This window comes from Noviherbaspirillum sp. (assembly GCF_035627455.1).
In the GTDB taxonomy this organism is placed as follows: Bacteria; Pseudomonadota; Gammaproteobacteria; order Burkholderiales; family Burkholderiaceae_D; genus Noviherbaspirillum.
The window spans coordinates 1-53746 of record NZ_DASPLS010000034.1; the positions used below are offsets into that span (position 1 = coordinate 1).

At 66.0% G+C, this 53746-nt stretch carries 59 protein-coding genes (1 of these 59 cut by a window edge); 25 read left to right on the plus strand and 34 right to left on the minus strand.

What is annotated here, in order from left to right; genetic code table 11:
- Positions 1-194 precede the first annotated feature (194 nt).
- Positions 195-539, plus strand: a complete 345-nt coding sequence (locus tag VEC01_RS06450; protein WP_324899910.1) for a YggL family protein — start codon at positions 195-197, stop codon at positions 537-539.
- A gap of 157 nt (positions 540-696) precedes the next feature.
- Here the strand turns inward: VEC01_RS06450 and VEC01_RS06455 are convergent, their stop codons facing one another.
- From VEC01_RS06455 to VEC01_RS06475, 5 genes are all read right to left on the minus strand, one after another.
- Positions 697-1815 (minus strand): DUF6765 family protein, encoded by a 1119-nt coding sequence (locus VEC01_RS06455; protein WP_324899912.1) that lies wholly within the window; start codon positions 1813-1815, stop codon positions 697-699.
- Positions 1816-1960: 145 nt separating this feature from the next.
- On the minus strand, positions 1961-2722 hold the full coding sequence (locus VEC01_RS06460) for an ABC transporter substrate-binding protein (RefSeq protein ID WP_324899914.1): 762 nt from the start codon (positions 2720-2722) through the stop codon (positions 1961-1963).
- Between the two features lie 13 nt (positions 2723-2735).
- Positions 2736-4235 carry a tripartite tricarboxylate transporter permease gene (locus VEC01_RS06465; RefSeq protein WP_324899916.1) on the minus strand — a complete coding sequence of 500 codons (1500 nt, stop codon included), beginning with the start codon at positions 4233-4235 and terminating at the stop codon, positions 2736-2738.
- A gap of 3 nt (positions 4236-4238) precedes the next feature.
- Positions 4239-4739 (minus strand): tripartite tricarboxylate transporter TctB family protein, encoded by a 501-nt coding sequence (locus VEC01_RS06470; RefSeq protein ID WP_324899918.1) that lies wholly within the window; start codon positions 4737-4739, stop codon positions 4239-4241.
- Positions 4736-5716: a tripartite tricarboxylate transporter substrate binding protein gene (locus tag VEC01_RS06475; protein ID WP_324899920.1), complete on the minus strand. Its 981-nt coding sequence runs from the start codon at positions 5714-5716 to the stop codon at positions 4736-4738. The genes VEC01_RS06470 and VEC01_RS06475 overlap by 4 nt, the downstream gene beginning before the upstream one ends.
- Positions 5717-5888: 172 nt before the next feature.
- On the opposite strand from VEC01_RS06475, the gene acnA reads away from it, so the two are divergent.
- From acnA to VEC01_RS06490, 3 genes are all read left to right on the plus strand, one after another.
- The gene (acnA, locus tag VEC01_RS06480; protein WP_324899921.1) at positions 5889-8531 is read left to right on the plus strand and encodes an aconitate hydratase AcnA; all 2643 of its coding nucleotides are present in this window, start codon (positions 5889-5891) and stop codon (positions 8529-8531) included.
- A complete protein-coding gene (locus tag VEC01_RS06485) occupies positions 8528-9400 on the plus strand; it encodes a GntR family transcriptional regulator (protein WP_324899924.1) in 873 nt (290 codons plus the stop codon). Before acnA ends, VEC01_RS06485 begins: the two co-directional genes overlap by 4 nt.
- Positions 9401-9539: 139 nt before the next feature.
- Complete coding sequence (locus VEC01_RS06490) at positions 9540-9806, plus strand: hypothetical protein (RefSeq protein ID WP_324899926.1); 267 nt, start codon at positions 9540-9542, stop codon at positions 9804-9806.
- Positions 9807-10052: 246 nt separating this feature from the next.
- Here VEC01_RS06490 and VEC01_RS06495 read toward each other — a convergent pair whose 3' ends face one another.
- Positions 10053-11495: a hypothetical protein gene (locus VEC01_RS06495; protein WP_324899928.1), complete on the minus strand. Its 1443-nt coding sequence runs from the start codon at positions 11493-11495 to the stop codon at positions 10053-10055.
- 341 nt (positions 11496-11836) lie between these two features.
- Here VEC01_RS06495 and VEC01_RS06500 point away from each other — a divergent pair, with 341 nt between their 5' ends.
- Positions 11837-13405 carry a wax ester/triacylglycerol synthase family O-acyltransferase gene (locus VEC01_RS06500; protein WP_324899930.1) on the plus strand — a complete coding sequence of 523 codons (1569 nt, stop codon included), beginning with the start codon at positions 11837-11839 and terminating at the stop codon, positions 13403-13405.
- 103 nt (positions 13406-13508) lie between these two features.
- Here VEC01_RS06500 and VEC01_RS06505 read toward each other — a convergent pair whose 3' ends face one another.
- The 3 genes from VEC01_RS06505 to VEC01_RS06515 all read right to left on the minus strand — a co-directional run bounded on the left by VEC01_RS06505 (position 13509) and on the right by VEC01_RS06515 (position 16916).
- Complete coding sequence (locus VEC01_RS06505; protein ID WP_324899932.1) at positions 13509-14039, minus strand: hypothetical protein; 531 nt, start codon at positions 14037-14039, stop codon at positions 13509-13511.
- 86 nt (positions 14040-14125) lie between these two features.
- The gene (locus tag VEC01_RS06510; protein ID WP_324899934.1) at positions 14126-15064 is read right to left on the minus strand and encodes a hypothetical protein; all 939 of its coding nucleotides are present in this window, start codon (positions 15062-15064) and stop codon (positions 14126-14128) included.
- 241 nt (positions 15065-15305) lie between these two features.
- Positions 15306-16916, minus strand: coding sequence for an NAD(P)/FAD-dependent oxidoreductase (locus tag VEC01_RS06515; protein WP_324899936.1), 1611 nt, complete (start codon positions 16914-16916; stop codon positions 15306-15308).
- A 125-nt stretch (positions 16917-17041) separates the two neighbouring features.
- Between VEC01_RS06515 and VEC01_RS06520 the strand changes: the two genes are divergently transcribed.
- The 5 genes from VEC01_RS06520 to VEC01_RS06540 all read left to right on the plus strand — a co-directional run bounded on the left by VEC01_RS06520 (position 17042) and on the right by VEC01_RS06540 (position 21000).
- A complete protein-coding gene (locus VEC01_RS06520) occupies positions 17042-17686 on the plus strand; it encodes a TetR/AcrR family transcriptional regulator (RefSeq protein ID WP_324899938.1) in 645 nt (214 codons plus the stop codon).
- A gap of 91 nt (positions 17687-17777) precedes the next feature.
- Positions 17778-18290, plus strand: coding sequence for a TlpA disulfide reductase family protein (locus VEC01_RS06525; RefSeq protein ID WP_324899940.1), 513 nt, complete (start codon positions 17778-17780; stop codon positions 18288-18290).
- A 213-nt stretch (positions 18291-18503) separates the two neighbouring features.
- Positions 18504-19301, plus strand: coding sequence for a 2-keto-4-pentenoate hydratase (locus VEC01_RS06530; protein ID WP_324899942.1), 798 nt, complete (start codon positions 18504-18506; stop codon positions 19299-19301).
- Between the two features lie 9 nt (positions 19302-19310).
- A complete protein-coding gene (locus VEC01_RS06535; RefSeq protein ID WP_324899944.1) occupies positions 19311-20519 on the plus strand; it encodes a DUF2863 family protein in 1209 nt (402 codons plus the stop codon).
- Between the two features lie 7 nt (positions 20520-20526).
- Positions 20527-21000: a cytochrome c gene (locus VEC01_RS06540; protein ID WP_324899946.1), complete on the plus strand. Its 474-nt coding sequence runs from the start codon at positions 20527-20529 to the stop codon at positions 20998-21000.
- A gap of 10 nt (positions 21001-21010) precedes the next feature.
- Here VEC01_RS06540 and VEC01_RS06545 read toward each other — a convergent pair whose 3' ends face one another.
- Positions 21011-21568, minus strand: a complete 558-nt coding sequence (locus VEC01_RS06545; protein ID WP_324899948.1) for a histidine phosphatase family protein — start codon at positions 21566-21568, stop codon at positions 21011-21013.
- 105 nt (positions 21569-21673) lie between these two features.
- Here VEC01_RS06545 and asd point away from each other — a divergent pair, with 105 nt between their 5' ends.
- Together asd and VEC01_RS06555 are read left to right on the plus strand one after the other, a co-directional pair.
- The gene (gene asd, locus VEC01_RS06550) at positions 21674-22519 is read left to right on the plus strand and encodes an archaetidylserine decarboxylase (protein ID WP_324899950.1); all 846 of its coding nucleotides are present in this window, start codon (positions 21674-21676) and stop codon (positions 22517-22519) included.
- 13 nt (positions 22520-22532) lie between these two features.
- Entirely contained in the window at positions 22533-22949 is a 417-nt protein-coding gene (locus tag VEC01_RS06555; protein WP_324899952.1) for a secondary thiamine-phosphate synthase enzyme YjbQ, read from the plus strand.
- Between the two features lie 18 nt (positions 22950-22967).
- Here VEC01_RS06555 and VEC01_RS06560 read toward each other — a convergent pair whose 3' ends face one another.
- Together VEC01_RS06560 and VEC01_RS06565 are read right to left on the minus strand one after the other, a co-directional pair.
- On the minus strand, positions 22968-23696 hold the full coding sequence (locus VEC01_RS06560; protein WP_324899954.1) for an FprA family A-type flavoprotein: 729 nt from the start codon (positions 23694-23696) through the stop codon (positions 22968-22970).
- A gap of 6 nt (positions 23697-23702) precedes the next feature.
- Positions 23703-24308 (minus strand): TetR/AcrR family transcriptional regulator, encoded by a 606-nt coding sequence (locus tag VEC01_RS06565; protein WP_324899956.1) that lies wholly within the window; start codon positions 24306-24308, stop codon positions 23703-23705.
- Between the two features lie 218 nt (positions 24309-24526).
- Here VEC01_RS06565 and VEC01_RS06570 point away from each other — a divergent pair, with 218 nt between their 5' ends.
- The 3 genes from VEC01_RS06570 to VEC01_RS06580 all read left to right on the plus strand — a co-directional run bounded on the left by VEC01_RS06570 (position 24527) and on the right by VEC01_RS06580 (position 27698).
- Positions 24527-25198, plus strand: a complete 672-nt coding sequence (locus VEC01_RS06570) for a hypothetical protein (RefSeq protein ID WP_324899958.1) — start codon at positions 24527-24529, stop codon at positions 25196-25198.
- A gap of 316 nt (positions 25199-25514) precedes the next feature.
- Entirely contained in the window at positions 25515-26654 is a 1140-nt protein-coding gene (locus VEC01_RS06575) for a diguanylate cyclase (protein WP_324899960.1), read from the plus strand.
- 195 nt (positions 26655-26849) lie between these two features.
- The gene (locus VEC01_RS06580) at positions 26850-27698 is read left to right on the plus strand and encodes an HDOD domain-containing protein (protein WP_324899962.1); all 849 of its coding nucleotides are present in this window, start codon (positions 26850-26852) and stop codon (positions 27696-27698) included.
- A gap of 196 nt (positions 27699-27894) precedes the next feature.
- Here the strand turns inward: VEC01_RS06580 and VEC01_RS06585 are convergent, their stop codons facing one another.
- The 5 genes from VEC01_RS06585 to VEC01_RS06605 form a co-directional block, all read right to left on the minus strand.
- Positions 27895-30609 carry a bifunctional diguanylate cyclase/phosphodiesterase gene (locus VEC01_RS06585; RefSeq protein ID WP_324899964.1) on the minus strand — a complete coding sequence of 905 codons (2715 nt, stop codon included), beginning with the start codon at positions 30607-30609 and terminating at the stop codon, positions 27895-27897.
- A gap of 131 nt (positions 30610-30740) precedes the next feature.
- A complete protein-coding gene (locus VEC01_RS06590) occupies positions 30741-31415 on the minus strand; it encodes a UdgX family uracil-DNA binding protein (protein WP_324899966.1) in 675 nt (224 codons plus the stop codon).
- 78 nt (positions 31416-31493) lie between these two features.
- The gene (locus VEC01_RS06595; RefSeq protein ID WP_324899968.1) at positions 31494-32018 is read right to left on the minus strand and encodes a hypothetical protein; all 525 of its coding nucleotides are present in this window, start codon (positions 32016-32018) and stop codon (positions 31494-31496) included.
- 161 nt (positions 32019-32179) lie between these two features.
- On the minus strand, positions 32180-32446 hold the full coding sequence (locus tag VEC01_RS06600) for a cupin domain-containing protein (RefSeq protein WP_324899969.1): 267 nt from the start codon (positions 32444-32446) through the stop codon (positions 32180-32182).
- A 1-nt stretch (position 32447) separates the two neighbouring features.
- Entirely contained in the window at positions 32448-33095 is a 648-nt protein-coding gene (locus VEC01_RS06605) for a DsbA family oxidoreductase (RefSeq protein WP_324899971.1), read from the minus strand.
- A gap of 116 nt (positions 33096-33211) precedes the next feature.
- Here VEC01_RS06605 and VEC01_RS06610 point away from each other — a divergent pair, with 116 nt between their 5' ends.
- Complete coding sequence (locus VEC01_RS06610) at positions 33212-33553, plus strand: zinc ribbon domain-containing protein YjdM (RefSeq protein WP_324899973.1); 342 nt, start codon at positions 33212-33214, stop codon at positions 33551-33553.
- Positions 33554-33648: 95 nt separating this feature from the next.
- Positions 33649-33999: a HopJ type III effector protein gene (locus VEC01_RS06615; protein ID WP_324899975.1), complete on the plus strand. Its 351-nt coding sequence runs from the start codon at positions 33649-33651 to the stop codon at positions 33997-33999.
- A 171-nt stretch (positions 34000-34170) separates the two neighbouring features.
- Here VEC01_RS06615 and VEC01_RS06620 read toward each other — a convergent pair whose 3' ends face one another.
- Positions 34171-35064 carry a LysR family transcriptional regulator gene (locus VEC01_RS06620; RefSeq protein ID WP_324899976.1) on the minus strand — a complete coding sequence of 298 codons (894 nt, stop codon included), beginning with the start codon at positions 35062-35064 and terminating at the stop codon, positions 34171-34173.
- A 91-nt stretch (positions 35065-35155) separates the two neighbouring features.
- Between VEC01_RS06620 and VEC01_RS06625 the strand changes: the two genes are divergently transcribed.
- Entirely contained in the window at positions 35156-36322 is a 1167-nt protein-coding gene (locus tag VEC01_RS06625; protein WP_324899978.1) for a mandelate racemase/muconate lactonizing enzyme family protein, read from the plus strand.
- Positions 36323-36398: 76 nt separating this feature from the next.
- On the opposite strand, the gene VEC01_RS06630 is transcribed toward VEC01_RS06625, so the two are convergent.
- The 4 genes from VEC01_RS06630 to VEC01_RS06645 all read right to left on the minus strand — a co-directional run bounded on the left by VEC01_RS06630 (position 36399) and on the right by VEC01_RS06645 (position 39367).
- Complete coding sequence (locus VEC01_RS06630) at positions 36399-36683, minus strand: DUF4242 domain-containing protein (protein WP_324899980.1); 285 nt, start codon at positions 36681-36683, stop codon at positions 36399-36401.
- Between the two features lie 308 nt (positions 36684-36991).
- Positions 36992-37789, minus strand: a complete 798-nt coding sequence (locus VEC01_RS06635) for a CBS domain-containing protein (protein WP_324899982.1) — start codon at positions 37787-37789, stop codon at positions 36992-36994.
- Between the two features lie 65 nt (positions 37790-37854).
- Complete coding sequence (locus VEC01_RS06640) at positions 37855-38946, minus strand: SRPBCC family protein (RefSeq protein ID WP_324899984.1); 1092 nt, start codon at positions 38944-38946, stop codon at positions 37855-37857.
- Positions 38947-39061: 115 nt separating this feature from the next.
- The gene (locus VEC01_RS06645) at positions 39062-39367 is read right to left on the minus strand and encodes a DUF2471 family protein (protein WP_324899986.1); all 306 of its coding nucleotides are present in this window, start codon (positions 39365-39367) and stop codon (positions 39062-39064) included.
- 73 nt (positions 39368-39440) lie between these two features.
- Here VEC01_RS06645 and VEC01_RS06650 point away from each other — a divergent pair, with 73 nt between their 5' ends.
- Positions 39441-39632: a hypothetical protein gene (locus VEC01_RS06650; protein WP_324899988.1), complete on the plus strand. Its 192-nt coding sequence runs from the start codon at positions 39441-39443 to the stop codon at positions 39630-39632.
- Between the two features lie 2 nt (positions 39633-39634).
- On the opposite strand, the gene VEC01_RS06655 is transcribed toward VEC01_RS06650, so the two are convergent.
- A complete protein-coding gene (locus tag VEC01_RS06655; protein ID WP_324899990.1) occupies positions 39635-40090 on the minus strand; it encodes a hypothetical protein in 456 nt (151 codons plus the stop codon).
- A gap of 291 nt (positions 40091-40381) precedes the next feature.
- Between VEC01_RS06655 and VEC01_RS06660 the strand changes: the two genes are divergently transcribed.
- Positions 40382-41095, plus strand: a complete 714-nt coding sequence (locus VEC01_RS06660) for an alpha/beta hydrolase (RefSeq protein ID WP_324899992.1) — start codon at positions 40382-40384, stop codon at positions 41093-41095.
- A gap of 8 nt (positions 41096-41103) precedes the next feature.
- Here the strand turns inward: VEC01_RS06660 and VEC01_RS06665 are convergent, their stop codons facing one another.
- A complete protein-coding gene (locus VEC01_RS06665) occupies positions 41104-41868 on the minus strand; it encodes an FRG domain-containing protein (RefSeq protein ID WP_324899994.1) in 765 nt (254 codons plus the stop codon).
- A gap of 218 nt (positions 41869-42086) precedes the next feature.
- On the opposite strand from VEC01_RS06665, the gene VEC01_RS06670 reads away from it, so the two are divergent.
- The gene (locus VEC01_RS06670) at positions 42087-42938 is read left to right on the plus strand and encodes a hypothetical protein (RefSeq protein ID WP_324899996.1); all 852 of its coding nucleotides are present in this window, start codon (positions 42087-42089) and stop codon (positions 42936-42938) included.
- A gap of 74 nt (positions 42939-43012) precedes the next feature.
- On the opposite strand, the gene VEC01_RS06675 is transcribed toward VEC01_RS06670, so the two are convergent.
- The 4 genes from VEC01_RS06675 to VEC01_RS06690 all read right to left on the minus strand — a co-directional run bounded on the left by VEC01_RS06675 (position 43013) and on the right by VEC01_RS06690 (position 46126).
- Positions 43013-43432 (minus strand): DUF4383 domain-containing protein, encoded by a 420-nt coding sequence (locus VEC01_RS06675; protein ID WP_324899998.1) that lies wholly within the window; start codon positions 43430-43432, stop codon positions 43013-43015.
- A 174-nt stretch (positions 43433-43606) separates the two neighbouring features.
- Positions 43607-44908 (minus strand): cytochrome P450, encoded by a 1302-nt coding sequence (locus tag VEC01_RS06680; RefSeq protein ID WP_324899999.1) that lies wholly within the window; start codon positions 44906-44908, stop codon positions 43607-43609.
- Between the two features lie 61 nt (positions 44909-44969).
- A complete protein-coding gene (locus VEC01_RS06685) occupies positions 44970-45245 on the minus strand; it encodes a hypothetical protein (RefSeq protein WP_324900001.1) in 276 nt (91 codons plus the stop codon).
- Between the two features lie 113 nt (positions 45246-45358).
- Complete coding sequence (locus tag VEC01_RS06690) at positions 45359-46126, minus strand: outer membrane beta-barrel protein (protein ID WP_324900003.1); 768 nt, start codon at positions 46124-46126, stop codon at positions 45359-45361.
- Between the two features lie 42 nt (positions 46127-46168).
- Between VEC01_RS06690 and VEC01_RS06695 the strand changes: the two genes are divergently transcribed.
- Both VEC01_RS06695 and VEC01_RS06700 read left to right on the plus strand, forming a co-directional pair.
- A complete protein-coding gene (locus VEC01_RS06695; RefSeq protein WP_324900005.1) occupies positions 46169-46660 on the plus strand; it encodes a hypothetical protein in 492 nt (163 codons plus the stop codon).
- Positions 46661-46834: 174 nt separating this feature from the next.
- Complete coding sequence (locus tag VEC01_RS06700) at positions 46835-48709, plus strand: glycosyltransferase (protein WP_324900007.1); 1875 nt, start codon at positions 46835-46837, stop codon at positions 48707-48709.
- 57 nt (positions 48710-48766) lie between these two features.
- Here the strand turns inward: VEC01_RS06700 and VEC01_RS06705 are convergent, their stop codons facing one another.
- The 3 genes from VEC01_RS06705 to VEC01_RS06715 form a co-directional block, all read right to left on the minus strand.
- Positions 48767-49102: a hypothetical protein gene (locus tag VEC01_RS06705; protein WP_324900009.1), complete on the minus strand. Its 336-nt coding sequence runs from the start codon at positions 49100-49102 to the stop codon at positions 48767-48769.
- A 211-nt stretch (positions 49103-49313) separates the two neighbouring features.
- Entirely contained in the window at positions 49314-49571 is a 258-nt protein-coding gene (locus VEC01_RS06710) for a hypothetical protein (RefSeq protein ID WP_324900011.1), read from the minus strand.
- A gap of 60 nt (positions 49572-49631) precedes the next feature.
- On the minus strand, positions 49632-50141 hold the full coding sequence (locus VEC01_RS06715; protein WP_324900013.1) for a hemerythrin domain-containing protein: 510 nt from the start codon (positions 50139-50141) through the stop codon (positions 49632-49634).
- 117 nt (positions 50142-50258) lie between these two features.
- Between VEC01_RS06715 and VEC01_RS06720 the strand changes: the two genes are divergently transcribed.
- Positions 50259-50939, plus strand: a complete 681-nt coding sequence (locus VEC01_RS06720) for an alpha/beta hydrolase (protein WP_324900015.1) — start codon at positions 50259-50261, stop codon at positions 50937-50939.
- 36 nt (positions 50940-50975) lie between these two features.
- Here the strand turns inward: VEC01_RS06720 and VEC01_RS06725 are convergent, their stop codons facing one another.
- The 3 genes from VEC01_RS06725 to VEC01_RS06735 form a co-directional block, all read right to left on the minus strand.
- Complete coding sequence (locus VEC01_RS06725; protein WP_324900017.1) at positions 50976-51200, minus strand: hypothetical protein; 225 nt, start codon at positions 51198-51200, stop codon at positions 50976-50978.
- 274 nt (positions 51201-51474) lie between these two features.
- Complete coding sequence (locus tag VEC01_RS06730; protein ID WP_324900019.1) at positions 51475-52530, minus strand: HDOD domain-containing protein; 1056 nt, start codon at positions 52528-52530, stop codon at positions 51475-51477.
- Between the two features lie 94 nt (positions 52531-52624).
- Positions 52625-53020 carry a DUF2917 domain-containing protein gene (locus tag VEC01_RS06735; protein WP_324900021.1) on the minus strand — a complete coding sequence of 132 codons (396 nt, stop codon included), beginning with the start codon at positions 53018-53020 and terminating at the stop codon, positions 52625-52627.
- Positions 53021-53195: 175 nt separating this feature from the next.
- Here VEC01_RS06735 and VEC01_RS06740 point away from each other — a divergent pair, with 175 nt between their 5' ends.
- Positions 53196-53746 carry the 5' portion of a LysR substrate-binding domain-containing protein gene (locus VEC01_RS06740; RefSeq protein WP_324900022.1) on the plus strand. It continues 400 nt past the right edge of the window, so 551 of the gene's 951 nt are visible here — the first part of the coding sequence; its start codon is at positions 53196-53198; the stop codon falls past the right edge of the window.

The following is a 53746-nucleotide window of genomic DNA, read 5'->3' on the forward strand; positions in this document are numbered from 1 at the left end:
ACGGATGCCGGCAGGGCCAGGAACCGGCGCGTGGAGCTGGTGAAGTTCTGATTTTTCGACCAGAATGGCGGGTCGCGGCGTTTCAGGATGAGAACGGCGCCGCGCGCGACGGGCAGGCGGTGCGCAAAGCGAACGCTGCGATTCCCCATGATTCCCTGCCCGCGTTATCACCCGCATCACACGAAAGGACCAGCATGCCAGCAAAGACAAAAGGCAAATACAACCAGCGCCAGCGCAAGAAACTCAGGCTGGGCGAGTTCCAGGAACTCGGGTTTGAGATCACCGCAAACAGCGCAGCGGCGCTTGCGCCGGATGCGCGCAATGCCTTCATCAACGACCTGGTCGAGGCGGTGGCCGAGCGCGGGCTGCTGTTTGGCGGCGGCTTCAACGATGGCCTCGCGGGCTTTGTCGTGGTCGACGCGATGCGCGGCTCGGTCAGCGAGGAACAGCGTGCGTCGCTGAAGACATGGCTCGAATCGCGGCAGGAACTGCGGGACGTGGTGGTCGGGCCGCTCAAGGATGCGTGGTACAGCACCTGACCGGCCAGTGTTCGGAGCGTCATCCTCTTAGGCAGGGTGCGCTCCGCCCCCCCGCGACAACATTCCCCCGCACATCGCGCCCCCTCCGGCAGGGTGCGCTCCGCGCACCGTCCCCGCCGCAGCGCGCGGCGCGACTTCCGTCCCCCGCCGCCGCACCTCACCCGCCAAGCAAGCCATAGCGCGGCAGCAGCTCATGCAGCACATAGAACTGGTGCGCCTGCAGCGCATCGTGGAACAGTTTCCAATGGCTGGTCTGGAACCGCGGGTGGTAGGGGATCCTGCCGTGCCGCTCGTCGACGTCGACGGCCGTCCCGAGCGCCTCGTGCTTCCACGAGCCCTCCCCCTTCGCGATATAGCGCACCTCGTCGGCGAAGCCGAACGTGCCTTGCGCGATATGCGCGAGCCATGCCTGGTGCCTGAGCTCCCCGTTCTCGTCCAGGGTAACGGTCAGCACGTCCGCGACCCGCGCGAACGCCTCCGGCAACGGATAGGTCTTGTCGAACACCGCATTGCCAACCGAAGGAAATTCGCGGTAGCGGCAAAACACCTGAAACATCTGCTGCGCCGCGTCGACGAAATCCCGCGGGTTGTCGCGCAGCACGCGCTCGCCGTGGCCATTGGTGTAGGACCATTTCAGGTAGGGCCGGTCCGGATAGCTCAGGACTGCGCCGTGGCCGAGCGGCAGCGAGCTGCCGACCCATTTGCTGGCAAGCTGGTCGATCTCATCCTGGAAGAAGTCGATGATGCGCAGCCGCAAGCGCTTCGTGTCGTGTTCGTGCTCCGCTTCCAGGTTCGTCGCGACGTTGACCGGATGCTGGAAACCGACGAAGCCCTGGTGTGCCCAGGTATCGACATAGACGTGCATCGCGATGCCGAGCCGGTACAGCGCGTACGCGCGGTTCTGGCGCTCCACCACCAGCCGCGCGAGGTCTTGCGCGACCGGGCTGTTGGGACGGCAGATGCAGCGGCGCAGGTATTCCTCCCGGTCCAGCGCCGTGTGCGCCGCGGGCGCGGCTTCGCCGTCATTGCCGGGCAGGAAATGGAACGGCAGCCAGGCACGATCGTTGGCGAGCGCGCTGAAGTTCTTGTAGTCGAGCATCTTGTGCGCGGAAGCGATCCGCGTGTAGATCATGCCGTTGTCGAAATAGATTTCTCCCGCCCGGGTGGCGTCGTCGACGTACTGCGCGCTGTGCGCGATGATCCCGGCTTCCTCCCTGCTGAAGCCGGACAGGCGGGCACAGACATAAGTGACGCCGTGGTGGAAATCGATCTGCATGGGTTCTCCCGCGCTCTGGGCAGCCGCAATTCCGGCAAGAAACCTCATTTGAACGCGATCGGGAGCCGAACGCCATACGGTCTTCGGCGTAGCCGGGGCTGCCGGCAGTGCGCGGGGGCCGGATGCCGCCGGCAGCGGCAGAGGTCTAACGGTCTGCCTCTTGTTCATGCGCCGGCGCGACGCTTGCGCCCGCAATGCCGTGGCGCGCGAGCGCCTGCGCGACGAAGCCGGAGGCTTTCATTTCCTCCACAAACCGGATGAGGAAGTCGACCGCAGGCGCCGGCCGGCTCTTCGGCGTCGCCATCGCCTGCCGGATCACCATGAATCGCTCCGGCAAGAGGCGCAGGCCGGCATGGCGCGCGCAGTCCGCCTCCAGTTGCTGCCGCACGCCGGCGGCGACGTCGAGCCCCTCGGCGACAAAGGTATCGACCACCGCCGGCGACGTCGGCGCGCGCACGAGCGCGGCGTGCTTCAGTTCCCGGCTCAGGTACAGGTCATACGCGCTGCCCTTGCCCACCGCCACCCGTATCCCCGGCCTGTCCACCTGCGCATTCGCGCTGATCGGCGAATCCTGCCTGACCAGGTAGCACCCTTCGATCAGCACGTAGGGCGCGGTAAACGCGATTCCCTCGGCGCGCGCCGGGTCGATAGCGACGAATCCGACATCGACCGCGTCCTGCTTCAGCGCGTCGGCGGCTTTGCCGGCGGCGTCGAATACCAGGTGCCGGATCCCCACGCCGAGCCGGGCGGCGAGTTCGTTCGCCAGGTCGACCGACACCCCGTACGGCGTCACGGTGCCAGAATCGGCCTTCGCGAGGATCGGGTTGCCCAGGTTGATCGACGCGCGCAGGACGCCGGTCGGCGCCAGCGCCTGCAGCAGTTCGCCGGAGATGGCCAGGTCCGGCATCGCCTGATCCGCCCTATTCGTCCGCGGCATGGATGCGCCGCAGCCCCTTGAACACGAACGGCGCCAGCAAGGCGAGCACCGCGATCGCAATCATGGTCGCGGAGAACGGATGCTTGAAGAACACGAGGTAATCGCCCAGGCTCACCTGCAGCGCGCGGCGGAACTGGCCTTCCGCCATCGGCCCGAGGATCAGGCCGACGATCATCGGCGCCACCGGGTAATCCCAGCAGCGCATCAGGTAGCCGGTGATGCCGAACACCACCAGCATCGTCAGTTCGACCACCGACGGATTGGCGGCGAGCGTGCCCATCGCGGCAAACACCAGGATGCCCGCGTACAGCCAGGACTGCGGGATCGCGAGCAGCCGCACCCACAGGCCGACGAGAGGAAGATTGAGCACAAGCAGCATCAGGTTGCCGACGAAGAAGCTGGCGATCAGGCCCCAGACCAGTTCCGGATTGGTCGCGAACAGCAGCGGCCCGGGCACCAGCCCGTACTGCTGGAAGCCGGCCAGCAGCATGGCGGCGGTGGCCGAGGTGGGCAGGCCGAGCGCGAGCAGCGGCACCAGCGTGCCGGTGGCGGCGGCGTTGTTTGCCGCCTCCGGTCCCGCCACGCCGGCGATGGCGCCGTTGCCGAACTCGGCGGGATCCTTGGCCAGCTTGCGCTCCAGCGAATAGGAAAGCAGCGTCGGCACTTCGGCGCCGCCCGCCGGCAAGGCCCCGATCGGGAAGCCGAGCATAGTGCCGCGGATCCACGCCTTCCAGGACGCCTTCCAGTCCTTCAGTGTCATCCAGAGCGAGCCGCGCACCGGTTCGATGCGCTCTTCGTGTTCCTTGAAGCGGGTCGCAACATACAGCGCTTCGCCCATCGCGAACAGGCCGACCGCCAGCGTGGTGATCGACACGCCGTCCATCAGGGCCGGGACGCCGAACGCCAGCCGCGCCTGCCCGGTCAGCTTGTCGATGCCGACGAGGCCGAGCAGCAGCCCGAGCGTGAGACTGGTGACGCCGCGCAGCACGGAGTGGCCGAAGGTCGCCGAGACGGTCACGAAGGCGACGGCCATCAGGCCGAAGTAGTCCCAGGGGCCGAATTGCACCGCTAGCTCGACGATGGTGGGCGCCAGCGCGGCGAGGCCGATGGTGGCGATGGTGCCGGCGACGAAGGAGCCGATCGCCGCGGTCGCCAGCGCCGGGCCGCCCCGGCCGTTGCGCGCCATCCGGTGCCCCTCGATCGCGGTCGCGATCGAAGCCGCCTCGCCCGGCGTGTTGATCAGGATTGCCGTGGTCGAGCTGCCGTACATGCCGCCGAAGTAGATGCCGGCGAACATGATGATCGACCCTGTCGGGTCGAGTTTGAACGTCACCGGAAGCAGCAGCGCGACAGTGAGGGAAGGACTGATGCCGGGAAGGATGCCGACCAGCGTGCCGAGCAAGACGCCGATGCCCGCATAGAGCAGGTTGCCCGGCTGCAGCGCAACCCCAAGTCCGTCCGCCAGGAAAGTGAACATTTCCATGATTTAGCCCAGCAGCAAGCGCTCCAACGGGCCGGTCGGCAACGTCAGGGCGAGCACCTTGGTGAAAAACGCATACACGGCCAGGCTCAGGACAAAGCCATACACCGGACCGAAGGAAAGGAGCTTGCGCCCGAAGGCGCAGGCGGTGCAGACGAACAGGATGGTCGATGCCAGGATAAAACCGCCGCCGAACGCCAGCACCGCGATCTGCAGGACCAGGCCGGCGAGCACCCAGGCCAGCGGACCCGGCTTCCCGGTATCCGCGTACGGGACTTCCACGCTTGCGCGGCGCCTGGCCCATGCGGTGACCAGGTGGGCGACGCCGAGCACGCCGAGCAGCGCGCCGGTCAGGCGCATCCCGACGGCGGGCCCGACGCCGTGGCCGACGCCCGCCGCCAGGCGCAGCGAGTCGCCGAGCACCAGCGCCGCCAGGACCAGCAGGACCAGGCCGACGATCAGCGGCGCCCGCCAGGCGGGCAGCGTGTGCGCGCCGCGCCCGGTCATTTCGCCAGGCCGATCGAGGTCAGCACTTCCTTGACGCGCGCCTGGTCGCTTTTCAGGAAGGCGGCGAACTGGTCGGCGGGCAGGTAGGCATCTTCCCAGCCGCGCTGCTTCAGGACCTTCGCCCATTCGGGCGACTTGACCGCCTTTTCCACCGCGGCGCCGAGCGCCTTGCTTTGTTCGGCGCTGATCTTCGGCGGCCCAACGATGCCGCGCCAGTTGACCAGTTCGACGTCCATGCCCTGCTCCTTCAGCGTCGGCACGTCGACGCCCTGCAGGCGCTTGCCGGTAGACAAGGCAATCGCGCGCAGCTTGCCGGCCTTGATCATGCTTTCAAACTCGTTGTAGCCGGATATGCCCGCCGCGACGCGCCCGCCGAGCATCTCGGCCAGCGCCTCGCCGCCGCCGGAGAACGGCACATAGTTCAGCTTGCTGGCGTCACCGCCCGCCGCTTTCGCAATCAGTCCGGCCAGGATGTGATCGGCGCCGCCGGCGGAACCGCCGGCCCATACCACCTTCGAGGTATCCGCCTTCAGCGCGGCGGCCAGATCCTTGATGCTCTTGTGCGGCGAGTTGGCCGGCACCACCACCACCAGCGGATCCGCGGTCAGCCGCGCAATCGGCGTCACCGAATCGAGGGTCACCGGCGATTTGTTGGTCAGCACCGCGCCCAGCATCGTGATGCCCATGGTCATCATCTGGTTGCCGTCGCCGGACGCGTTATTGACGAACTGTGCCAGGCCGACGGTGCCGCCCGCGCCCGGCACATTCACGACCTGCACGTTCTTGGCCGCCCCGGTGGCGACCATGACTTGCTGCAGGGACCGGGACGCGCCATCCCAGCCGCCGCCCGGCGCCGCCGGCGCAATGATCTTCAGCTCCAGCGGAGCCTGGGCGAACGCGGACGCCGAGGCGGCCAGCGCCACTCCCAGCGCGACGGCGCGTGCGGTGATTTCGAACACTCGGTTCAACTTGGACATGTCACATCTCCTTGAAAAGGGCGCCACAAACAGGTGCAGCTTTCATTGTTGTCAGATTTCCGCTGCCTCTCCATGAGACAGAGCAACGAAGCAGCGCGGGCGCTTGCCGGCACACGGTATTTCAATGTAGGACACTTTGCATATTTTTGCCATGATATGCAATAATGGAGTCATGAGCATGCTTCCCACCCTGCCGGCGCACCTGGACGTGAACGGCCGGCGCTTCCGGATCATCGATCTCCCTTCCCTCTTCGGCGCGCATCTGGGCAAACTCCCTCTTGTGCTGCGCATCCTGCTGGAAAACGTCGTGCGCAACATGGACGGCGACGAAAGGGATGCCGCGGTGCGGGCCGTCTTCGGATGGCTCGACCATGGCACCAGCGAGGCGGAAATTCCGTTTCAGCCGTTACGCGTGCTGATGCACGACACCACCAGCACGCCGGCGCTGGTCGACATCGCGGCAATGCGCAATGTACTGGCCGAGCACGGCGTCGACCCGGAGCGCCTGAATCCCGGCGTTCCGGTGGATGTGTCCGTCGATCACTCGCTGGCGGTCGAGGCATACGCGCGTCCGGACGCGGTGATGCTCAACCTGCGGCACGAGATGCGGCGCAATGAAGAGCGCTACCGTTTCCTGCGCTGGGCATCGGCCACGCTGCGCGGCGTGCGCATCCACCCGCCGGGGACCGGCATCATGCATACGATCAACCTGGAGCAGCTGGCGACGGTGGTCGCGGAAGCGGCGCCGGATAGCGATGGCGGCGCCGAGCGCTGGGCGGTGCCCGACACCCTGATCGGCACCGACAGCCATACACCGATGATCAATGGCATCGGCGTGCTCGGCTGGGGTGTCGGCGGGCTGGAAGCGCAAACGGTCATGTTCGGCATGCCCACCATGCTGAGGATTCCCGATGTCGTCGGCGTGCGGCTTACCGGCATGCTCGCGGGCGGTGCCAGCGCCACCGATCTCGCGCTGACCGTCACCCAGCGCCTGCGCGAAGCCGGCGTGACCGGCGACTTCGTCGAATTCTTCGGCCCCGGTGTGGCGACGCTGAGCGCTGGCGACCGCGCGGTGGTGGCCAACATGGCGCCGGAGTATGGCGCGACGACCGGGTATTTCGGCGTCGACCACCAGACCCTGGCCTACCTGCGCGCAACCGGACGCCGCGAAGACGCGGTGGCCCTGGTGGAAGCGTATTGCCGCCGCGCCGGGCTCTGGTTCGAGCCGGATGCGGTGCCGCGATATACCCGCACCGTCGATATCGACCTGACCGCGATCGGGCTGCATGTGGCCGGCCCGCGGCGTCCGCAGGACCTGTTGCCCCTGGCGGAAGTGCCCGCGGTGCTGCGCGGGCACGCGCCGGGCACCGCGCCCGCCATCGGCGGCCTGCCGGAATTTCCTGTCGCCATCGCGTCGATCACCAGTTGCACCAATACCTCCGATCCCCGGCTGCTGGTCGCCGCCGGCCTCGTCGCGCGCAAGGCGCGCGCGCTCGGGATGAAGCCGGCGCCCTGGGTGAAGACCTCGCTTGCGCCCGGCTCGCCGGCGGCGGCGTCCTACCTGAAACGGGCGGGCGTGCTCGCTGATCTCGAAGCGATCGGTTTCGGCATCGTCGGCTATGGATGCGCCACCTGCATCGGCAATTCCGGCGCGCTGACCGGTCCGATCCGGCAATTGATCGGCCAGGGAAGCGGACGGCCGGTCGCCGCGCTGTCCGGGAACCGGAACTTTCCCGGCCGCATACATCCGGATCTCGACCTCGGTTTCATCATGTCGCCGGCGCTGGTGATCATCTTCGCGCTGGCCGGCGAGGCGGGGAAGAACTTCGCCGGCGAGCCGGTCGGCCGGTCGGCGGCGGGCAAGCATGTCATGCTGCGCGATCTGTGGCCGACGCCGGAAGAAATCGACGCCACGCTGGCGGCGGGGCTGGCGCCCGACGACTATCGCCGCGATTTTGCGGCGGCATCGAAGAACCCGGTCTGGCATGCGCTGGACGCGCCAGCGTCGCCGCTGTTCCCGTGGGACGAACGGTCGAATGTGCTGCAGCGGCCGCCGTTCGCGTCGCTGGAAGCCGGCAGCCTGCTCGGCAATTACAGCGCCTATCCGCTGCTGGTCCTCGGCGACGACATCACCACGGATCACATCTCGCCCGCCAGCGCCATCCCGCCGCACAGCCTGGTCGCCGATTACCTGGTGGCGCGCGGCGACGACCGGGGCGACCTGAACGTGTTCGCCTCGCGCCGCGGCAACTGGCAGGTAATGCTGCGCGCGGCATTCCACAACAAAAACGTGGTGAACCTGCTGCGCGCAGGCCTTCCGGTCGCGCACACGGTGCACATCCCGAGCGGCGCGGCGATGCCGGTCTGGGCCGCGGCCGCGCGCTACCGGGAGGACGGCGACGCGGTCGTGATCGTCGCCGGCGAGCGCTACGGCACCGGGTCCTCGCGTGACTGGGCGGCGAAGGGCGTGCGCCTGTTGAACGTCCGCGCCGTGCTGGCGCTGAGCTTCGAGCGGATCCACCGGTCCAACCTGATCGGCATGGGCATTCTCCCGGTCCGGCTGCCGCCGTCATTCCGCGACCTGGCGCCGGTGGCGGCGGGCGACCGCGTCGAAGTGCTGGCCGATGCCGCTTCGATCGCGCCGCGCTGCGCTGTGACGGTACGGATACACCGGGCCGGCGGCACGATTGATACAATCCCGGCCAAAGCCGCGGTCGAAACCCGGCTGGAAGTCGACCTGCTGAAAGCCGGCGGCGTCATTCCCCTCATCCTTGCAAGAACAATCGAAGTAAGCCGGAAAGCAAGCCTGTCATGAAGCCGATCGCCGCGCGCATCGTCGAGATCATCCAGTCCGAGAATCTTGCGGTCGGGACCCATCTTCCGGCGCAGATGCTGGCCGACCGCCTTCGCGTGTCGCGCCAGCCGGTCAACGACGCGCTCGGCCGGCTGTGCGAGGAAGGCATCCTGTCGCGCGAACCGAACCGCGGCTACTTCCTGGCCAGGGTGCCGCTGCAGCCGCTGCCGGCGCTGCAGGAGAACGACCTCGTGACCGCCGCCTATTTCCGCATCGCCGAGGAACGGCTGTCCGGAAAGCTGCCGGATGCATTCACCGAATCGATGCTCAGGCAAAGGTACCGCCTGACCGCGACGCAACTGTCCGCGGTGCTCGGACGCATCGCACAGGAGGGCTGGGCCGAAAAGAAACCCGGCTACGGCTGGGCGTTCTCGTCGATGCTGACCAGTGCGGAAAGCCTGGTGCAGTCCTATCGCCTGCGCCTTGCGGTGGAGCCGGCGGCGCTGCTGGAGCCGGGCTACCGGCTGGACCGGCTGGCAATCGAACGCTGCAAGGCGGCCGAGCTCCATCTGCTGGAAGGCGGCATCGACACCGATACGCCGGACCAGCTGCACGACCGCGGCGTGCGCTTCCACGAAACGCTGGTGGGAGGTTCCGGCAACCCGTTCTTCATCGATACCATCCGGCGCGTGAACCGGGTGCGCCGCCTGCTCTCGTACCGGTCGACGCTGGACCGCAGCCGCTACAAGCAACATTGCAAGCAGCACCTCCATATCCTCGAACTGCTGCAAAAGGAAAGGAACGAGGAAGCGTCGGAGGCGGTGGCGGAGCATCTGCGAAGCACGGTGAAGAACATCACGAAGATCCGGAAACTGCTGGACAAGGCCTAGGCGCGTCTTGCTTGGGCGCAAACCGGTAGTCCTGTGCAAGCGCGGCATGCGTCGCCGTGGAACGAAGCCGGCGGCAGAATGCCAAAGTGGAATGCCTGCCGTAAATGATGTCGCGGCCGGGCTGTCGATTGAGGTTCCAATGTCAGCAATCTTTCCCAAAACCCCGACCCTGTCCAGTGCCGAAACCGATGCCGCGCCGGTGTGCGAATGGGTAATGCCGGTCGACCTGCTGCGGCGGGTATATGCAAAGACCTGCGCCGCGCTGCCGCCGGGCATGCCCGACTGTCTCGAGGTCAGCGTGACGCACTTCCGGGACGGCACCGAGCGCTGTACCGCCGCCATCTATGGCGAGCGCGTATACCTGGTGCATTACGCGTTTACCCCGGACCGGCGCAAAGGGGATTGAGCGGGAGGCGTGCGGGGCGGGACCTGCGTCAAGCACCGGTTCCCGCTCCTGCGATCGCATCCGCCCCGCTTGCCATCGGAGGGACGCACCGGCCACGGTCGCGCAGGCCTTTTCCTGTCGCGCGCCGGCCCCGGGTTCAAAAAGCGCCGATGCAGCCGCTGCCGCGCATGCCGGTGCAATGAAACCGCCGCATCCTTCCGTTCCGGTCATCGCCCGGCCGCTTGCACGTTGCTGCGCCGGAGACGCTCACTTGCCGCGGTCAACCAATCGAATCCCGAGGTAAGCTTCCTCCTTCTTGCCCCGTTTCTGGAAATTCCTGACCGTGATACGGTCGCCGGAGCCTGTCCGTGCGATCGTCAGCGTCTTCCCCGACAAGGCGTAAGTGAACAGCTTGTCTTCGCTCACGTAGACGTCGCCGGACTTCCTGCCACCGGTCAGCACTGTGCCGTCAAAAATGATGCGCCCCGCGCCGTCGTCATCGTCCTGGATGACCTCGTTGCCGCAGCCGGACTGGATGATGTAGGTATCGAAGCCCGCGCCCCCCGCCAGCACGTCGTCGCCGGCTCCGCCGTCCAGGGTATCGTCGCCACTGTCGCCGTACAGGAGATCCGATCCTTCGCCGCCGGCGAGCGAATCATTTCCGCCGCCGCCGGAAAGCACGTCGTCTCCGCCGGCCGCCGTCAGTGTGTCGTCCGACTCGCCTCCCGCCACCGCGTCGGCTACGCCAGTCCCGGACCAGCTGCCGGTTTCATACTTCCCGGTATCGATCGTGCTCCCGCCGGCGTCCCCGCTCGCCTCTGTCTGGGATTGCGCTGCCTGGTAAATGTTCGTGGAAACAAAAGTGCTGTCGTCCATCCGGTCCGCGAGCTCGGGATAGCGGCGCTGCAGGTCATCCAGAATGACAAGCTTTGCGGGGTTCAGGATATCCGTCAGCGTCTGCACGCGCGGAAAGGCAGAAAACCGGGAATCGCGGTTGGCCTCGGCGATGAGGTTTCTTTTCCCCTGCGAGCCGTCGGGATTGACGCCCCAGTTCGATTCGTCGAGGAGGATCCGGTCGCGATTCTTTTGCAGCATCTGATAGACCTGCTGCGCCTCCGCGAGGCCGGGGTCGGCATTGTCGTAGAGGCCGAATATCTGCGATTCGACGAGGCGCCGGATGCGCAGCCCCGCCTCGTATTTGGCGTTGGATCCCCATGCGTTGTAGCGCATTTCGAACCAGGCCGCGGCACGGTCCTGCGCGCGGACCGCATCATAAAATCCGGTCATCTTGCTGCTGACCGTGCCCGCTCCGCGGTTGTAGGTGATCGACACGAAAGCCGCCCTTTCATAGGACAGCGGCATTTCCAGGCTCAGTGCCGGGCCCTCGTACAGCGGGATGCACGCATACAACAGCGCGTTTCCTTCGTCTTGCGTCAGCGTCTTGTCGAACCCGAGCGCCAGCCCGGTTCTTGCGCTCGCATCGGCACTGTCGATGCGTTGAAGCAGGTTCCACTGCGACTGGCTCAGTGCGATGCCTGAAGCCTTCCACAGGCTCACGTTGCCGCTTCTGTTGAACGTATAGCCGTAACCTATCGTTGCCCTGCCGTCTCCTATGTCTTGCACGGTCGCGAGCAGGCTTTCGCTGGTCTTGACCAGCCTGCCCACGTAGATGTTGTAATCCGACTGGCTGAGAGCGCGGTACGTTAACATTTCCCCTCCGATGATGGCTCCGAAATGACTCCATGCGCAATACGGCAGGCGCTGCGATGAAATCGATGCGGACGTACCTCCTGCCTTGCGTGGCGACTTTGTATTTAACCGCCGGCAAAGGTCCCGGTCCATACGGTATTGCCCGTAAGCAGCCTGCCCGGACGTGTGTTCGGTGCCTGGCATATTTCGCTCTGCCGCACGCTTTCCCCGGCCGCTTGCGCCGGTTAGACGTCCCCCTCTAATCCCCCGCCCCGCACCTTTGACGAAAATCCTGCCCCCGCTGCCCGGCTATGAAACACTGACCCGTCCCCCTTCGTCAGTCATCCCACACAGGAGAAGCAATGAAACAACTCAGCGGTCTGGATGCCGCCTTCCTGCATCTGGAACTGCCGGAAATGCCCATGCATATCGGCGCCCTGCATCTGTTCGACCTGCCGCCCGGCTACCGCGGCAACTTCTACGACAACGTGAAGGCCCATGTGGCCAACCGCGTGCACCTGGCGGCGCTGTTCACCAAGAGGCTCGCCAACCTGCCGATGGATTTCGCGAACCCGGTCTGGGTCGAGGACACGGAGGTCGACCTCGACTACCACATCCAGCATGTGGTGCTGCCCGGGCCGGGCAGCATGGCGCAACTGGAAGCCTGCGTCGGGCGCCTGCATTCCCAGTTGCTCGACCGCAGCCGGCCGCTGTGGGAGTTCCACGTGATCGAAGGCTTGAAGTCGGGACAATGGGCGCTCTATACCAAGGTGCACCATGCGGCGGTGGACGGTGTCGGCGCCGGCACGCTGGCGCGCGTGCTGCTCGACCCGACCCCGGAGCTGCGCGAATTCCCGTCAGCGACCGGGCACGATGCGGACCCGCCGGGCATGGGACGGATGGTGGCCGGCGCACTGCGCCACACCGCCGAGCAATACTGGAAGATCGTGAAAACCCTGCCCGCCGCCGCCAGGGCGGCCGGCGCGCTGGTGCTGCCGTCGCGCGCCAGCGGAAGCAAGGGCATCGCCGGCGTGAAGAAGCGCTTCACGCCGGGACCGAGGACGCCACTGAATGTCGCGGTGACCAGCCAGCGCAGCTTCGCGATGGTGCGCGTGCCGCTGGTCGAGGCGAAAGCCGTCGGCAAGGCCTTCGGCGGCAGCCTGAACGACGCGGTGCTGGCGATCTGCAGCGCCGCGCTGCGCCGCTACCTTGCCGCGAAGGATGCGCTGCCGGGCGAGCCGCTGAAGGTGCTGATGCCGGTGAACCTGCGCGCCGAAGGCGATGCGAAGCTGAACAACCAGTTCAGCTTCGCGCTGAGCAGCCTGCCGACCCACCGGGGCGGCGCGCGCGAGCGCATGGAAGAGATCGTGCAGGCGTCGACGTCGATGAAGAGCACGTTCAGCAAGGTAAAGTCGGCGCTGCCGACCGACCTGCCCAGCCTCGGCGTGCCATGGATCATGAGCGGCATAGCGTCGCTGTATCACCGCTCGCGCCTGGCGAACCGGATGCCGCCGCTCGCCAACGTGCTGGTCTCGAACGTGCCCGGCCCGCAGGCGCCGATGTACATGGCCGGCGCGCGCATGGCGAGCTTCTATCCGCTGTCGATCCCGCTGCACGGCATCGCGCTGAACATCACGGTGATGAGCTACAACGGCGCGCTCGACTTCGGCCTGACCGCCTGCCGCCGCGCATTGCCCGACCTGCGCGAGCTGGCGAAATACATGAGCGAGGCGCACCTGGAACTGATGGCGTTGCTGAAGGAGACGGAATTGACGGAGAACGTGACGGTGATGCCGCTGCGGCGCCGGGCGGCGGGCAAGGGCGCGCGATCTGCGCCGCGCTCCCGCGCCACGGTGACGCCCCTGCCGCTGAAGCCGCGCGCCGGCAAGACGGCGGGCCGCGCGAAACGGGCAGCAAGGGCCGCCGCCTGATACCGGCGGATGCTGCGCCTTGTCGACGCGCACAAGGCGCAGCGCGCGTAGCATTCCTCCCGCCGCGCAGTTTCTACGCTTCCTGTTTCTACGCTTCCTGTTTCTACTCTTCCTGTTTCTTCTTCTGTCCCGGCGCGCCGCTCTTGCCGCGCGCGCGGGTTCCGGTTCCCGCATTGTCCCGCGTATAGCCCGATGCGCCCGGCGCCGGGTCGGCGCTGCTGCCCGACGGGCCGGATGCGCTGCTGCCGCTCGGGCCGCTTGCGCTCGCGCTGCTGCCCGGGCCGGTCGCACTGGTCGCCGTGCTGCCGCGCTCGCTTTGCGTGCCGGCGGAGGTGCCGCCGGTGCCGACGGAGGATGCGCCCACGCCGCTGCCGGCGGTCGCGCTGCCGCCGCTGCCGACAGTGCTCGCGCTGCTGGCACTGCTGCCGGTGTTGCCGGCGCTGCCGGAAGTGCTGGTGGTGGTGCTGCTCTCGGCCTTGCGCACCCCGGTGCCGCCGTCTGCGTGGCGGCCCGCGGCAAAGCCGCGGCTTTCCGTGGTGCTGGTCCCGCCGCTGTCCGCACCCTGCGCCTGCGCGTTCATCGCCGCGGCAAGCGCGGCGGATGCGAGCAGGCTCAGGCTGAGTCCGTTCTTCATCTTCAATTCTCCTTTCACGACATGTCGCGCGCAGCCCCTTGCCGTCACGGCGGAAGGGCTGCGCACTTCAGGACACGCTGCGGGTTTTAGCAGCGGCCCTGCTTCTCCAGTCCCGGCGGGCAGTGCTTGTTGCTCTTGCGCTGTTTCTTGTCGCCACGCCGGTCGTCGCTGTCGGCCGCACCTGCGCCGTACGCGCTCGAACCGCCGGTGCCGACGCTGGAGCCGCTGGTGCCGCCGGCGCCTGCAGAAGAGCCGGCGCTGCCCGAGGCGTTATCCGAGCCGGCCGTGATGCCGCTGGTGCCCTGGGTGGTTCCGGCGTTGCCGCTGCCGGCGGCGCTGCCGCCGGTACCGAGCGTGCTGGAGCTGCCGGAGGAACCGCCGGAGCCTGCCGCGCTGCCGCCAGTGCCCAGCGTCGAACCGGTCGAGCCGCCGCCTGCGGAGCTGCCGCCGGTGCCGAGGGTGCTCGAGCTGCCCGAGGAACCGCCGCTGCCTGCCGCGCTGCCGCCGGTGCCCAGCGTCGAACCGGTCGTGCCGCCGCCAGCCGAGCTGCCGCCGGTGCCAAGGGTGCTCGAGCTGCCCGACGAATCACCGCTGCCTGCCGCGCTGCCGCCGGTGCCCAGCGTGGAGCCGGTCGTGCCGCCGCCTGCGGAGCTGCCGCCCGTACCGAGGGTACTGGAGCTGCCGGAGGAACCGCCGGAGCCTGCCGCGCTGCCGCCGGTGCCCAGCGTGGAACCGGTCGTGCCGCCGCCTGCGGAGCTGCCGCCGGTGCCAAGGGTGCTCGAGCTGCCCGACGAATCACCGCTGCCTGCCGCGCTGCCGCCGGTGCCGAGGGTACTGGAACCGCCGGAAGAACCGCCACTGCCGGCGGCACTGCCGCCCGTGCCCAGCGTCGAGCTGGCGGAGCCGTTGCCGGCGCTGCTGCCGCCGGTGCCAAGCGTGGTGCCCGACTGGGCAAAAGCGGTGGCGGAAGCCGCCGCGATCAGCGCCGCGGCGAGAGTTGAAAGTCCAGCGTACTTGCTTCGCATTCAGATTCTCCTGTTGATGTGAACAACATGCCTGCGCGCCGTCTTGCCTGCCGGTGATCCGGCCAGCGCTGACGCGCAAGCGTGTCCCCAATGGAGTCGCCCTGCGGGAATGCGGTTCTATCCATCTCGTAACAAATTGTCAGCGAGGGAGGAGTGGCTTGACGCGGATACAGAAGAAAAACAGCGGTGCGCCGGGTGGGAAGACGACTGCGCTGCGCAGCCTGGCGCGCCGCCGATTCCGCTATGTCCGCACCGGTTCCGGCGTGCCCGCCGCGCGCCTGCGGCTGCCGCGTTCCGCTTGCGTCATCTTCTTCATCAGCCGGAAGAAGCCGAACGGACCGAGCAGCACGCCGGCGGTTTTCACGCCGCCGATCATCGCGCCGACCACGCCCGGCGACATCACGTCGCATCCGGTCAGGTACAGGTTCTTCACCGGCGACTGCGCATGGGTCCAGGGCTGGAACAGCCGCTCCGCCGTCGCCGGCAGGCCGTAGAACTCGCCATGCGGATTGCCCTGGAAATGCTCCATCGTCAGCGGCGTCGACACGTCGATGTAGTCGACCAGGCCGGCGAAGCCGGGTATGCGGCGGTCGACCTTCGCGATCAGCTCGCGCGCGATATGCTGCTTGAGCTGTTCGTAATCGGCGCCGCGCTTCTTCCAGCGGCCGCCGGCCCATTGCGCGAAGCGTTCGTAATGCGCGAAGGTGATGATCTCGGCGGTGTGCGACTTCGCCTGCGGGTTCTTCATCGACGCGAAGGACAGGTAGTAGCCGAGCGCGGCGATGCCGGCGGCGGCGGCCTTGTTGTGGTCGTAGCCGTCGTAGACCCAGTGGTTTTCGCCGCGGATGCCGAGCGTGGACGGCGAGTCCTTCAGGCCGAGGTAGACGCTGATCGCGCTGGTGCCCGGCGGCAGGCTGGCAAGGCGGTCGCGGAACGGGATCGGGATCCGGCGGGGAATCAGTTTGAGATAGGTATTGACCGCCCCGGCGCCGGAAATCACGAGCGGCGCGCGGTAGTCGACCGGCGGTCGGTTCGGCTTGAGCGTGGCAATCGCGCGCGCGCCGGTGGCGCGTCCCTTCTCGATCAGGATTTCGGTGACCGTCTTGCCGGACAAGACCTGGCCGCCGGCGCGTTCGATCACCGGGATGATGGCGCGCGCGATTGCTTTGGCGCCGCCGACCGGGTACCAGCCGCCGCGCCAGTAATGGGTGACGACCAGCGCATGCATGCCGAATGCCGCCTTGGCCGGCGGCAGGCCGTAGTCGCCCCACTGCGATGCGAGCAGCGCCTTGAGCTGCGGATCCCGGAAATGCCGGTTCAGGTAATCCTCGACCGTGAGCGCGGCCAGTTCCCCCTTCCAGCGGAACGCCAGCTTCAGGAAAGGCCGCAGCGCCGCCGGCATCGCGTCACCAAGATGGCCCAGCGAGTACCACGCGGCGGCCGCCTTCACATCCTCGAAATACTGCGCGATCGCGGCGCGCTCGGCCGGATAGCGGTCGGCCAGCCGTTCGCGGTAGAGCACCGGATTGGACGGAACCTTGAATTCGAAATCCGGGTAGACGAATTTCTCGAACTCGTCCGGCATCTTGTTCCATTGCAGGCGGCCTTCGGTCAGATAGTCGAACACCGCCTTGCCGCTGCCCTTGTCCATGCCGCCGATGTAGTGCAGGCCGACATCGAACTCGTACTTTCCCTTGCGCTTGAATTCATGGGTCTGGCCGCCGATGTTGAAATGCTTTTCCAGCACCAGCACCCGCTGGCCGCGCTCCTTCGCGAGCAGGGCGGCGGCGCTGAGCGAACCGATGCCGGAGCCGATCACGATCGCGTCGTACTTGTCATTGCCCATTTGCATCAAATGTCCTCCAAGGCGGTTGGGCGACATACATGTTATCGCCGCTTACATTCACGCTTCAAGATAGTCCTGAAAAGCGGCACCGTCAATTAAAATGTGATCATTGATTACTTTACTCACGCCTCATGACCAAGACCACCAGGACTTACCATCATGGCGACCTGCGCAATGCACTGATGGACACGGCGCTCGCCCATATCGAAGCGGCGCGGGAAGTCAGCTTCACCTTGCGCGAGCTGGCCGGCGCGCTTGGCGTGAGCAGCGCCGCGCCGTTCCGGCATTTCCCGAGCAAGCGCGCGTTGCTGGCTGCGCTGGCGGAAGCGGGATTTGCGCGGCTGGCCGCGCGCTACGACGAACTGGATGCCGCCTTCGGCGCCGACCCGGTCGACTGTTTCCGCCGCAAGGGGGTCGCGTACGTGCAGTTCGCGGTGTCGCATCAGGCCTATTTCCTGACGATGTACCACCCCGACCTGGGCGACAAGAGCGAGTTTCCGGCGTTAAAGGCGGCGTATGACCGCGTGTTTTCCAGCATGCGGACGACGGTCGCGGCCTGCCGCGAGAAAAACCTGCTGCGCGACTTCGACGTCGGGCAGATCACGCTGACCGCGTGGTCCACGGTGCACGGCCTGGCGTCGCTGCTGATCCAGGGCCAGCTGGACGATCTCGGCACCGACGCGACGGACGAGGCGGCGACACGCGCGGCGGAAGCGGTGACGATGATCACCGGCATCGGATTCCTGAAGCCGGGACGGGCCGCGTCGAAAAAGTAGGGACAGCCCGCTCCTGGTATTTTTGCTGCCGCACGGCATGCACGAATACCGGCGCGGGTGCATACTTCCGCTACGTCCCCGGAGAAAATTCATGCATCCCGCTTCGCCCCGCCGCCGCCTGCTGGTGGCACTGCTCGCGCTGTTTCCCGCCCTGTCCGCCGCCCTGACAGCCGGCGCCGCGCGTGCCGCCGAAGCCGGCCCAGCGCCGCGCCTCGAAGCCGAATTGCTAGATGGCAGCCGTTTCTCCCTGGCGCAGCGGCGCGACGGCATCACGCTGGTATCGGTGTGGTCGCCGGAATCGCTGTCTTCGCGCAAATGCATATGGGAATTGCAACGCTTCGCCACGGCGTACGACGCGCGCGGGGTGCAGGTGCTCGCCGCCTCGACGCTGGACAACCCTGCCGCGCTGCGCGCCTTCGTTGCCGAGCGCAAGCTGACGCTGCCAGTAGGCATACTCCGCGGGCATGAGCTTGGCCCGCTGGACGAGCTGCGCTTTCCGCTGGTCTATGTGTTCGATCGTAACGGCCAGCTGCGCGCCGCGCATGCCGGGCTGTACTCGATGCGGGTGCTGGAACGGCTGGTGGCGCCGCTGCTTCCGCCCTGACGGCGACATCCTGTTTCTGCCGGCAACGTCTTTACTTCCGGGCCTCACCGCAAGGAGCCGCCCAACAGCAGCGTTGATCTGCACCAGCGCTGCCAACGCCTGCGAAACCAATGACAGCCGGATGCGGCGCTTCCGCCGGGCGCCGGCGATCGCAGGGTTGGCGCGGATGGCCGGGCTTGGCTACACTCCTTCTTTTCGAGAGGAGAGCTGCCGATGACCCCGAACGCACTGCTGGACTGCCAGGACCAGGGCCGCCTGTGGCCGCATCCGCCGGGCGCGGTCGGCGGCGCCGACCTCGATGCCGCCTACCAGCAGGCGCTGGCGGTGCGGGCGCTGCGCGTCGCGCGCGGCGAGCGCCCGGTCGGCTACAAGATCGGCTTCACCAACCGCACCATCTGGACGCGCTACAACGTGTTCGCGCCGATCTGGGGTCCGGTGTGGGACAGCAGCGTGCGCCACTGCGACGGCAGCGGCACGCTTTCCCTGGCCGGCACCTGCCAGCCGCGCCTGGAGCCGGAGATCGTGTTCGGCATGCGCGCGACGCCGAAAGCCGGCGCGACGCCGGACGAGCTGTTCGATGTGGTCGAATGGCTCGCGCCCGGCTTCGAGGTGGTACAGTCGCACCTGCCAGACTGGAAGTTCAGCGCCACCGATACCGTGGCCGACTCCGCGCTGCATGCGCGCCTGCTGGTCGGCGCGCGGCTGCCGCTGCGCCGGCTCGCGGCTTCCGCCGCCGGACTCGACAGCCTCCTGGCCGCCGCCGAGGTCGAATTGCTGCACGACGGAAGCATGGTGGAGCGCGGCTGCGGCGCCAACGTGCTCGACAGTCCGCTGCAGGCGCTGCACCACTTCCTGGGCGAGCTGCGCCGCTGCCCCGGCGCGCCGGACCTGCAGCCCGGCGATGTGGTGACCACCGGCACCTGGACCGATGCCTGGCCCGTCGAGGGCGGGCAAACCTGGACCGCGCGCTTCAGCGCGCCGCTCGGCGCGCTCACCGTGACGCTTACCTGACAAGAGACGATGAAGAAGACAAAAACCCCGCCGTCCGCGAAATCCGCGCCGCCGGCAGAAGAGCGAGACGAAGCGCTGGCCGACCGCCTGGTCGCGCTGGCGATCGACCTGCGCGAATCCGATGTCTATGCGCAGTTGCCCGAGCCGCTGCAAAAGGCACAGGCCGACCTGCGCAGGACGGTACGGAAATGCCTGCAGCAGCAGCGCGAACAGGCGCTCGATGAAGCGCTGGAGCGCAGCTTCGAGGAAGACGACAAGGCCTACCGCGTGCTGCGCGAGAACGTGGAAGAACTGTCCGGCACGCTGCTGCTGCGCCGCGAGGACGGCCCGGAGCTGGAAGTGAACGCCTTCGTCGTGCCGCTGTTCGTACGCACCGCCGGCGGGCTGCGCAGCGAGCAATGTTTCCAGGACGAGCAGGCCTTCGCGGCGCTGCGCGACAGTTTCCAGGAAGGCGGGCTGGAAAGCCGCAAGGCGCAGGTGGTGCTGGTCAGCCACGCGTATCACCTCGATGAAATCGAACGGATCGGCTATTGCCAGCTCAACCAGATGGTGCATGAAGCCTGCGAGGCGATGACGCGCAGGAAGGCGCCGGCGGCCGAGGCGATCGCGCGCAGCATGCGCGGCTGGCCGGCGTCCGGTTTCGGCGCGGAAGACAGCGCGCTGGAATTGCGCTTCCTGCTCGGCTTCGCGTTGAAGAGCATGGACGATCCGTTCTACCACGTGCCGGAGAAGGAGGCCGCCGCCGACCGCTACTTCGAGGCGCGCGCGGAACGTTTCCGGAAATGGTCGCAACAGGTGCTGCCGCTGCTCAGGCGCTGCCTGGTGACGGACGGGCGTGACATGCAGATCGATTTCCTGTACCAGGACTTGTTCCACGGGGGCAAGGAAGCAGCGCTGCGCGAACTGGAGATGCTGGGGCTGCTGAACGAACTGCAACAGATGCTGGAGACGCAGGGCCTCGCGCCGCAAGACGTCAGCGCGATCGTCGGCCCGACCGAGGCGGACGACGGCGACGCATTGCGGGTGAGCCTGCAGGCGAAGGCGACCAACGCGCCGCTCGGCGCAATCGACAAGCCGCTCGCGCGCTCCGAGGCGGTCGAGGCGGCGGTCGCGGACCTGGCGGACGGCCTGGAGAGCGTCGGCATCGCGGAAGTGCTCCTCACGCGGCGCTTCGACATCGACGGCGCGCCCGCCGGCATCCGCCCCTACCGCAGGTGAGCCGCGCATGAACAGGAAGCTTTTGCTGGCCGCTGCGATCGCGGCTGCAGCAGTCGGCACCGTCGGGCTGCTGCGCCAGGGACAGGCGCCGGATACGGCCTACATCGATCCTGCGGACAAGGAGCTCGTTTCCCGCGGCAAGCCGGTGTATGCACAGCACTGCGCCGCCTGCCACGGCGCCAACCTGGAAGGCCAGCCGGAATGGCGCAAGCGCCGCGCCAACGGCCGGCTGCCGGCACCGCCGCACGACGAGACCGGCCACACCTGGCATCATCCGGACCGGGTGCTGGTCGATATCGTGAAGCATGGACTGGTGCCGGGCAAGACGGCGCCGGACGGATACCAGAGCGACATGCCCGGCTATGCCGCCGCGCTCTCGGACCTGGAGATCAACGCGGTGCTGGCCTACATCAAGAGCCGGTGGCCGGCCGAGGTCCTGGAAATGCAGAAGAACGTGACCCTGCAGCAGGCAAACAAGTAGGCGCCCGCGCTCACGGCACCTTCAGCCGGCCGACCAGCGTCAGCCCTCTTCCCTTCCGCGCCGGCCGGGCGATGATGATCTCGCCCGACGCCACCGCTTCCCCGGTCAGCGCCGTGATGTTTACCTGGTGCGTAACCAGCATCAGGTTGCGCGGCGGGCTGACGCCGGCTGCCAGTGCCAGCACCTGCGCGCTTTGCGTCTCCCTTTTTTCCGGCGCATCGAACAGCGAGTTCAGCGCCGGCCAGACGCTGGCGCGGCCGAAGGCCAGCGTCGCGGTGTCGGTGCAGCGGCACCAGGCGCTGCTGCGCACCTCGTCGAGCCTGATGCCGCGCGCGCGAAACGCCTCGCCGGTGCGCGCCGCCTGCGCCCTCCCGTCGCCGGAAAGATTGCGCTGCGTGCTGCAGTCGCCCAGCGTAAATCCGGGCGGGTCGCCCACCCCCGGCTCCGTTTGCGCATGCCGCATCAGCAGCACATAACCGCCGGCGGCAAGCTGTTTCCACAACGCGTCGTCGGCGCAGGCGGCCGTACCGAGCAGCCAGGTCAACAGTCCAATGACAAGGTGTCGCATCTCGTGTCTCCGGTGGCAGGGGCGGCGCCGCGGTCCGGACGGGCCGCGGCGCCACACATGAAGCTATAATCGGGCCAACTCATTCCCTCAAGGCAGCTCGCACCCATGCGTTTTTCCGTATTGCATCAATATCTACTTCCCAAACAAGCCCTGACCGAACTCGCCGGGCGCTTCGCGTCGGCCGCCGGCGGCCGTTTCACGCCGCACGTGATCCGCTGGTTCGCAAAGAAGTACGGCGTCAACATGGAAGAAGCGCTCAATCCCGATCTTGCGAGCTATCCCAGCTTCAATGAATTTTTCACACGCGCACTGCGCGACGGCGCGCGTCCGCTCGCCGATGCCGATTTCATCTGCCCGGTGGACGGCGCGATCAGCCAGTTCGGTTCGATCGAGCATGACCAGATCTTCCAGGCCAAGGGCCACCGCTATACCACCACCGCGCTGGTCGGCGGAGACAGCGCGCTGGCTGCACAATTTGACCACGGCAGCTTCGCGACGTTGTATCTCAGCCCGCGCGACTACCATCGCATCCACATGCCCTGCGATGCCAGGCTGACGCGCATGATCTATGTGCCCGGCGCGCTGTTCTCGGTCAATCCGGTCACCGCGCGCGGCGTGCCGGGCTTGTTTGCACGCAACGAACGCGTCGTCTGCGTGTTCGAGTCGGCGCACGGCCCCTTCGTGCTGGTGCTGGTGGGCGCCACCATTGTCGGCAGCATGGCCACGGTATGGCATGGCGTGGTGAATCCGCCGCGCGGCGGCACGGTGCGCGAGTGGCACTACCAGGACAAGGATGTGCTGCTGAAGAAAGGCGAGGAAATGGGGCGCTTCCTGCTCGGCTCGACCGTGGTGATGCTGTTCCCGCGCGGCGTGATCGAGTTCAATCGCGAGTGGCTTTCCGAGCGTGCGATCCGCATGGGCGAGGCGATGGGCCGCAAGCCGGCCGCATGATCGCGGAGCACGCATGAGCCGCCAGTCCATCCTCGAGTTTTCGACGCCGGGCCGCGGCACCCGCAATATCACCGATGCGGTGGCGAAGGCGGTGTCGGATGCGGCCATGCAGACCGGGGTCGTGCATGTGTTCGTGCAGCACACCAGCTGTTCGCTCACGATCACCGAAAATGCCGACCCCGATGTACGGCGCGACCTCGACACGCTGCTCGGCCGGCTCGCGCCCGACGGCGATCCCGCCTACCGGCACGACCTCGAGGGGCCGGACGACATGGCCTCGCATGCGCGCAGCGTGCTGACCGACACCTCCCTGACCATTCCGATAGGGGGTGGCCGCATGCTTCTCGGCACCTGGCAAGGCATCTATCTGTGGGAGCACCGCACCAGCCCGCAGCGGCGCCGCGTCGTGGTCACGGTGCTCGGCGCCTGAATCCTCCCCGTTTTTTGCTCAGTTCGGGCTGACCCGCTCGGCCAGCTTTTGCAGCAGCATCGCGCCATTGCCGCGCCAGGCGCTGCCATGCATGCAGGCCAGCGTCGACGGCTGCAATTCCGACAGGCGGCGCAGGTGCATCCGCGTGTCGGGACTGTGCGCGAAGTAATCCATCTGCAGGCGGAAGGCTTCGCTCGGTTCAAGGATGTCGTCCTCGGTGACCGGCGCATGCTCATGGCCGGGCTGGGTGAACAGGTCGCCGCACAGCAGCGTGCGCGTGGTTTCCTCGTAGGCCATCGCACATTCCCAGCCGTGCGGCAGGTGCGGCGTGGCGAACCAGCGTACCCGGTGCCGTCCCAATTCCAGCACTTCGCCGTCCGCCATCGGCTTGGCCTCGCGGATCGCGAGATCGTTGATCGACACCATCGCCGCCACCTCGCTGCAGACCGGCACCGCGCGCGGCGCGGCGGCGAGGAATTCATTGAGCGCGCCGCACTCGTCGGATTCCACATGCGAAAACCCGATATAGGCGAGCGAAGACAGCGGAAGCACGCGCTCGACCGCGGCGCTCACGTCCGCATACAGCCGGCGCGGCCCGGTGTGGTAGAGCATCGGCTTGTCGTCCGCGATCAGGTACTGGTTGAAGGAGAAACCGCCCGCCATCACTTCCGGCGGCACCGGAGTGAAGATGCGGTAAATGCCGTCCGCGATTTCGTCGATGGTTGTGGAGGAATTCATCGTTGCCATGGTGCGTCACTCGCTTTCAGGTGAGGAGGAAACAATGCGCTGCAACGCAAGGAGCGCAGCGCGGCTGACTGCCCTGGGCTTGCCCAGGCGTTGATGCAATTGCTGCCAGGTGCCGTAATCGAGGATGACGATCGCCAGCGCGAGCACGGCTTGCGGAATGCCGCGCGGGTAGAGATCCGCGAGTACGGCCTTGACCAGGCTTTCCAGTTCCTGCGCGCCTTCCTCGGCAATCCGCGCCAGCTCGGGCAGGAACGGCGCGTCGACCGCCATCCAGCGGGACCAGGGATGGAAATACTGATAGCGCGCATGCAGCGCGTCGACCAGGCACGCCAGGCGCATGCCGGTGTCGGGCGCGGCAAGGATCGCCTCCCGGTCCAGCACCGGCGCCGCGCCGGCGACTTCGCCGATGCAGTGCGGCAGCAGGTCGTTGCGGGTCGGGAAATGCTTGTACACCGTCGGCACCGACACGCCGGCGCGCGCGGCGATTTCGGCATGACTGGTTGCCATCGCGCCTTTTTCTGCATGCAACGCGACGGTGGCGGCGATGATGCGTCGCAGGGTTTCGGCTTCTGCGTCCTTGCGCACGGTGCTGTTATAGGGTCTCGGTGCCATGTCTTCGGTTCTTTTCAATTAAATTTAATTTAAATCGTTTAAAAGCATATTAATCGAAAAGCCGGACAGCGCAAGGATTTTTTATGCCGTTTTCCGCGTCTAAAAAGCCGTGTCCGCAAGCTGAGGCATTTGCGGAAATCATTTGCGGCAAGAAACCCGAGGCGGCCGGAACGCATGCGTCCCATGCAGGGTCGCTCCTATCGCAAAACGGAGCAAGAATGAAGAAAAACCTGGTATGGGCCTTACTGGCGGCGGGATTCGGATGCGCGGCGCCGGCGCAGGCGCAGGTCGGCCTGACGGCGAGCGTCGGAACCGGCGGCCTCGGCCTGCATGCGAGCGTGCCGGTGCACCCGCAGATGCATGCGCGCTTCGGCGTGAACGCATTGAACTACTCCTACGACGGCAGCACGACGAATGTCGATTACGACTACCGCCTCAAGCTGCGCACCTTCGACGCCCTGCTCGATTACTTCCCAAATGAAAGCGGACTGCGGCTGAGCGCCGGCGTCGTCTACAACGGCAACAAGATCGACGCGCACGGCCGCCCGACCGCGGCCGGGACGTATAGGCTCAACGGCCGAAGCTATCCTGCCGCAACCGCCGGTACGCTGGAGGGGCGGGTCGATTTCCGCAACCTGGCGCCCTATCTCGGCGTCGGCTGGGGCAACCCGGCCGCCAAGGAAAAGGGCTGGGCCTTCAGCGCCGACCTCGGCGTGCTGTTCCAGGGCTCGCCGCGCACTTCGCTCGCGAATGTTGGCTGCACCGCGCCGGTGCTGGTCTGCACGCAGCTTGCGGCCGACGTCGCGGCGGAAAACCGCGAGCTGCAGGATGACGTGAACGACTTCAAGGCCTATCCGGTGGTGCGCCTGGGTGTGAGTTACCGGTTCTGACCAAAAAAAGCGCTCCGGGGAGCGCTTTTTCATTGAAGGCGGCTTGCTTGCGGATGCCGGGCGCAAACAGGGATCATCGACGCGCATCCCCTCGCTGCGGTCCGGCCCGATCGCCGTGCCCGCTGCGGCCCCTTCCTTCCTTGCCGGTCGCGATCCCGACGATCTTTTTCGCGGCCGGATAACCGTCCACGCGCCGATTAACCACTGCGTGTTCCGCATCGCAGAACACGCAAGGCCGCAACACTGCGCTGCAGCATGCCAGCAAGGTTTCTTCAAGTTACTATACCCCCAATCACAGACGATCATTAAGCAGGAGATGACGATCCGCCTTGCACTCTTCCCCAAGGATGAACCCGAGCAGACTCTCAGGCTGAAGCGCTTCTTCACCGCCGCCGGCGCCTACCTGATGAATGCTTCGTTCGTCGTGGCCTGCTGGTGGATGAATTATTTCGGGACGACGCCGGTGCTGGTCTACCTGGCACTGGTTGCGAGCATCCACATCGGCTTCTATGCCTTCATCCGCAGCGGCTGGAACAAGCGCCTGCGCGATCCCAGCCTGACGGCGCCGCAGTTGACCATCGCAACGCTGTCCGGGCTGTACCTGATGTATCACGCCGACGATTTCCGCGGCATCTTCCTGTTGCTCGGTGTTGCGATGATGGTGTTCGGCATGTTCCGCTTCCGCACCCGTCAGTTCGCCTGGTTCGGCCTGTTCCTGCTGGCTGGCTATGCGGGGCTGATCGCGCTGCTCCTGCTCTACCGTCCGTCCGAGATCAAGCTCAAGGTCGAGGTGCTGCAGTGGCTGGCGCTGCTGGTCACGCTGATGCAGTTCAGCTTCCTCGCCGGCCAGATCGGCAGCCTGCGGGACCGGCTGCGCCACAACAACCAGGAACTCGAGAAGCGCAACCGCGAACTGGAAGTCGCCCTGCAGCGCATCAGCGACATGGCGATTCGCGACGAGCTGACCGGCGTCTACAACCGCCACTACCTGATGGAGCGCATCGAGCAGGAGTCGCAGCGTTGCGTGCGCAGCGGCTCCCGTTATTGCGTGTGCATGATCGACGTCGATTTTTTCAAGAAGGTGAACGATACCTACGGCCATCTCGCCGGCGACCGGGTATTGCAGGACATGGCCGCCACCGTTTCCGCTGCGCTGCGCCAGACGGATTTCTTCGGCCGCTTCGGCGGCGAGGAATTCGTGATGGTGCTGACCGATACCGCCCTGCCCGGCGCGCTGGTGTCTGCCGAGCGGGTGCGCCAGACCGTCGAGCAGATCCGCTTCCCGGACATCGACCCCGGCCTGAAGGTGACGATCTCGATCGGCATCGCCGAGTACGTTGTCGGCGCTCCCATCTCGCGCACGTTTACCCTGGCCGACCGCGCGCTGTACCGCGCGAAGGAAAACGGACGCAACCGCTGCGAGTGCGAGACCGACGCGGCGCAGGCGGCCGCATAGAACTGGTGCCAGACGCAGCACGCGGCCGTTTGTTTGATCCAGGTCATTGCGGCCAAGCAACGCGACTACAAAGAATGGCTGGTGCCGGCAGCGTCCGGCAACCCTGTTCATCCGGGCGGCGATGGCCGGCAACCACCGGCCTGGCTTCCGGCGGGCACGCGCCCCGTTCGCGCGACGACTAACCAGGCAGGCATCATGAACGCTCCGCAAACCGGCATCGACTCCTGGACCGAATTCCTGATCGACAAGGAAGTTCCGGTCCTGCGCCACACCGTCCACGCGATGGACGAGGCGCGTTTGCGCCTCGAGCGCATCAATGTGCGTGAAATCGCCGACATCGCGCTGCACGACCCGATGATGACGGTGCGCGTGCTGCGCTTCTCAGCCGCGCATCGCGGGCGGCGCCAGCTGCAGGACATCTCCACCGTTGAACATGCGGTGATGATGCTGGGCGTGGAGCCGTTCTTCCAGCACTTCTCGCAGTTCGACGTGATCGAAGACCATCTCCGCCCGCACCCGCATGCGATGCTCGGGCTGCTGCATGTGATCCGGCGGGCGCAGCGCGCGGCGCGCTACGCGCTCGATTGGGCGACCTGGCGCTGCGACCTCAACAGCGAGGAGGTGGCGATTGCAGCACTGCTGCACGACCTCGCCGAGATGCTGGTATGGTGCTTCGCGCCGGAGCGGGCGCTGCGCATGCAGGCGTTGCAGAAAGCCGAGCCGACGCTGCGCAGCGTCGACGCGCAGCAGGCGGTGCTGGGATTCCCGCTGAACGAACTGCAGGCGCTGGTATGCGCGAAGTGGGAGTTGCCCGAACTGTTGCTGACGCTGATGGATGATGCATCCTGCGAAAAACCGCGTGTGAAGAACGTGAAGCTCGCGGTCGACCTGGCGCGCCACTCCGCGCATGGCTGGGACGACCCGGCATTGCCCGACGATTTCCGCGCCATCGCGTCGCTGATGAACATCGACGAAGACACGCTGCGCAACCGGCTGGGGTTGAAGAGCGAGGACCAGGCGGAGCAAGGCGGGGACGATGCCTGATGTTTTTGACAGGATGCGTTACGCAATGTAACACCTGCTCCATGGAAATTAGGTATCATGCGAACCCATGCAGCCCTCGGAGTGAGACATCGTTTTCAAAAGAACAGGCTGTATCCACCGGAGCTGGCGGTAGGAAACAATACCAGCACCAGACTCAAGCCCTCCGTGCGCGGAGGGCTTTTCCTTTTCAGACACGCTAGGCCCCGACCGGCGCAGCCCAGTCCCGGTACTCCGGCTGGTTCTCCGCCGGCGGCATCGGCCGCGCGATGTAGTAGCCCTGGATCTCATCACAACGCAGCAGCTTGAGCATGTCCAGCTGCTCTTTCCCTTCCACGCCTTCGGCGACCACCCGCATGCCCAACGCATGCGCCATCGTGATGATCGCGGTAAACAGCACCGCGCCCTCGCGGCTCTTCTGCAGCCTGGCCGTGAATGCCTTGTCGACCTTGAGCACGTCGAAGTCCATCTCCTGCAGCTTCGACAGCGAGGAATAGCCGGTTCCGAAGTCGTCGACCAGCAGCTTGATGCCCATCTCCTGCACCGCGCACAGGCTTTCCCAGACCGCACCGGCGGCGCCGACCATCGTCGATTCGGTGACCTCGACTTCCACCAGCCGCGGTTCGATGCGGTGCCGCTCGCAGGCGCGCGCCAGCACTTCCGGCATGTGCGCTTCGTGCACCTGGCGCGCGGAGACATTGACCGATACCGGCAGCACCTTGCGTCCCGCCTTCGACCAGCGCGCGAGCTGCTCGCACACCTTGTCGATCACCAGCTCGCCGAGCGGCAGAATCATGCCGGTTTCCTCCGCCAGCGGGATGAACTCGGCCGGCTCGACGATGCCGCGCAGCGGGTGCGCCCAGCGCACCAGCGCCTCCATGCTCGACATGGTGCCGCTCGCGACGTCGATGCGCGGCTGGTAGTAGACCAGGAACTGGTCCTGCTCGATCGCCTGACGCAGTTCCGCCTCCCTTTCATGCCGCACGCGCACCGCTTCATAAAATTTTTCATCGAAGAAGCGGTAATTCCGCTTGCCGCTGGTCTTCACCGAGTACATCGCCACATCGGCGTGCTTGAGCAGGGTGTCGGCATCGCGTCCGTCCTCGGGAAAGATGCTGATGCCGATCGAGGTGCCGACCGCGTGCACGCCTTGCGGCAGACGGAACTTTTCCTGGAAGGCCGCGAGCACCCGCTCGGCCAGATGCTCGACCGCATTCCTGTCGCCGGCGTTCTCGATGATGACGACGAACTCGTCGCCGCCGATGCGCCCGACATGGTCGTGCGGCCGCACCGCGAGCTTGAGGCGGCGCCCCGCGTGGCGCAAAAGATCGTCGCCGGCATCATGGCCCATCGTGTCGTTGACCGCCTTGAAGCCGTCGAGGTCGATGAACAGCACCGCCAGACGGGAGTGCTGTTCGGCCGCGCGCCGGATCGCGTCCGGCAGGAAATCCTTGACCCAGTGGCGGTTCGGCAGGCCGGTCAGCGCATCTTCATTGCCGCGCTTTTCAAGCTCGATCTCGTGCGCCTTCGATTCGCTGATGTCGCGCACGGTGACGGCAAGGTTACCCTCCGAGCGCACGATTCGCGCATGAATCCAGCGCGCCCGGAACGGCCCGTCGTGCGGCTGTTCCAGCTCGGTTTCATAGACACCCGAGCGGAAGGCTTCCCGCAACGGCTCCATTGCCAGCTTCCGGTGCTGCTGCGCGCACAGGTCATCCACGCGCCTGCCGATCAATTCCTCGCGCCTGCGGCTCAGCAATTCCGCCCCGCGGCGGTTGCAGTCGACCACCTCGAAGTCCGCGATCTGCGCGCCGCCGTCCAGAAGCGGACGGACGATGTAAAAGCCCTCGGTGCCGCCCTCCGTCGCCATCCGGTAGGTCGCACGCAATCCGTCCAGCTGCTTCTGGTTGTTGACGACGCGCCGGCTGAGAAACATCGCGACCGCGGTGAAGAAGAACAGGCCGCAGGTCGCGAACGCCGCGTGTTCGAGCGTGGATTGGCGGTGCGCGACATAGGGCGCCATCGCCGCCTGCTGGTCGAGGCCGGCCAGTGCGAGCATTTCATAGCCGCGTGTTTCCTGCCATGCGAGAAACCGGTTGCGGCGGTCCGCAAACCAGGGCGCGCCGTCCACCGGCGCGGCGCCGGACGCGCCGGCAATATCCGCCGGAACCGAGGCCAGCGCCGGCGCCTCCGGCTTGTACACGGTCGACCCGACCCGGGTCACGCGGATGCTGCGGTCGGTACCAAGAATCCCAAGGAAGCCGTTGCGGTCGAGCGTCACCTGGTCGTAGCCGGCAATGAAGTAATCCGGCGTCACGGAAACGAGCACGACGCCGTCGAACACGCCCTCCTTGTCCAGCAGTTGGCGCGAGAATTGCGCGACCATTCTGTTTGTAAATTTTCCTGTGCGGATTTCGCTGATGTAAAAATGGTCCTGTTCACTGTTCTTTTGCGCCAGGAAAAAAGGCTCGTCCTTTGCATTGGCCTTGACCAGAGGCGAAGGCACGCTGGTCACGAGATTTCCCGCCCTGTCGAAAATCGCGACGAAGAATCCGGCCTGCACCGGGATCGCGGCGGAATCCTCGATCCCCTCCAGCCGGAAGCTGCCCCCCGAGTACTCCCATGCATATTTGATATAGAGCGTAATCTGGTCGACTGCGGCGAGCGACTGGTACAGGTGATCCGCATAGGCGCGCGCCAGGATTGCCGACTCCCGCAATGCGGTCTCTTCCTGGGCTCGCGCTTGTTTCGCAAGGCTGGAAAGGAGCAGGGTCCATCCGGTGACGGACAGGATGATGGCGGCGAACAGCCACCCGATCACCGGGCAGCAGTCGGCGATGAAGTTCTTCCCCTTCCGGAGGAAATGCCAGCGTCCGGTCGGTTCCCGGTCGCGGACATGGCCAAGATCATGCATCAGAATCCTTCTGGAAATCTTTGCAAGCCGGGCGCCCCTGCGTGCGCCCGGGCTCCCGCATTCCTGTACTTGGAGGAAGTAACTTTTGGTTGGTTCTTCAGCAATTTGACCAGCGTCTGCAGCGCCGCGAACTAGCGTTTCGGCTTTGCGAATGCCGCGGCAAGCCGCAGGTCTTGCACGAAGCGCGCGTAGGCCTGCGCCCGTGCGTCATCCGGCACGCGCAGCAGGTAGGAGGGATGAACTGTAACCAAGAGTTGCATCTCGGCGAGATAAGGCATGACCCGGCCGCGGTTTGCCTCGACCGGCGTTGCCTTCCCGAGCAGTGCCCGGGCAGCGGTGGCGCCCATCGCAACCACCAGCAGCGGCGCGACCAGTTCGAGTTCGCGCTCCAGCCATTGATGGCAGGCAGCGATCTCGGCATCGCCCGGCTTTTTGTGCAGACGGCGCTTGCCGCGCGGCTCCCATTTGAAGTGTTTCACCGCATTGGTGACATAGATGTCGTCGCGCGCGATGCCGGCTTCGGCCAGCGCGCGGTCGAGCAGTTGCCCGGCCGGCCCGACGAAGGGATGGCCCTGGCGGTCTTCCTGGTCGCCGGGCTGTTCGCCCACCAGCATCACGGGCGCATGGTCCGGGCCGTCGCCGAATACGGTCTGGGTGGCATTCGCCCACAACGGGCAAGCCCGGCAATCATGCGCGGCGTTGCGCACATCCTGCAGCGAGCCGGTATCGGGCGCGACGCGCGGCGGCGCCTGCTTCGGGGCGCGCGGTGCGCGCTTGGCGGGGACGTGATGGGAGGAGGCGGGCATGGCATCACACGAATCTGCCCTCGTGTGATCCGGCGCGACGGGAAATGTTCGCCGCCGCGCCGCATGCCCTGCGGCAGATCAGAAATACTTCTTCAGCACCTCGCCGAAGGCTTCCTCCGCCGACTTGCCCTGCCTCATGAGGGCGGTGATTTCCTCGGTGTGCTCGGTGATCGCGGCCGGCAGCGACTGGCGATTGTTGCGGTAATACTCGTAGCGCTGTGCGGCGAACTGCTCGTCCAGCTTGGCCGCGCTCACGCGGGTGCCGGTGCCGCCGGTGCGCACCGCGCGCGCCGCCCTCGGCGCGCCGCCGACAGCGGTACGGATGCCGGAGGCTGCCGCCTTTACCTGCTCCATCGTGAATACCGCGGTCGCATTGGCGCCGACGAATTCATGTCCCTCCGGCCGCAGCAGGTGATGGTTGCGGTCGAAGGCGATGGTCTTGCCGAGCGCGTTGGTGACCTGATAGCTCGGCTCGGCGCCGCCGCTGACCAGCGAAAACTGGACGCGGTCGCCGTAATCGGCCATTTTTGCCATCACGCTCTTGAGATAGTCGGCTGGAAGGGAATCGACATTGCCGTTCCAGCGTTTGCTTCTGGTTGCCAAAGTGTTTGCTTTCCTGAAAGTTACTGAGATGCAGGCGGCGCTGCGCGCGCACTGCCCGATGAGCCCGGGGGGCGAATTATCGCGCAAAAGCACGCATCCGGGTTTGATCCCGCAGGACATCCCTCCACTTGCCGATGCCGCACAGCATTACCCGCCCGCGATTACTTCCTCCCTACAAGGTATTTCACACCTTGCGGCCCGTAGCTTTCGGTATGCGTTTCGTTGGCGCGCAGGTAAAAGATATCTCCCGGCAGGTAGCGGCATGCTTCGCTGCCGGCGATGATCCGGATCTCCCCGTCGAGGATCAGGGCTTTTGCTTCGAACGGATGGCTGTGTTCCGCCATCCCGCCGTCCGCTTCGCGTTCCACCGTGACGATCTGCAAATAGCCTTCCTGTTCCAGCAGACGGGCGAAGGTGCCGGCATCCATGTCACTCCTCCGACGCGATCTGCCGCAGCGCCTGCTCGAACACGTCGACCGGCTGCCCGCCGGAGATCAGGTAGCGGTCATTGATGATGACCGCGGGCACGGAATGAATTCCCTGTTCGAGAAAGAAGTTTTCCTGTTCGCGCGTTTCCTGCGCGTACGCGTCCGACGTCAGGATTTCGCGCGCGCGCACCGGATCGAGACCGGCTTCGCCTGCCAGGCGCACCAGCAGCTCGTGCGAGCCGGGATTGTCGCCGTCGGTGAAATAAGCCTTGAACAGCGCGTGCTTGAGTTCGCGCTGCCGCCCTTCCTCCGCCGCCCAGTACAGCAGGCGGTGCGCATCGAAGGTGTTGTAGATGCGGCTGCGCTTGTCCATGCTGAAGGTGAAACCGACTTCCTCGCCGCGCGCGCGGATCGCTTCGCGGTTGCTCTGCGACTGCTCGGGCGAGGCGCCGTATTTCGCCGCCAGGTGCTCGTCGATATCCTCGCCTTCCGGCGGCAGCTGCGGATTCAGCTCGAAAGGCTGGAAGGTGATGTCGGCGCGCACCTCGCCGTCGAGGCGCTGCAGCGCCTCCTCCAGCGAATAGAGGCCGATCGCGCACCACGGGCAGGAAACGTCGGAAACGAAATCGATCTTCATGTGTTGCGCCATGGCATGCTCCGCTCGGTTGACTGTCTTGCAAGTGTACCGCTTTGGCGCCGCCCTGAGCAGGCTCGACGCTGGGTTATACTTCTGCCCCCTGAGACTGTTTCAAACGGAAAGAATTCATGCCGACGATCCCCGCCTGCCCCGTATGCGCAATGGAAAACACCTACCCGGACGGGGATAACCATGTCTGCGCCGACTGCGGCCATGAATGGCCGGCGGTTGCCGCCGCCCCCGAGCAAGAGCAGGACGGCCGGGTCGTGAAGGATGCGAACGGCAGCGTGCTGTCCGACGGCGACGCCGTCGTGCTGATCAAGGACCTGAAGGTGAAAGGCTCTTCGATCACGCTGAAGATGGGCACCAAGGTCAAGAGCATCCGCCTGGTGGGCGGCGACCATGAAGTGGATTGCCGGATGGACGCCGGCAATTTCATGCTGAAGGCCTGTTACCTGCGCAAGGCCTAGCCCGACGCAGCACGGCAAGCATGCCCGCGCCGCACGCATTTCGCGGCGTTACAATGCCGCCTTTGCCACCCTTTCCGAATACGGACCAAGACACGATGAAGCTCAACGCCTTCCTGAAGAAACTGAACGACCAGCCCGAATCCGTCACTTTCGACGACACGATGGCGGCGATCGCCGAACACTACGATTTCACGCCTGCCGCCTTCACCAACGGCGCGCTGCGCAACGAAGCCGGCCAGAACTCCGGCTCCTGCAAACTGCTCGCATTCGCGCAGCTCAACGGGCTGTCGAAGGATCAGACCCTCGCCTGCTTCGGCGCCTACTACCGGGAAGACGTGTTGAAGAACCCGGAAGGCAGCGACCACCAGAACATCCGAAACTTCATGCGGCACGGCTGGGACGGGGTGCGTTTCGACAGCATGCCGCTGCAGGCAAAGCAGGGCTAGACGATGCTGCGAACGAGTAGAGCATCCGGATAAATTTAAAGGATCGTAGGGTGGGTAGAGCCGCAGGCGAAACCCACCGTGTTGACCACGCCCATCGAGGCGCCCGGTGGGTTTCGCTTCGCTATCCCTTCTCGCTCGATCGCGCCCCGGCTCCCCGGTTCATGGCAACCTTTAGTCACCCTGGCGCCCCAGCGCGCCGACCAGGAAATCGATGAAGGCGCGCACCCTGGCCGGCAGGTTGCGCCGCGTCGGGTAGTACACGAACAGGTCGGCCGGCGCCGGCCGGTAATCCTCCAGCACCGGGCGCAGGCGGCCGCTCTGCAGGTACTTGCTCACATCCCATTCCGAGCGCAACAGGATGCCGTGCCCGTCCAGCGCCCAGTTCAGCACCACGTCGCCGTCATTGCTCGACAGCGCGCCGCCGACCTTGACCGTTTCCGTCCTGCGCCCGCGCGTCAGGCGCCATACGCCGTGCGCCTCGTCGTTCTGGCGGTGCACGATGCAGCGGTGGCGCGCGAGGTCCTCCGGCACCGCCGGCACGCCGAACTTTTTCAGGTAGGCCGGCGCGGCGCACAGGAAGCGGCGGTTGGACATCACGCGGCGCGCCGACAGCCGCGTATCCGGCAGTTCGCCGAAGCGGATGCCAAGGTCGAACGCCTCTTCCACCAGGTTGATCGGCCGGTCGGTCAACTGCAGCTGCACCTCGACGTCGGGATAGTGCAGCGCGAACGCGGAGACCACCGGCGCCACCGTGGTGCGGCCGAAGCCGAGCGTCGCATTGATCCGCAGCAGGCCTTTCGGCGCCGCGCGGGCGCCGGCGATCTGCTCTTCCATTTCCCGGATGTCCGACAGGATCTTCGCCGCATGCGCGAGGTAGAGCTCGCCTTCCGGTGTCAGGCTCAAGCTGCGCGTGGTACGGTTCACCAGCCGCACGCCGAGGCGCTGCTCCAGTTGCGCCAGGCGCTTGGTCGCCGCCGGGGGCGTGATGTCGAGGTCGCGCGCGGCCGCGCTCAGGCTGCCCTTCCTGGCAAGCAACACAAAAAAGGAAAGGTCGTCGTTTTTCACTTGCGGTGAATAATGGTATGAGAGAAAGTGAATTATAAAACCGCGCGGAAGACTATCCTTGGCTGCATCACATTCCCGACCGGTGCCCCCAATGAAGATTCTCGACATCCGCGAAAAAACCCTTCCCATCAGTTCCCCGATCCGCAATGCCTACATCGATTTCAGCAAGATGACGCTGAGCCTGGTCGCGGTCGTCACCGATGTCGTGCGCGACGGCAAACCGGTGATCGGATACGGCTTCAATTCCAACGGCCGCTACGGCCAGGGCAGCCTGATGCGGGAGCGATTCATTCCGCGCATCCTCGCCGCCAAACCGGAATCCCTGCTCGACGACGCCGGCGCCAACCTCGACCCGCACCGCATCTGGAACTGCATGTTCGCCAATGAGAAACCCGGCGGCCACGGCGAGCGTTCGGTCGCGATCGGGACCATCGACATGGCGGTGTGGGACGCGGTCGCCAAGATTGCCGGCAAGCCGCTGTTCCGCCTGCTGGCGGAGCGCTACGGCGACGGCAAGGTGGACAAGGAAATCTTCGTCTACGCCGCCGGCGGCTATTACCATCCGGGCCAGGACCTGGAAGCGCTCAAGGATGAAATGCGCAGCTACCTCGACCGCGGCTACACGGTGGTGAAGAAGAAGATCGGCGGTGCATCGCTCGATGAAGACCTGCGCCGGATCGACGCGGTGCTGTCGGTGCTGCAGGATGGCCAGAAGCTCTGCGTGGATGCCAACGGCCGCTTCGACATGGATACCGCGATCGCCTATGCGAAGGCATTGTCGCAGTACGACCTGTTCTGGTACGAGGAACCGGGCGACCCGCTCGATTTCGAATTGCAGGCGGTGCTGCGCAACTACTACGACAAGCCGATGGCGACCGGCGAAGACTTGTTCTCGATGCAGGATGCGCGCAACCTGATCCGCTATGGCGGCATGCGGCCGGACCGCGACTGGCTGCAGTTCGACTGCGCGCTTTCCTACGGCCTGGTGGAGTACCTGCGCACGCTGGACATGCTGCGCCAGCACGGCTGGTCGCCGCGCCGCTGCATTCCGCATGGCGGGCATCAGATGTCGCTCAACATCGCTGCCGGCCTGGGGCTCGGCGGAAACGAATCCTACCCCGACCTGTTCCAGCCGTTCGGCGGTTTTCCGGACGGTGTCGAGGTGCGCAACGGTTATGTGACGATGCCTGAACTCCCGGGTATCGGGTTCGAGGGCAAGGCCAACCTGTATGCGGAGATGCGGGCGCTTGCCGAATAATCCCTGCGGCAAACCGGGCCGCACGGCGTGCACGGCGCGCCGCCCGATTCATCTGGCCTGACTGTCCGGCAGCGCTTCAGCCGGCGCGTGCTTCCGACGTCGCTGGATCGATCACACGCCGTACCGCTGCAATATTGGTGACCGGGAAATCTCCGCGCTGCGCATGCTCGCGCACACGATCCTCGGAATCGGCGATATAGACCCAATAGATCTTGTCGTCGGTCACATAGCTTTCCTGCCACTGTACTGACGGCCCCATGTTGCGCAGCACGTCGCAGGACTTGGCGGAAATGTTGCGCAAGTCTTCATCGGACAACTGCCCGGCGTGCGGCGGATCGCGTTCGATCACATATTTGGGCATGGCGGCCTCCTCGCTCGACAGGCGCGACATGCGGACAGCACGCGCTACCTGTCACCTACTACCACAGGACACGCGGGCGCCGAGGAGTTAAGCGAGATCAAGTGCGGGCGCCGAGTACGCTCCCGCACCGGTTTTTTTATGAAACCGTGCAACCGCCGGCATTGCGCCCAAATAAAAGGTTTGGCGCTCGAATCCGGCGCCGGCGCTTCGCCCACCGGATCAGTTTTCCGGGAGCGAAAGGCGCCGCGTATCGATCACGCCCTGGCCGTAACGCTCGGCTCTCATCGGGGAATCCGTGCGCACTCCGGTCACGGCTTTGCGCCTACCCCGGTACCAGCGGAGCCGCCAGTGCCCGCGGTGCCACCCGACGCGCCGGACACGCCCGTCGCATCCGTGCCGCCGGGCGCACCGGTGCCGCCGGTATTGTCGGTCGTGCCCGCCGTTCCTTCGGCGGCGGAGCGGCGCACCGGAGGCGCGGTGCTGCCGATGGCGCCGGTCGCATCCGAACCGATGTCGCCTGCGCCGTAATCATCCCGGCCGGACGCGCCAAGGGCGTCCGCCCCGGCAAAGCCGGTTGCGGTGCCGGTGTCCGATCCGGCGCCGCCCGTCCCGGTTCCGCCCGCCGCCGGGGCACCCTTCGCCGCGCCCCCCGGTTGCGAGCGATCGGGCTCGGACGGCGACGAAATCTTCGCCACCACCTGCTCCACATCCTGCCGCTGTCCGCCATCCGCCGTCTTCGTCACCAGGTCGCCAAGAGACACGATGCCCACCAGCCGGTGCGCGTCGTCATGCGTCACCACCGGGATGCGCCGGATCTGGGTGTCGGACATCTGCTGCATCACGTCGTCGAGCGGCTGGTCTTCGAAACACCAGCGCACGTCGGTGCTCATTACTTCCTCAACATGCGCTTCGGCCGGCGGCCGGCCGGCCGCCGTGCCGCGCACCGTGATGTCGCGGTCGGTCACCATGCCCACCAGGCGGTCGCCTTCGCATACCGGCAGTGCCCCCACGTTCAGCTCGTCCATCATCTGCGCGGCACGCTGCAGGTTCTCGTGCGGCGATACGAACTGGACATTGCGCGTCATCACTTCAGAAATCATCTGCATCGCTTTCTCCTTTCGTTGGCCGGCCCGCGCTGCGCGGTTCGCGGCGCGCGCCGGACGTCCTGATCCTAGCTGCCCTTCCCGGCGTCGCGTCCGCCGCTTGCTCCTCCGCCGGTAAGCGCGGTTCCGGAGCCGGACGCGGTGCCGGTGCCGGTACGGGTGTCGTCGGCCGATGCGGTCGAACCGAGGCCCGTGCCGCCGGCGGCATTCGCCCCCGCGGCGGGCGTGACGCTGTCACCCTGCACGCTGCCGCCCGGCGTACCCGGGACACCCTCGGCATCCGTTAATTGCCGCAGGCCGGGAGTGCTGGACACGCCCTTGCTGCCGGACTGTTGCGCGCCTGCCGCGGCGTCAGTGCCGCCCGCGGCTCCGACGGCGGCCGCGGTGTTGCCGAGGCCCGGCTGGCGGTTCGGCGCTGTTTCCGGCGCGGGCTGCGCTTGGGCTGTATCCTGCTGCATCCGGCCGTTTCCGCCAGACTGCTCCTGCCCGCCCGCAGAGGGTGCCGGCTGCCCCTGCGACACCGAGCCGGCGGAATCATTGCGCTGCGCCGCCGCCATCTGGCTGGCTGACACCACCGGTTCGTCCGGGTCTTCCTCGCCGGACCAGCCTTCCGATCCGGCGGCAAAGCTCGAGGTAGGCGTAGGCGCGCTGCGCGGCTCCGCCTGCATCGCTGCCTGCTGCTGCGGCGCCTCGCCGGTCACTTGCGCGCCGTGCACTTCGCCGCGCCATGCACCGGTTTCCGCGCCGCGCGCCTCGATGAAATCCTTCAGCCGCGCCAGGTCCATCTTCAGGCGCTGCGCCAGTTCCTGCTCGCTGTTGCCGGCGGAGGAACCCGGCACCTGCTGCGGCTCGGCCTGCAGCGTAAACGTGACGCGCGAGCTGTCCTCGCCCAACGGCTGCACCTCCACCTTGCCGACGTTGGTCGGGCCGCTGGTGTTATGCCATGCGATACAACGGTCGGGCTGCTGTTCGGTGATTTCCGCATCCCATTCAACGGTACGGTTGGACATCACCGTCGTCCAGTGCAAATGGGTGTCGTCGATCTGCTGCACGGTTTCGACTTCGTCCATGAAGCGCGGATAGTCTTCGAACTGGGTAAGCTGGTTGTACGCGGTATGCACCGGCACCTTGAGGTCGATCGATTGCTGCACGGTTGCCATGTTGAATCTCCTGTAGCGGTTGCAGCCGGCTCCTCAGGGGCGGGAACCGGCGGCTGGTGACAGGTGAGAGCGCAGGGCGCGCAACAAGTTGCGAAAGTCGTATCGCAGGACGCGCTCAGTGCCGATGGAAATAGGCTTCCTGGATCATCCAGAGGACCGTATGCATTGCGCCGGCATCGGCGATGCCGACCGGTTCCTCCCTGCGGCGCTCGGGCGGCGCGGGCGGCACGCGAAACATGCGCACGTAGTGCGCATCGAGGCCGGCATCGCCGGCCAGCAGCGTCATCGCCTCGTCTTCGATCTCGAACATCAGCCGCCAGCTCAAAGGCTCGCCGCGCGCCGCATGGCGTTGCACCAGCGCCTGGATGAGCGCGCGCAGGCGCGACTCCACCGCTGCCAGCTTGGCCAGTTCCGCTTCCATCACCACTCCGGCTTTATACTGTACGTTTGTACAGTATAATCAACGGCAGGCAAATGCAAGGGAAGGACAGCGAATGAAAAGCGAAAGCGCACTGTCTCTCCTGAAAGACGGAGAGCTGTGCATCGTGACCACGGCGCAGGGCGAGCGCGAGATGCGCTGGAGCGTGCCGAACCGGTGTTTCTATTACAGCCGCTGCGGCACGCCGGTAGTGTGCCCGGTCGATGAAATCGAGGAATGGCGGCCCGTGGTGCTCCGGCGTGCCTGAGGTCAGCCGGTCATTACCACGGCCTGTGCGCCGTAGACGACGATGCGGCCGCCGTTTTCCTGCTGCCACTGTTGCGCCTCGGCCTCGGTCGCAAACCACACCTGGTTGTAATCGCCGAAGGCGCCGAGGTCCAGGCGGAAGCGGTCGAGCGCGCTCGCCGGCCGGCGGTCGATATCGTGCTTGCACGCGTCCCAGCCCGGATAGCCGAGCTCGATCGCGACCATGCGCAACATGTGCTTGAGCTGCAGCGCCGCGCGCGCGTGGTAGAGGTCGGCGACGCGCTGCACCGGCAGCACGCCGGCGCGATGCACGCGCCGGATCACCGGCATTGCCGCGCTCGGGCGCGCGCTATGCGCCTCGCGCAACAGGCGGCGCGCCACCTTGCGCAGGAATTCCGCATTGGATGCGCCGGCAATGTTGCCGGGACAATCAGAGTTGGGGGAATGGGGGGAATGCATACCTTGCTCCTTTTCACGCCGGTCCCGCTGCGGCAGATGTGAATGGGCAGGCATTGCATGCAGCAATAACGCAAATGACGCCGGCAGGTGCGCGAGCTTTCGCGGGAGCGGGCTCCCTGCTGAGCCCGGCGCGTATGGTAGCACATCGCCCTGCCTTTTCCCGACGGCGACGATGGCGATACTTGATGCCCGTTAAAGAACCGGCCTTCGGCGCCGGGCCGTTGAAAGAATCGCATTCCATCGCGCTCCCCGGGGTGCTATTCCTGAAGCATTCCCCCGAAGGAGAACATCATGGCTTCGCCCATGCATACCGAATTCGTCCATATCCCTGCCGGCGCCGCTCATGTGGAAGGCATGCTGGAACTGCCGCCCGATCCGGTCGGCGTCGTGCTGTTTGCGCACGGCAGCGGCAGCAGCCGTTTCAGCCCCCGCAACAATGCCGTCGCCGGCGCCTTGCGCAATGCCCGCATCGGCACGCTGCTGGTGGACCTGCTCACGCCGCAGGAAGACCAGACCTACCGCACCCGTTTCGACATCGCCCTGCTCACGCAGCGTCTGCAGCTTGCCGCGGAACGCCTGCACACGCTGCCGCGCACGCGCGCGCTGCCGATCGGCCTGTTCGGTGCAAGCACGGGCGCTGCCGCCGCCTTGCGCCTGGCAGCGGCGCAGGGGAGCGAGATTGCCGCCGTGGTGTCGCGCGGCGGACGCCCCGACATGGCGGGGCTGCCGGCACTCAACAAGGTCGCCGCGCCGACGCTGCTGATCGTCGGCAGTCTCGACACCGCGGTGATCGAGCTGAACCAGATTGCCTATGCCGCCCTCCACTGCGCCAAGCGGCTGGAAATCGTGCGCGGCGCAGGCCACCTGTTCGAGGAAAACGGCAAGCTGGAAGCGGTGTCCGCGCTCGCCGGCGACTGGTTCCTGCGACACATGGGCGCCGGTGAAAGCGAGGGCCGGCCGCCCCGGCCCCCCGCCGCCGGCCGCGATGAAAAGCGCGCACACTGAGTCACAGCTCAGTACGGATCATCATGCGGCGGATGAATCGTGCGCAATTCCGAGGTCAGCGCCGAAAGGTCGGGGAACAGGGTGTACTTGCGGATGCCCAGCAGCGTCAGTTCCTGGAACAGCTTCATGATGTCGCCGCCGGTGATGATGAATTTGCGCAGCCAGCGGTCTGCGCCGTCCATCGCATTGATCGGCGTGCGGCTGGAGTGGATGGAAAACGCGCCCTGCTGCAGCTGGATGCGCGGATCGTGCTCGATTGCCATCGCCACGCCGACCGTATTCAGCTCCTTGCGATTCTTGAAAGCGGGTACGATCAGCGGCTCGTAGGACGAGGCATCGAGCGGAAAGATGAGCGGCTCGAAACCTTGCGATTCATTCAGGCTGCGCGCATCGAGCGCCCAGATGCAGGCATCGCGCTCCGCCGGGGCGTCGGCGATGTAATCCGGATGCACCGCGAAGAAGGCCGCAATCAGCGGTGAATAAGTCCAGTCGAGCAGGCGCGTGGGCAAGCCGTAATGTTGCATCAGCGCCAGCCAGCCGGGATAGTCGTTGCTTACCGGGCAGGAAAAATACCGGCTGCGCGCGCGCACGCGGAATTCGTTGGTCAGGAAGCGTTCCTGCTGCGCCGAATATCCGCGTTGCACACTCGGCGCGAGCGGCCAGCGTGCGTCGGCCTGGCCGCGGAACAGCCACTTCTGGGAAGACGAAGACAAGGCCTGCACCTCGCGCGCGAGGTCCCCGATGGATTCAATGGTAACTTCACAGATCGTCATACTTCGCGTACCGCCGGCGGCGGCGTATGCGCCTGGCAATTGACAGATAGATAGTGAGTTGCGCCTGCCGGTTCCACTGTTTCCACCCTTCCATCATCATCTCGATATTCTTTGCGGCAGTTCCCTTGACCGCAGACAAGCGCCTCTTTAGACTGGCCTCCTTTTGCCTGATGCGCCCGGGCAGCACGGATCGCTTCGATTCGTATTCGGATGTCAAAATGAGCCAGTCTTTTCAGCCCAGATGCGTGCCGAGCGAGGTAATTTCCCGCTGGCCCGCGATGGCGCTGTCGCTTTGGAAAAGGTCCTTCTGGAACCAGGCCTCGATCCTTCTTGCGGTAGCGCTTGTCTCGAAATTTTTCCCCGCCTGGTCGACCTTTGTCGGCTTCCTGCTGGCGCCGTCCCTGTTCATCGTCTCGGTCACCGTGGTGAAGATGGCCGATGAGCGGTCGGTCTTTTCCTGGCTGGATTGCATCGAACTGGTGCTGCCCGGCGTGCTACGCCTCGGAAGAATCACGCTGCAGTTTGCGGCGGGATTCGGTCTGCTGATCGGCGCGCTGGCCTGGCTGGCGTCGACGCTGGCACCGGCGGGCTCGGCCGACCCGTTCGCACTGCCGCCCGCTGCCGCCTCTCGCCCCGACGGGCTTGCTGCGGAATTCCTCCACTTCTGCGCGACCTGGACCGAAGGCGTGATGGCGATGGTCTTTCTCGGCATGTTCATCGTCGCGATCTATCAGGGCGTGTTCGGCGCGATCCTGCATGCGCAGGAAGGCATCTGCGCGCGCGAGTCGCGCCGCTATGGCTGGCAGGCATGGCAAGTGAATTCCGGATCGATCGAGCAGGCATTGCGCGAAGCGCCGGCTGCCTTCTGGCAGTGGCTGGCCGCGGCCGCCACCGGCATCGCCTGCGCATTCCAGACCGTCTACCTGTCGCCGGTGGGCCTGTTGCTGGCCACCTACGTGCCCTGCCTTGCCTATGTCGCGTATCGCAGCATCTTCCTCGGCAAGCATGAAAACGTGCCGGCGGCGGCGCGCGCCGGCAGCGTGAATGCCCGCTGGCTGGCGCTGGCGTAAGCAATCAGAAGTACAACGCGAAAGTACAACGGCCCGCCCGGAAACGGCGCGGGCCGTTTTCATTTGCGCAGCAGTTACGCGCGCTGGGTCTCCGGTTTCGTCGCGAAGCCGAAGTAGGCGGCAATCAGGGCCGTACCGGCGTGCAGCCAGACGTCGTGACCGTGGATCGGAATCAGGCCGAATACGGTATTGAGGCCCGGGATCAATCCCATGACCGCGAGCACGCCGTAGATGACTGCGAGCGAGCGCGCATAAGTGACTGCACCGCCGATGCTCCGTGCGGCAACCAGGCCCCAGACACCGATGAGCAAATGCACCAGCGTATGGAGGATGTTAACCGGGAACAATCCCATCAGGTAGCCGTGAAAGGCATTGACCGTCACTTGCGGCGCATCGCCCGCCGGCGGTTGCAGCATTTGCGGAATGAAGCCGGCAATACCGACGAGGGTATAGATGATGCCGGCGATCAGGGCAAATTTTCGGGTGTTGTTCATGGTCGTACCTCGCTTCAACGGTTGAACACAGGATCGTGGCTTGTTGGTGCCGGGGGACTGCGTGCAGGTTTTATGCCATTCGCGGAACGTGCGGTTTACCGGGCGCGCGCGCCGGCCTCGCCGGAAAACAGGTCAAGAATTACACGAGCAGTACAAAAATTACGCGGCGCCGGTTCAGTACACCCGCTTTTCCGCGCTGCGCAGCACCCGCGCATGATCGTGCATGTCGATGACCTGGCGCACGTTGCCGATGATGAACCGGCTCCGCGGGATCGCCGGCATGCGTGACAGGCTGATGCGCAAGTCTTGCTGCGGCACGTCATACTCCACGTCGCGCGTCAGCAGGCGGATCGCGGTCTTCATCAATGCCAGGGTGACCGCTTCCCCTGCGCAGCGGTGCCCGTGCAACATGTCGCCGCCGCCTTGCGGAATGAAATTGAATGCAGTGCGCTCGCGCTCACGAAAGCGCTCCGGCCGGAACAGATGCGGGTCGCCCCAGATGCGCCGGTCATGGTTGGTGCCGTACAGATCGAGCAGCACCCAGCTGCCTTTCGGGAAAGGAATGCCGCGCCAGATGAAGTCTTCCCGCGCCAGGCCGCCGACCGCAGGAAAGAACGGATAAAAGCGGCGCACTTCCTGTGCGAAGCAATCCAGGTAATCCTCGTTTCCTGAACGCAGGCGCGCACGGCATTGCGGGTAACGATGCATTGCCAGCGCTGAGAAGGTGATGTAGCGCGCCACCGCCATCGTGGGCCGCAGCAGGTTGATCAATTCGACGGTGGCCACGCGGCTGTCGAGCAGGCTGCCGTCGGCGCCGCGGTGCAAGGCAATTTCCTGCAGCGGCGAACCCTCAGGCGCGGAGATATGCTGGGCGCGCACGCCTTCGATCAGGTTGCGCGCCCAGTCCTCGGTGCGCGAACGACGCAGCATGCCTTTCCAGTTACGAGGGCCGACGGCGCCGGCCCCCTCGATCATCGCCGCGAATTCGGCGGCGCGCTGTCGCACCGCCGCTTCCGTCAGCGGCACGCCCATCCACTGGCATACCGCGCTGCACAGCAGCCGCTCGAGCTCCTCGTGCAGCACCACTTCGCCGGCGGTTTCCCATCTTGCGGCGCGCGCCTGCCACTGCTGTTCGAAACCCCGTACCAGTTCCTGCACGCGCTCCGGCGTCATCAGCGACAGGAACAGGTGCTTGCGCCGCAGGTGCGCCTCGTCTTCCAGCTGCTGCGCGCTGCCGGCGTCCTGCAGCAGCATCAGCGCGGTCTGCGGGATCGCATGCACGCGTGAAAAGCGCCCGGGGTGATAAAACATCGCAGCCGCATCCTCGCCCATCGCGCAGGTCACGCGGCGCAGCATGAGGCGGGTTTCAAAGACATCGCTGCGCAGGCGTTCGCAGCGCGCCGAGATAAAGGTATATCCCTCGGCAAGCAGGGCGAGGGTGCTGTCGATGCTCCTGTCGCGCGGAATCGCCGGCATGGGAGTCGGGAAAGGGAGGATGAGGCGCAGGCCGCGGCGCTGCCCGGCCTGCGCCGCCGCGTCACGGCTGTTTCGGCACTTCGATGCGCGTCACGCCGCCGGTAACGGCAACCGGATCGCTGGCCGGGAAGGTCAGCTCGACCGCATCATCGAGCTGCGCCTGCTCCCGCTCCTCGGGATCGGTGGAGCAGGTATTGCGATCGGTGACGTCGCGCGCGGCCGCATCCTGCGGACTCACATCCTTCGGTGTCTGCGAGGCGGACTGGTCGCCGTGCGACGACCTTTCCTTCGGCGCCTTTTTCTCGTCCTCGGCGGAACTTCTCTTCAGGTTCGACATGTCGTTTCTCCGTGTGAATCTCCCGTTGGCGCAAGCGCGTCACGGTGTATGGATGCGATAGCCGCTGCAAGCGAAAGTTCACATTGCGGCAACGCCAGAACGGTCATACGCGGTCAAAAACGGAAACTCACACCCGCCACCGCGTGGAAGCTGCGCACCCTGGTTTCCGCGTTGCCGTCGGCAATCCCGACCTTGGCATTGCCGCCGTCGAACTTCAGTTCGGCAAATGCGCCGATACGCTCGGTAAGGAGATAGCGCGCACCGGCAAACAGGTGGAGTCCGAAGCCGGCGCCGTCATAGCCTGTCGCGTGCTGCACATTGCCCACAGTGCTTTCCGCATGGGGCAGGTAATAGGCCAGGCCGGCTCCCGCATAGGGTTCGAGCCGGCCGGCGGCAAGACCGGTATCCAGCCAGCGGTAGACGCCGTTAATGCTGAGCATGTTCACGCCATGCGACATCTCGAAGCGTTGCACATAGCGTTCCATCGGTACCGCGCCGTTCGCCGGTGCGCCGCGCCAGGTGCCGGAGGCGGTGACCGTTTCGCCGGTTTTCGCATACATCTTGTAATGTGTAAATTCAAGCGCGGCGCCCCAGTTCGGATGGTCGTCATAGAAGTGCGTCACGCGCAGGCCGTAATACGGCGCCGGCTTGAACGGGTCCGCATCCCACGCGACGCCGTCCAGATCCAGGCCGGTGCCCGCCGCCGGCTGCGACAGGTGCAGCGTGCTGTCGCGCGTGTACGAGGAGCCGGTGTACACCGAAAACAGTGTTTCCGCCTGCGCGGCGGGCGCCGCCGGCAGCGCGCATGCCAGGACCGGCACGACAGCATGCACTGCGCGCCGCGCCCTTGCATTCCTTGCGGCATCCTGCATGGAGCACATGGCGCACCTCCTCAGCGTCCGATTCCGTTGGTCGGCCCGCCCATGCCCGGTCCGCTCGGCGACCCGGTGGAACCGCTGCCCATCGTGCCCGATCCGGGCGACGTCGGGCTGGTGCTCGCGCCGAGGCCGGACGCACCGCTCCCCCTGCTGCCGGACGCGCCGCTGGACATTCCCGTGCTGGGGCAATCCACCTTTGCCCCGGCAGAACCGGAGCTGGCGGCGGCGCTCGAGGTACCGCTTGCGCCCGGCGGGCAGTCGACACCCGCCGCCGCCGCGCCGTGCGTGCGCGAAGATCCGGTCGTGCTGGCGCCCGATGAGGCGCCGCCCACGCTCGAGCTGCTGGTCGAACCGCTGCCGCCGGATGACGGCGGCGTATTCGGCTCGACCGAACTGCCCGAGCCCGTGGTGCGCGAACTGATGCCGGATGTGGAAGGCGTAGCGGTTTGCGCGGCCGACATGCCGGGCGCGCCGGCGGTTGCCAGCAGCGCCAGCAACAGTGTGCTGAAAGACAGCGTCTTCATGTTTCCTCCTTGAAGAATTCAAACAGCAGCAGGTGCAAGTCGCGTGCCACGCGGCGCGGGCGGGTTTGATGCAGGTCAGCGCCGGCGCGTCGCGACAGCCGGTTCTCGCGGTAAATCAAGAAGCGACGGCCGTTGCTTCCCTTACGATGAGATACAAGCGCCCCGCCGCCAATAAAAAGGACAACCCATGCCGCAGAAAAAGCCGCCGTCGGTCAGCGTGCTGATGCCGACCTACGAGCAATCCCGATTCATCGCACGCGCGCTCGACAGCCTGCAGGCGCAGACGCTGACCGACTGGGAAGCGATCGTGATCGACGACGGCTCGCGCGACACCACCATGGAAGTCGTGCTCGGCTATCTCGGCGACGCCCGCATCCGCTACTACCGTTCCGACCAGAACCGGGGGCTGGGTTGCGCGCTGAACGAAGGCCTCGCCAAGGCGCGGGCGCCACTGATCGCCTACCTGCCGAGCGACGACGTCTACTACCGCGAGCACTTGCAGTCCCTCAAGATCTGCCTGGAACAGCAAGCGGGTGCGGTGCTCGCGTATTCCGGGGTGCGCCACCATTACAACCGGCAGGCGGCCGGCTGCATCGACGGCTACCCGCTGCAACTGGTGCAGTGCATGCACCGCAAGGTGGACGCGCGCTGGACAGAGCGCAACGAACTGGAGTCGGACGACCTCGAGCGCCTGTACTGGGACCGGCTGCGCGCGCTCGGCGCGTTCACCGCGAGCGACCGGGTGAGCTGCGAATGGGTGCACCATCCGATGCAGCGCCACAAGATCATGCAGGAGCCGGTGGGCGGCATCAATACCTTCCGCGCCCATTATCGGGTGACCCAGCCGCTGCGCTTTCATACCTCCGTCGGCCATGCGATCGACGAAATCGGCCAGTATCGCGCGATGCGCGAGCGGCTGGACACGCCGCGCGCGCACGACGGCCTGAAAATCCTGCTGGTCGGCGAACTCGCGTACAACGCCGACCGCGTGCTCGCCCTGGAAGAGCAGGGACACAAGCTGTACGGGCTGTGGATGCGCGAGCCCTACTGGTACAACACCGTCGGCCCCCTGCCCTTCGGCCATGTCGAGGACTTGCCGCGCGAGAACTGGCAGGAAGCGATCCGGCAGGTCAAGCCCGACCTGATCTACGCGCTGCTCAACTGGCAGGCAGTTCCGTTCGCGCACGAGGTCCTGATGGCCGCCCGCGACATTCCCTTCGTCTGGCATTTCAAGGAGGGCCCGTTCATCTGTCTCGAAAAGGGCAGCTGGGCACTGCTGGTCGACCTGTACCGCCATGCCGACGGCCAGATCTTTTCCAGTCCGGAGATGCGCGACTGGTTCGATACCGTGGTGCCGGGGCTGTCACGCGGCAAGCCGACCCATGTGCTCGACGGCGACTTGCCCAAGCGCGACTGGTTCGACCAGCCGCGCGCGTTGCCGCTGTCGGCGATCGACGGCGAGGTGCATACGGTGTCGCCCGGGCGGCCGATCGGCCTGCATCCGGAAGTGGTCGGCGAACTTGCGCGCCACCGCATCCACCTGCATTTCTACGGCGAGATCACGCAGGGGCAGTGGCTGTCATGGATAGAAAAGACGCAGCGGCTCGCGCCGGGCTACCTGCACCTGCATCCGAATGTCGACCAGAGCCGCTGGACCGCCGAGTTTTCGCAATACGACGCCGGCTGGCTGCACTGTTTCCGCAGCAGCAACGAAGGCGAGATCCGCCGCGCGATCTGGGACGACCTGAACTACCCGGCGCGCATCAGCACGCTTGCCGCCGCCGGGCTGCCGATGATACAGCAGGCCAACGACGGCGCGATCGTGGCCGCGCAGACACTCGCAAGGCAGATGGGGATAGGCGTGTTTTTCGATACCGTCGAAGACTTGGCGCGGCAACTGCACGACCGTGCGCAAATGCAGGCGATCCGGGACAGGGTGTGGCAGCAGCGCGACGTCTTTACCTTCGATTACCACGTGCCGCGGCTGGTCGACTTCTTCCGCGAAGTGATCGTTTCGTGTTCGGACAGGAAAACGGTGCGCGCCGAAAGCGGCGCCAGATGAAGACAGGAAACGCTGCGCAGGCGGCGCTTGGCCATCCCGTCGCAGCGCAGGAGATGATCAGACGTAGGCGCTGACGCGCTGCATTGCCAGGCGTTGCGCGGCGCCGCTCTGCTCGCGGCGGATGCGGATGGCGGTGACGACCCATGCGGCCGCGCGGACCGCACCGTACAGCAGCGCCACGACCGCCGCCACGGCGCAGGCGACCGCTTCCAGCTGCACGAAGTCGCGGGTGATGCCTTCCATCATGAACCGCTGCTCGGTCATCAGCGTCCACTGAAGCAGGCTCCAGGCGAGGCCGAAGAAGGCGGCGATGACGATGGCGATGCGAATGGCAATCGCGTTCCGGACTTGCTGATCGAACAGGGGATAATCCCGTTGGGGTGTGCTGAACATGATGGCGGCTCCTTGTCTTGCAGCCAACGCGCCATTGTGTGGCGCGCCGCTGTTAAATTCTTGCTTGACTCCATCTTGCTTCAGCGACTGTTATATATCCAATTCCCATTTCTCATGACAGTTATGGGAATCGTGAATATCAACGCGCATGCCCGCCGGCCGCCGCTTCACGGCGGCCGTGCCGCTTGACCGGGTGGCAAGGGTACTGGCTTCAGGGTCCGCGCAGGCGGTACCACTGCATGTAGCGGTCGTAGAACAGCGCATGCCGCTCCAGGTCGTCGCGGGTACTGGTCTGCGCAATGCAGCCGCGCCACTGCGTGCTGTTGCGCGCGTAGCCGCTGCGTTCGCAGGCCGGCCCGTATTCCGCCGCCATCGCGAGGACAGGATCGTTGTTGTAAGCCACCTGCTCAGCCGTGCCGCAAGCGGCAAGCAGCGAAGCCATGGCGAGAACCGCAGCTGTAGATCGCATCACGGTCACCTTCTTTCTTGTTGTTCGCTTCCAACAGGACGGGCATTGCACCCGCCTCCTTCACTGCTGCATGCCGCGCTGGCCGGACTGCCTGGCCTGCGTGCCCAGCATGTTCGATTCGAAGGCCTGCATCTGCAAGCCGATCTCGCCGAGGTCGAGGCCGGATTGCTGCACCTTCGGGAACAGCGTCTGCTCCTCGTTTTCGACATGGCGCATGACCGACTCCGACAGTTGCCGCATCAGCTGCTCGTACTGCGCATCGGCCTCGTCCATGCCCTTCAGTTGCTCGATCAATTGCCTTGCCTCCTGGTGCTCCTGCTCGCAGTGCTCGACCAGGCCCGGTTCGGCTTCCTGCACGCGCGGGTAGAACACCGACTCTTCGAGGGCGGCATGCATTTCCAGAAGCAGGAGAAGGCGCGGCCCGCCTTCCTTTTTCGCGTTCACGTCCTGCGTATTGAAGAACTGGTCGAACAGTTGCCGCACCAGGCGGTGATCCGCCTTGAGCGCGTCGATAGGCCGGTCGGCGGGAAAGCCGCCCTGGCCGCGATGCGATCCGTTATTGCTTTCCATCTGGGGCTCCTTCTGCTGCGATGGGGAAGATTGCAGTTTAGGAGCCACCCTTTCATTTGCAAGGCGGCGGAACCGCGCAACCGCCGCCGGTCTAAACAGATCCGTTTGAAAGGATCGATGATGTCTGCCGCCGCCCGCCTGCACGCGCGCCCGCGCGCCGTCACTGGTGACAGCCCCGCCGGCCGCTTCACGCTCGATGCGATCGGCGGCACGCGCGACAGCTACCTGTATGTGCCGCCGCAATACCGCGCGGACAAACCCGCGCCGCTGGTGCTGCTGCTGCACGGCGCCGGCGGACACGCGGCTGACGGGCTCGCGCTGTTGCGGCATCTCGCGGACGACGCCGGCATGATCCTCGTCGCGCCCGCATCCGCAGGGCACACCTGGGACATCATCGCGCGGCGCACCTACGGCCCGGATGTGGCGTTGCTCGACAGCGCGCTGGAACATGTGTTCGGGCAATACGCGGTCGACACTGCGCAGCTTGCGATCGGCGGCTTCTCCGACGGCGCGTCGTATGCGCTCACGCTCGGGCTGGCGAACGGCGACCTGTTTACCCACGTGATCGCATTTTCGCCGGGCTTCATCGGGCCGGTGCAGCCGGAGGGCGAACCGAAGATCTTCATTTCGCACGGCACGCGCGACACTGTGCTGCCGGTTGCGCCGTGCAGCAGGCAAATCGTCGCGCGCCTGCGCCGCGCGGAATACAGCGTGATGTACGACGAGTTCGAGGGCGGTCATGAGATTCCTGCCGTCGTCGGCCGTTTTGCAACGGACTGGTTCCTCGGGCGGGTCTAGTGGGTGTTATGAACCAGGGAAGGACGCTCGCCCTTCCTAGTGGTTCGGCACCAGCCGGAACGCCTTGCCCTCCCCCGCATCATCCACCCTGCCTTGCGCCTTGGCTTCGGCGAGCGTGGACGCGATGACATCGGGATCGATATCGGGCAGCTGGTCCGCGAGTTCGTCGAGCGCCATCAGTTCGCTCCTGTCACGATCCCATTGCTGGTACGCATCGGCAATTTTTTTCCACACGAGTCCCTGGTCCTTGTTCATCGGCATGGTCGCTCCATGAAAGGTCACAGTCATGAGTCCCTTGCGGGCCACAACAGTTCACATGCTTCCGTACAAGCTAGACATGGATCAAGAGCAAGGGCGAGGGCCGCCCGGCAGACATCGTGGCGCATGGCGAAAAGCTGCCGGCTGGACAAAGGATACAGGCGTTCCGCAGGCGGTGACCGGGAACGACATTGCTGCGCAGATGTTCCTGCAGAGGAAAAATTTACCTGCTGCAGCCAGGGTGCGGGTTGACGCGGAAGCTGCGTCCTCTTCTCGATCAGCGGCCAGAGGTGACCGTCACCCAGTCGCGTTCCCCGACCGCCGCAAGCTCGTCGAGGCAGGCGATTTCCCTTGCCGACAAATCCTCCTGGATCTGCCTGTCTCCCGCTTGCAGCCGGCCCTGCCGCGTCAGCGTATCCACCTTGCTCAGGTGGTCGCCCATCAGCAGGATGCGGCCCAGCGCGGACACTGCCTTGCCGCGCGCCTGCGCGTCCTGTTCCACGATCGCGGTCGAGACCGACTCGGGGAAATGCCATTCGCGCGCGATGTTGACCGTCAGCGCCCGTCCGCAGGCCGCAAGCGCATTGCAGAAGGTCGGCGAGCCGACCGGTTGCCGGCCATCGGAAATCCTGTCGATCACGCGCAGCGACACGGTGAGCCCGACGTTATGGATCAGCCCGGCAAGGAAGGCGTCGAGCGGATCGACCGCCTCGTCGCGCGCGAGCAGGTGGCAGGCCATCGCGCAGCGTTCCGACTGCGCCCACAGGCGCGGCGCAACCATGCGCGTGAAACTGCCGGATTTCAGGTTGATGATGGGCTTGAAGGCGACGCCTGTGATCAGCTGCCGCAATCCGTCCTGGCCGAGGATCAGCACCGCGTGGTCGATGCTGGCAATCGGCCCGCCCGGGTTGTAGGCCGCGCTGTTGGCCATGCGCAGCACTTCGGCGACCAGCACCACGTCCTGTGAAATCGTGTGCGCCAGCTCGGCGCCGGAAAAGTCGCTGTTGCGCAGGCTTTGCAGCAGTTGCGGGATCACGCCCGGCATGCGGCGCACCATGTGCGCGCCGGATTCGCCGGACTGCACCGTCGCATCCAGCGCCGCGAGAATCGCATCCTCGTTCCCGTTGGTGAACACGTCCGGATGGCTTTCCGCCTCGAACAGCCAGCTGGAAAAAATGAAATCGACCTGGTCGCGCTGCGTGGCCAGCGCCGCATGCGTGGCGATGTCCTGCACGCGCGCCGGCTGTACCTGGGGTACGGCCACCGGCTGCGGCGCGGCGGCAGGCGCGGTTTGCTGCGGAGCGGAGAATAAGCGTCGAAGCCAGTTGTACATGTCGGTCGAAGTCGGCGTTGCGCCGGCACTTCCTCGGCCGGCCCCGCCGTGATTTAAACACGGTCCGGGGCCGGCGTCGACACCCGCCTTGCCGTCATCCGAATTCCAGCTGCAGATAAGGCGAATGGCGCAGCAGCGATCGCAGGAATCCGTGCCGTGCCGGCCCCGCCGGCAGCACTTCGACCGTCGCCGGGCAGCGCGCGCCGACGGTCGACAGCAGCAGATCGCCGGTGGCATGCGCGACACGGTACTTCTGCCCGGCCTGCAGCACCACATCGGCCTGCTCGCCGGGGACCGTGATCCATAGCTGCCCGCTGCGGCAGTGTATCTCCGCCGGCCCGCGCGTCCTGAGGGACGCGACGCGCCAGCGTGCGAGCGTGACCAGTACACGGTCGGCCGGCGCCGGGGCGCAGCCTGCGGAGGGGCCGGGCCGCGCAGGCGCAAAGCCGGGACGGGACGGATTGATATCGAGAAGCGTGGCGAGGCTCATGGCATTCCTCCGTGCGAGGGATGGCGGGACGCACTTTGCGTTCCCGCCGGAACAGGCGCATACTTGCATGCATCAGAGTCATGCGTTGCACTACCCCTGCTCCTGACCACAATTTTCCTTCTGTCTGGCGCAACGCTCAAACGTTGTTTATGCATCATTGACATGAGAAAAACGCATGCGAGAAGACCTTCTTGACCTGCCCCCGCTGGACGCGCTGCGCGGTTTCGTGGCGGTGGCGCGGCGCATGAGCATCACCCTGGCCGCGCGGGACCTGTGCCTGACGCAATCCGCCGTCAGCCGCCAGGTGCAGTCGCTCGAGCAGCACTTCGGCACGCCGCTGCTGGTGCGCACGCACCGCGCAATCGCGCTGACCGAGTCCGGCCGGCAGCTGTTCACGCTGGCCTCGCCGTGGCTCGACCGGCTTGCCGATTTCACCCGCTCCGTGCGCCAGGACGGCCGGCCGAAACCGGTGACGGTGACGGCGAGCATCGGCGTCACCGCGCTCTGGCTGCTGCCGCGGCTGGGCGGCTTCCAGTCTGCGCATCCGCATGCCGACGTCCGGGTGGCGGCGAACAACCGCACGCTCGACCTGGAGCAGGAAGGCATCGACATCGCGATTCGCTACTGTCCGGCCGCGCGCGCGCCGGAAGGCGCGCTACGCCTGTTCGGCGAAACGGTGGTGCCGGTTGCGAGCAAGGCGGTGGCGGCGCGTGCGTTCAAGACGCC

Coding starts and splice junctions, on each gene's coding strand:
- VEC01_RS06700 (WP_324900007.1), top strand. CDS start 46,835: ATGCCGCAGAAAAAGCCGCCGTCGGTCAGCGTGCTGATGCCGACCTAC.
- VEC01_RS06520 (WP_324899938.1), top strand. CDS start 17,042: ATGACCAAGACCACCAGGACTTACCATCATGGCGACCTGCGCAATGCA.
- VEC01_RS06560 (WP_324899954.1), bottom strand. CDS start 23,696: ATGGCAACGATGAATTCCTCCACAACCATCGACGAAATCGCGGACGGC.
- VEC01_RS06490 (WP_324899926.1), top strand. CDS start 9,540: ATGTCAGCAATCTTTCCCAAAACCCCGACCCTGTCCAGTGCCGAAACC.
- VEC01_RS06650 (WP_324899988.1), top strand. CDS start 39,441: ATGAAAAGCGAAAGCGCACTGTCTCTCCTGAAAGACGGAGAGCTGTGC.
- VEC01_RS06630 (WP_324899980.1), bottom strand. CDS start 36,683: ATGCCCAAATATGTGATCGAACGCGATCCGCCGCACGCCGGGCAGTTG.
- VEC01_RS06460 (WP_324899914.1), bottom strand. CDS start 2,722: ATGCCGGACCTGGCCATCTCCGGCGAACTGCTGCAGGCGCTGGCGCCG.
- VEC01_RS06585 (WP_324899964.1), bottom strand. CDS start 30,609: ATGCATGATCTTGGCCATGTCCGCGACCGGGAACCGACCGGACGCTGG.
- VEC01_RS06465 (WP_324899916.1), bottom strand. CDS start 4,235: ATGGAAATGTTCACTTTCCTGGCGGACGGACTTGGGGTTGCGCTGCAG.
- VEC01_RS06535 (WP_324899944.1), top strand. CDS start 19,311: ATGAAGAAGACAAAAACCCCGCCGTCCGCGAAATCCGCGCCGCCGGCA.
- VEC01_RS06680 (WP_324899999.1), bottom strand. CDS start 44,908: ATGCCGGCGATTCCGCGCGACAGGAGCATCGACAGCACCCTCGCCCTG.
- VEC01_RS06655 (WP_324899990.1), bottom strand. CDS start 40,090: ATGCATTCCCCCCATTCCCCCAACTCTGATTGTCCCGGCAACATTGCC.
- VEC01_RS06660 (WP_324899992.1), top strand. CDS start 40,382: ATGGCTTCGCCCATGCATACCGAATTCGTCCATATCCCTGCCGGCGCC.
- VEC01_RS06725 (WP_324900017.1), bottom strand. CDS start 51,200: ATGCCGATGAACAAGGACCAGGGACTCGTGTGGAAAAAAATTGCCGAT.
- acnA (WP_324899921.1), top strand. CDS start 5,889: ATGAGCATGCTTCCCACCCTGCCGGCGCACCTGGACGTGAACGGCCGG.
- VEC01_RS06615 (WP_324899975.1), top strand. CDS start 33,649: ATGAAGCTCAACGCCTTCCTGAAGAAACTGAACGACCAGCCCGAATCC.
- asd (WP_324899950.1), top strand. CDS start 21,674: ATGCGTTTTTCCGTATTGCATCAATATCTACTTCCCAAACAAGCCCTG.
- VEC01_RS06485 (WP_324899924.1), top strand. CDS start 8,528: ATGAAGCCGATCGCCGCGCGCATCGTCGAGATCATCCAGTCCGAGAAT.
- VEC01_RS06625 (WP_324899978.1), top strand. CDS start 35,156: ATGAAGATTCTCGACATCCGCGAAAAAACCCTTCCCATCAGTTCCCCG.
- VEC01_RS06530 (WP_324899942.1), top strand. CDS start 18,504: ATGACCCCGAACGCACTGCTGGACTGCCAGGACCAGGGCCGCCTGTGG.
- VEC01_RS06670 (WP_324899996.1), top strand. CDS start 42,087: ATGAGCCAGTCTTTTCAGCCCAGATGCGTGCCGAGCGAGGTAATTTCC.
- VEC01_RS06735 (WP_324900021.1), bottom strand. CDS start 53,020: ATGAGCCTCGCCACGCTTCTCGATATCAATCCGTCCCGTCCCGGCTTT.
- VEC01_RS06705 (WP_324900009.1), bottom strand. CDS start 49,102: ATGTTCAGCACACCCCAACGGGATTATCCCCTGTTCGATCAGCAAGTC.
- VEC01_RS06580 (WP_324899962.1), top strand. CDS start 26,850: ATGAACGCTCCGCAAACCGGCATCGACTCCTGGACCGAATTCCTGATC.
- VEC01_RS06450 (WP_324899910.1), top strand. CDS start 195: ATGCCAGCAAAGACAAAAGGCAAATACAACCAGCGCCAGCGCAAGAAA.
- VEC01_RS06540 (WP_324899946.1), top strand. CDS start 20,527: ATGAACAGGAAGCTTTTGCTGGCCGCTGCGATCGCGGCTGCAGCAGTC.
- VEC01_RS06665 (WP_324899994.1), bottom strand. CDS start 41,868: ATGACGATCTGTGAAGTTACCATTGAATCCATCGGGGACCTCGCGCGC.
- VEC01_RS06545 (WP_324899948.1), bottom strand. CDS start 21,568: ATGCGACACCTTGTCATTGGACTGTTGACCTGGCTGCTCGGTACGGCC.
- VEC01_RS06690 (WP_324900003.1), bottom strand. CDS start 46,126: ATGTGCTCCATGCAGGATGCCGCAAGGAATGCAAGGGCGCGGCGCGCA.
- VEC01_RS06605 (WP_324899971.1), bottom strand. CDS start 33,095: ATGGCGCAACACATGAAGATCGATTTCGTTTCCGACGTTTCCTGCCCG.
- VEC01_RS06495 (WP_324899928.1), bottom strand. CDS start 11,495: ATGTTAACGTACCGCGCTCTCAGCCAGTCGGATTACAACATCTACGTG.
- VEC01_RS06600 (WP_324899969.1), bottom strand. CDS start 32,446: ATGGATGCCGGCACCTTCGCCCGTCTGCTGGAACAGGAAGGCTATTTG.
- VEC01_RS06475 (WP_324899920.1), bottom strand. CDS start 5,716: ATGTCCAAGTTGAACCGAGTGTTCGAAATCACCGCACGCGCCGTCGCG.
- VEC01_RS06575 (WP_324899960.1), top strand. CDS start 25,515: ATGACGATCCGCCTTGCACTCTTCCCCAAGGATGAACCCGAGCAGACT.
- VEC01_RS06645 (WP_324899986.1), bottom strand. CDS start 39,367: ATGGAAGCGGAACTGGCCAAGCTGGCAGCGGTGGAGTCGCGCCTGCGC.
- VEC01_RS06710 (WP_324900011.1), bottom strand. CDS start 49,571: ATGCGATCTACAGCTGCGGTTCTCGCCATGGCTTCGCTGCTTGCCGCT.
- VEC01_RS06610 (WP_324899973.1), top strand. CDS start 33,212: ATGCCGACGATCCCCGCCTGCCCCGTATGCGCAATGGAAAACACCTAC.
- VEC01_RS06570 (WP_324899958.1), top strand. CDS start 24,527: ATGAAGAAAAACCTGGTATGGGCCTTACTGGCGGCGGGATTCGGATGC.
- VEC01_RS06715 (WP_324900013.1), bottom strand. CDS start 50,141: ATGGAAAGCAATAACGGATCGCATCGCGGCCAGGGCGGCTTTCCCGCC.
- VEC01_RS06635 (WP_324899982.1), bottom strand. CDS start 37,789: ATGCAGATGATTTCTGAAGTGATGACGCGCAATGTCCAGTTCGTATCG.
- VEC01_RS06565 (WP_324899956.1), bottom strand. CDS start 24,308: ATGGCACCGAGACCCTATAACAGCACCGTGCGCAAGGACGCAGAAGCC.
- VEC01_RS06730 (WP_324900019.1), bottom strand. CDS start 52,530: ATGTACAACTGGCTTCGACGCTTATTCTCCGCTCCGCAGCAAACCGCG.
- VEC01_RS06515 (WP_324899936.1), bottom strand. CDS start 16,916: ATGCAAATGGGCAATGACAAGTACGACGCGATCGTGATCGGCTCCGGC.
- VEC01_RS06470 (WP_324899918.1), bottom strand. CDS start 4,739: ATGACCGGGCGCGGCGCGCACACGCTGCCCGCCTGGCGGGCGCCGCTG.
- VEC01_RS06675 (WP_324899998.1), bottom strand. CDS start 43,432: ATGAACAACACCCGAAAATTTGCCCTGATCGCCGGCATCATCTATACC.
- VEC01_RS06525 (WP_324899940.1), top strand. CDS start 17,778: ATGCATCCCGCTTCGCCCCGCCGCCGCCTGCTGGTGGCACTGCTCGCG.
- VEC01_RS06510 (WP_324899934.1), bottom strand. CDS start 15,064: ATGCGAAGCAAGTACGCTGGACTTTCAACTCTCGCCGCGGCGCTGATC.
- VEC01_RS06685 (WP_324900001.1), bottom strand. CDS start 45,245: ATGTCGAACCTGAAGAGAAGTTCCGCCGAGGACGAGAAAAAGGCGCCG.
- VEC01_RS06590 (WP_324899966.1), bottom strand. CDS start 31,415: ATGCCCGCCTCCTCCCATCACGTCCCCGCCAAGCGCGCACCGCGCGCC.
- VEC01_RS06695 (WP_324900005.1), top strand. CDS start 46,169: ATGCCCGGTCCGCTCGGCGACCCGGTGGAACCGCTGCCCATCGTGCCC.
- VEC01_RS06455 (WP_324899912.1), bottom strand. CDS start 1,815: ATGCAGATCGATTTCCACCACGGCGTCACTTATGTCTGTGCCCGCCTG.
- VEC01_RS06505 (WP_324899932.1), bottom strand. CDS start 14,039: ATGAAGAACGGACTCAGCCTGAGCCTGCTCGCATCCGCCGCGCTTGCC.
- VEC01_RS06500 (WP_324899930.1), top strand. CDS start 11,837: ATGAAACAACTCAGCGGTCTGGATGCCGCCTTCCTGCATCTGGAACTG.
- VEC01_RS06640 (WP_324899984.1), bottom strand. CDS start 38,946: ATGGCAACCGTGCAGCAATCGATCGACCTCAAGGTGCCGGTGCATACC.
- VEC01_RS06555 (WP_324899952.1), top strand. CDS start 22,533: ATGAGCCGCCAGTCCATCCTCGAGTTTTCGACGCCGGGCCGCGGCACC.
- VEC01_RS06720 (WP_324900015.1), top strand. CDS start 50,259: ATGATGTCTGCCGCCGCCCGCCTGCACGCGCGCCCGCGCGCCGTCACT.